This window comes from Saccharothrix sp. CCNWYY140 (genome assembly GCF_037401995.1).
GTDB lineage: Bacteria > Actinomycetota > Actinomycetes > Mycobacteriales > Pseudonocardiaceae > Actinosynnema.
Map to the genome: position 1 here is coordinate 1 of NZ_JBBEGC010000012.1, position 57,671 is coordinate 57,671.

Sequence of the window (57,671 nt, forward strand, 5' to 3'; positions counted from 1 at the left end):
GGCTTCGCCCAGGCCGGACGGGGAAAGAAACCGAGGCCCTTCCCGTGGTCGCTGCCGCTTGGCGGAACGCAAGAGCGCGCCGCCTTCGGCGGAAAAACGCGCCTTCGGTGGGAAGGCGTGCCTTCGGCGAAAGCGGCGCGCTCCGCGCGGGAAAGCACGCGGTGGTCGAGTGGTGGGTCGGGCGAGGCTGCGGGCGGGCGGTGCGGAAGCGCGCGTCCGCCCGTGGTCAGCCGGCGAAGGTGCGTTCGCGCTCGCGTTCCTCGTCGGTGGTCTCGATGTGCTTGACCGCGTAGCGGAGCATCGGCGGCGCCATCAGGGACGTCACGACCGCCACCAGCACGACGATCGTGTACCCGGCGGTGGTCAGCACGCCCACCCGCAACCCCACCATCGCCACGATCACCTCGATCACGCCTCGCGCGTTGAGCCCCGCGCCGAGCGCCAGCCCCTCCCAGTGCGTCAGCCGGGACAGCCGCGCCCCCAGGTACGCGCCCGCGAACTTGCCGCCGATCGCGATCGCCAGCACCACCAGCGCCGACAGCAGCACGGGCCACTGCCCCAGCAGGGTCAGGTCCATGCGCAGGCCTGCCGTGGCGAAGAAGATCGGCGCGAGCACGGCCAGGGTCATGGTGCGCAGCGGCGCGAGTTTGCGGCGGTCCAGTAGGCCCGAGGTGCTCAGCAGGATGCCGCACAGGAACGTGCCCAGGATCGGCTCCAGGCCCAGGGCGTGCGTCCCGGCGGCGGACGCGATCAGCAGCACCACGACGGTGGCGACGGTCGGGCCGGCGTCGGTGGACCGGTTGGCCAGCGTCAACGCCCTCTTGACCACCGGGCGGCCGACGAGCAGGGCGACGGCGAACGCCGCGACCAGGCTGCCCGCGGTCAGGGCCACGTGGCCGGCGCGCAGCCCGGTGGTGGCCATCGCGGACACCACCGACAGCAGCGACCAGCCGACGATGTCGTCCACGGCGGCGGCGCTGATGGTCAGCTGGCCGATGTCGCGGTGCAGCAGGTTCAGCTCCACCAGGGTCTTCGCGATCACCGGGATGGCCGACACGCACATCGCCACCCCCAGGAACAGCGCGAACACCAGCGTCTCGGACCCGCCGGACAGCAGCGACACGGGCAGCAGGAACCCGACCCCGACACCCACCGCCAACGGGATCAGCAGGCCGCCCGACGACACCCACAGCGCGGTGGTGCCGCGTCGCCGGACCATCGGCAGGTCGATGTGCATGCCGGTGAACCCGACCAGCATCAGCACCCCGAACTGGCCGACCGCGTCGAGCAGGTGGATCTGGGTGCCGGCGGTCGGGAACAGCCACCCGGACAGACCGGGCCACACGTGCGCCAGCAGTGACGGGCCGAGCACCACGCCGGCGGTCAGCTCACCGACCACCTCGGGCCACGCGAACCGGGCCGCGAGCTTGCCCAGCGCCATCGCCGCGCCCAGCAGGACGGCGAGCTGGAGCAGGAACACGAGCATCTGGTGCGCGCCGATCGGCGTGGGCGGCGCGGCGGCGAGAGGTGTGGCGGCGAGAACGGTCATGGCGGCCCCCAGGGTGGATGCGGTGCCTTTCGACCTCTACGCGGGTTCGGTCGGGCAAGCACTCCGTGGTGCCGTACCCGCGGTCCGGTGGCGCGGAACAGGGGCGTTACGGTGCCCGGCATGGTCTCGGTGCTGCTCGTCGAGGACGACCCGGTGGTGCGGTCGGCGGTGTCGCGCGCGTTGACCGGGCTCGGGCACGCGGTGCTGCCGGTGGGCACGGCGCTGGAGGCGCTGCGCGAGATCGCGGGCGCGTCGTTCGACCTGGTCGTGCTGGACCTGGGGTTGCCGGACATGGACGGCGCGGACGCGTTGCGGATGATGCGCGGCGTGTGCGACGTGCCGGTGATCGTGGCCACCGCCCGCGACGACGAGGCCGAGATCGTGCGGCTGCTCAACGCGGGCGCGGACGACTACCTGGTCAAGCCGTTCTCCAGCGAGCACCTCGCCGCGCGGCTGTCGGCGGTGCTGCGCCGAGCGCGCAAGGACGACAAGCCCGAGCCGATCCGGATCGGGCAGCTGACCATCGACCTGGACCGCCGCGAGGCGCGGCTGGGCGCGCGGGAGCTGAACCTGACCCGCAAGGAGTTCGACCTGCTGGCCTACCTGGCGGCGCGCGAGGGCAAGGTGGTGCCGCGCGGGGAGCTGCTGGCCAACCTGTGGAACCTGCCCGGCCGACACGACGACCAGACGCTGGACGTGCACCTGTCGTGGCTGCGCCGCAAGCTCGGGGAACGGGCCGCCCAGCCGCGCTACCTGCACACCGTGCGCGGGGTCGGGTTCAAGCTCACGGCGGCGGAGTGACGTGCGCAAGTCCCTCGCGCTGGTCTCGCTCGCGGTCACGTCGATGGTGGCGCTGGCGTTCCTGATCCCGCTGGCCCTGGTGGTGCGGCAGCTGGCCGAGGACCGGGCGGTGGCCGACGCCGAACGGCAGGCGGGCGCGCTGACGCCGGTGCTGGTGATCACCGTGGACCCGGCGGCGGTGCAGCAGGCGCTGGCGTCGATCTCCGGGCGTGTGGCCGTGCACCTGCCCGGTGGCCAAGTGGTCGGCGCGGTGAAGGCGACCGACGAGCAGTTGCGGTCGGCGCGCGAGGAGGGGTTGTCCTCCAGCGGACCCGTGCCCGACGGGTGGGTGCACCTCCAGCCGGTCGTGCTCGGCGAGGACCGGGTCGCGGTGGTGGAGGCGTTCGTGCCCTCCGCGGAGCTGTCCCGGGGTGTCACGTCGGCGTGGCTCGCGCTGTCCGGGGTGGCGGTGTCGCTGGTGTTGGCGTCGGTGCTGGTCGCGGACCGGTTGGGGGCGCGGGTGGTGCGGGCGTCGCGGGCGTTGGCCGACGGCGCGCGGCGGATGGAGCAGGGCGACCTGGCCGCGCGCGTGACGCCGACCGGTCCGCCGGAGCTGGTGGACGCGGGCGGCGCGTTCAACCGGATGGCCGACCGGATCGGGCAGCTGATGGCCAACGAGCGGGAGATCCTGGCCGACCTGTCGCACCGGCTGCGCACGCCGTTGACCGCGTTGCGGCTGGACTCCGAGACGCTGGGCGCCGACCCCGGCGCCAACCGGGTGCGGCAGGCCGTGCACGCGCTGGAACGCGAGGTCAACGAGCTGATCCGGGCCGCCCGCAAGGAGTTGGACGACCCGGCGGGCGGGCGGTGCGACGCGGCGCAGGTCGTGCACGACCGGCTGGTGTTCTGGTCGGCGCTGGCCGACGACCAGCAGCGGCTGTGGAACCTGCGCGGCACCGAGCGGCGCGCGTACGTGCCGCTGACCCGCAGCGACCTCGCGGCGGCGATGGACGTGGTGCTGGGCAACATCTTCCGGCACACGCCGGAGGGCACCGGGTTCGTGGTGGCGCTGTTCCACCGGCCCGAGCAGGTGGTGATCGTCATCGAGGACGCGGGGCCGGGCATCGAGGACCTGGAGACGGCGCTGCGCCGTGGAAGCAGCAGCGCCGGCTCCACCGGTCTCGGACTCGACATCGCCCGCCGCGCGGCCGAGTCCACCGGAGGCTCGCTGGTCGTGGACCGCGGGCCGCTCGGGGGCACCCGGGTCCAGTTGCGGCTGACCCGGCTGCCGGAGCGCCAAGGCTAGCCGGCGCTTTCTTTGCGGCACCTGATGGCACCTTTAAATGTTCCTTAAATAATTCGTGTGTTGACATTTCCGAAAATGGCTGACAAGGTCATTTTCGGAATCGAGGTCGACCGCAGCGCTCTCCCTCTTGCCCGGTTGCCCCATTCCGCGTCCGGTGCGGCGACCGCAGCGCCTTACCCTGCACAAAGGCGCTCGGCGGTCGCCGCACCCGAAAGCCGTCGAATGCAGATGAGGTTTTCCGCGTGTTCCGCACGAAGCGTGCACTGCCCGTCGTCGTCGCACTGGCCGGCCTGGCGCTGGCGGGGTGCGACGACCCCGAGGAGATCGGCCTGGTGACCGCCACGGCCACGACGACGGTCCGCACGACGTCCCAGACCGGCACCCCGGTGACGTCCCCCTCGCCGTCCACCACGTCCGCCACCACCACGACCACCACCGAGACCACCACCACCCCACCCGCGCCGCCCACCACGACGACCGTCGAGCCGACCCTGGAACCCACGCCGCCCGCGCCGCCCATCGCGCCCGCCAAGACCGAGGTGGAACTGGCCGAGGCGAAGGTGTTCAACCTGACCAACGCCGAGCGCGCGGCCCACGGCTGCCCGGCCCTGGGCATCGACGAACGCCTCGACAAGGCCGCCCGCGGCCACAGCGCGGACATGGCGGCCAACAACTACTTCAGCCACACCTCCCAGGACGGCCGCACCTTCGCCGACCGCATCAAGGCCGCCGGCTACCCGTCGCCCGGGGCGGAGAACATCGCGGCCGGGCAACGCACGCCGGAGGCCGTGGTGAAGGGGTGGATGGAATCGCCGGGCCACCGGGCGAACATCCTCAACTGCAAGCTGAAGACACTGGGCGTCGGCATGGCCCGCGGCGGTTCCTACGGCATCTATTGGACGCAGAACTTCGGCTGGTGAGCCGAGGCTTGTTCGGCTCGTTCAGACGGCCAGGGTGACGTCGGCTCGCAGGCGTGGAGCCGTTGGTAGAACCGCGCCAGTTCAAAGGCGCAACCGCCCGCGAGGTGGTTCGATCACGCCATGACCCACTCCGGCGAAGCCCACCACGACGACCTGGCCGAACGCCTGAACTGGTTGCGCGCAGGGGTGTTGGGCGCGAACGACGGCATCGTGTCCACGGCGGGCCTAGTGGTAGGCGTCGCCGGCGCCACTGCGGACCGCACAACGGTCTTGGCCGCCGGCGTGGCCGGGTTGGTAGCCGGCGCGCTGTCGATGGCCGGCGGCGAGTACGTCTCGGTCAGCACCCAACGCGACACCGAGCGAGCGGCCCTGCGCTTGGAGGCGCGGGAGTTGCGCGAGATGCCGGAGGAGGAGGAACGCGAACTCGCCGACATCTACGAGGACAAGGGCCTGTCCCCGGACTTGGCCGCCCAGGTCGCCCGGGAGCTGACCGAACAGGATGCGCTACGGGCACACGCCGAGGCCGAACTCCAGATCGACCCGGACAACCTGACCAGCCCGTGGCAGGCCGCGTGGGCGTCCCTGGTGTCGTTCGCGGTGGGTGCTCTGATCCCGCTGGTGGCGATCGTCCTGCCGCCGCTGTCGTGGCGGGTGTGGACGTGCGCGGTGGCGGTGCTGGCGGGGTTGGTGCTGACCGGGGTGATCAGCGCGCGGCTGGGCGCAAGCCCGGTGTGGCGGGCGGTGCGGCGGAACGTCGTGGTGGGCTCGCTGACCATGCTGGTCACGTACTACGTGGGCCTGCTGTTCGGCGTCACCGTGGGCTGACCCCGGAGCCGCCGAACCGCGGTGCGGTCCTCCCGTCCCGCACCTAGCGTCGCAGGGGTCGAACCAGCGCGGGGAGGAGCCACCGATGCCCGACCAGCCGACCAGACGCCGAATGCTCCGCGACGCAGGCCGTGGCGCGGCGGTCCTGCTGGTCTCGGCGGCCGGACTGGCCGCGGCGGCGACCGGCGCGGCGGCGGCGTCGAGTGCGTTCCGGTGGTGCTCCCGCTGCCAGGGGATGTGGTTCATCGAGGGCGACAACCAGGGCCACTGTCCCGTCTTCCACTTGTGGGACCACAACCACTACTCGAGCGGGAGCGGCGTCTACACCATCCGCCGTGCGACGGAACCCGGAGCCGGGCAGCCGGGTTGGCACTGGTGCCGGTTCTGCAAGGCCGTCTGGTACCTCGGGCGCGGCGAACGCGGCCAAGGCGTGTGCCCGCTCTTCCCGGGGTGGCACAGTCCGGGACAACCCGTGCCGGACCTCCTGTTGGACTCGTTCCGGTTGGAGGACGTCACCAACAACAACGGGCCGGGCGGCCAGGACCGCTGGCACTTCTGCCACCGGTGCAACTGCCTGTTCTTCGCGGGCAACGGCCTCGCCGCCACGCGCTGCCCAGCCGACGGCAACCACGACGGCAGCCGGAGCGGCAACTACCTGCTCCGGGTTTCGTAGCCGCGACCGGCACCCGGCGGGTTCCGTCAGCCGGGCCGCGACGGTTTGTGACGGCGGTCACGCAGTGCGCACACCCGTAGTGGGTCGTGAAAAAAGTTGTCCCTCGAAGGTGTGAAGACCGCAGGAAGCGGGTAACCGCCGCTGGCTTGGCGCCGTTGGGTGCGTCAAGACCAAGAGCGGAGGTGCCACCAGTGACCCATCCCCCGACAGCTCTCCTCGTCCCGCGCAGCGCGCGTGCCGAACGGCGGCTCTGGATGATGCTCGCCCTGCTCTTCATCCTGGTGGCGGGCGTGAACGGGATCGTCGCGCTGAGTGAGGCGCAGGTGTGGCAGGGCGGTTTGGCCGGCTTGTCCGTCTTGGCCGCCGCCGGGTGCGGGAGAGTGGCCCAGCGCATCCCCGAGCAGTTTTAGTCGGCGCTGAAGAGGCTGAAGAGGTCGAGAAGCTAGTCCGACTGGGCGTAACCTGTTGGTAGGAATGATGTCAACTGGGCGTGGGATTCACCACGACGCCCTGTCGGACTAGAGCCATAACCGCAAATTCACACTATCGTCACAAGACCCCGGCAACCCCGGTGCACCGCCCCGCGTGACAAGCGGCCCGATCCGGCCGCGCGGCACGCGCACAAGGAAGTGCAGTTTCCCGCACAACGGAGTGCGGCCCCACGCCCCCATCTCCCCCGGCGTGGACCCCAAGCCAGCAGTCCTGCGAGGCCGAGCCGCCGCGCGTCGACGAAGCGCGCGAAGAGCAGCCCGGCCATGTCTGTTTGCCCGAAAACAGCCAAGACAGGCGATGCCACGGGAGGGCCCGTTGTGACCCACCACCACCAGCCACAGCTCGGTCTTTACGACCCGCAGTTCGAGCACGACGCCTGCGGTGTCGCGTTCGTCGCCGACCTCGCAGGTCGGAGAAACCACGCGATCGTCGCCCAGGCGCTGGTCGCGTTGCGCAACCTGGAGCACCGGGGCGCGCGGGGCGCGGAGCCGGAGACCGGCGACGGCGCGGGCATCCTGATCCAGGTGCCCGACGCGTTCTTCCGCGAGGTCGTCGACTTCGACCTGCCCGAACCAGGCGCCTACGCGGTCGGCACCGCCTTCCTGCCGCACGACGACGATGACGTGCGGGCGGAGATCGAGCGCATCGCCGACGAAGAGGGCGCGACCGTCCTGGGCTGGCGCGACCTGCCCGTGGACACCGACCACGTCGGTCCCACGGCCAGGACCACCATGCCCCGGTTCCGCCAGCTGTTCCTGGGCGGTGAGGACGGCATGGAGCTGGAGCGCCTGGCGTTCGTCGTGCGCAAGCGCGCCGAGCACGCCACCGGCGTCTACTTCCCGAGCCTGTCGGGCCGCACCATCGTCTACAAGGGCATGCTCACCGAGCCGCAGGTCGAGAAGTTCTTCCCCGACCTGATCGACGAGCGGGTCACCAGCTCGATCGGCCTGGTGCACTCCCGGTTCTCCACCAACACGTTCCCGTCGTGGCCGCTGGCCCACCCGTACCGGTACGTGGCCCACAACGGCGAGATCAACACGCTGCGCGGCAACCGCAACTGGATGGACGCGCGCGAGTCGATGCTCGCCACCGACCTCATCCCGGGCGACCTGGAGCGGATCTTCCCGGTCATCACCCGCGACGCCAGCGACTCGGCGACCTTCGACGAGGTCCTCGAACTGCTGCACCTGGGCGGCCGGTCCCTCCCCCACGCCGTGCTGATGATGATCCCCGAGGCGTGGGAGAACCACACCGAGATGGACCCGCAGCGGCGCGCGTTCTACGAGTTCCACTCCACCCTCATGGAGCCCTGGGACGGCCCGGCGCTGGTCGCGTTCACCGACGGCACCCTGATCGGCGCGGTGCTGGACCGCAACGGCCTGCGCCCCGCCCGCTACTGGGTCACCGAGGACGGCCTGGTCGTGCTGGGCTCCGAGGCCGGCGTGCTGGACCTCGACCCGACCACGATCGTCCGCAAGGGCCGCCTCGAACCCGGCCGCATGTTCCTCGTCGACACCGCGCAGGGCCGGATCATCGACGACGAGGAGATCAAGGGCGAGCTGGCCGCCGAGCACCCGTACCAGGAGTGGGTCTCCGACGGGATCCTGCACCTGACCGAACTGCCCGCGCGCGAGCGCGAAGTGCCGACGCACGCGTCCCTCGTGCGCCGTCAGCAGGTCTTCGGCTACACCGACGAGGAACTCACGCTGCTGCTGCGGCCGATGGCCAAGTCCGGCGCGGAGCCGATCGGCTCGATGGGCAACGACGCCCCGTTCGCGCCGCTGTCCAACCGCCCCCGGCAGCTGTTCGACTACTTCACCCAGCTGTTCGCGCAGGTCACGAACCCGCCGCTGGACGCGATCCGCGAGGAGCTGGTCACCTCGCTGCACGCGACCCTGGGCGCGGAACCCAACCTGCTCCAGGCCGACGCGAGCAGCTGTCGCCGCATCTCGCTGCCCTTCCCGGTGCTGGACAACGACGAGCTGGCCAAGCTGGTGCACGTCGACGACGACGGCACCCTGCCGGAGTTCCGCACCCACACCGTGCACGGCACCTACGACGTCAAGGGCGGCGGCGACGCGCTCGTCGGCCGGCTGGCGGAGATCAAGGTCGAGGTGTCGGCGGCGATCCGTGACGGCGCCCGGCTGGTCGTGCTGTCCGACCGCGGGGTCGACGAGGACCACGCGCCGATCCCGTCGCTGCTGCTGACCGGCGCGGTGCACCACCACCTGGTGCGGGAGAAGACCCGGACCCAGGTGGACCTCATCGTGGAGTCCGGCGACGCCCGCGAGGTGCACCACATCGCGCTGCTCATCGGCTACGGCGCCAAGGCGGTCAACCCGTACCTGGCGATGGCGTCGGTCGAGGAGATGCGCGACCTCGACCCGAAGACCGCCACCCGCAACCTGATCAAGGCGCTGGGCAAGGGCGTCCGCAAGACGATGTCCAAGATGGGCGTCTCGACCGTCGCCTCCTACACCGGCGCGCAGATCTTCGAGGCCATCGGCCTGGGCGCGGAGGTCGTGGACTCCTGCTTCACCGGCACCACGTCCCGCCTGGGCGGCATCGGGTTCGACGTGATCGCCGAGGAGGTCGCCCGGCGGCACCGGCTCGCGTTCCCGCCCGACGGCGTCCGCGCCCACCACCGGGAGCTGGAGGTCGGCGGCGAGTACCAGTGGCGCCGCGAGGGCGAGGCGCACCTGTTCAACCCGCAGACGGTGTTCAAGCTCCAGCACTCCACGAAGACCGGTCGCTACGACATCTTCAAGGAGTACACGAAGGCCGTGGACGACCAGTCCAAGCGGCTGATGACCCTGCGCGGCCTGTTCGAGTTCAAGGACGTCCGGCCCCCGGTGCCGATCGACGAGGTCGAGCCGGTCTCCTCCATCGTCAAGAGGTTCGCCACCGGCGCCATCTCCTACGGCTCGATCTCGCAGGAGATGCACGAGACCCTGGCCATCGCGATGAACCGGTTGGGCGCGAAGTCCAACACCGGCGAGGGCGGCGAGGACCCGGAGCGGCTCTACGACCCGATCCGCCGTTCGGCGATCAAGCAGGTCGCTTCCGGCCGGTTCGGCGTCACCAGCGAGTACCTGGTCAACGCCGAGGACATCCAGATCAAGATGGCGCAGGGCGCGAAGCCCGGCGAGGGCGGTCAGCTGCCCGGCGCGAAGGTGTACCCGTGGATCGCCCGCACCCGGCACTCCACGCCCGGCGTCGGCCTGATCTCGCCGCCGCCGCACCACGACATCTACTCGATCGAGGACCTCGCCCAGCTCATCCACGACCTGAAGAACGCCAACCCGGCGGCCCGCATCCACGTGAAGCTGGTGTCCGAGGTCGGTGTCGGCACGGTCGCGGCGGGCGTGTCCAAGGCGCACGCGGACGTCGTGCTCATCTCCGGCCACGACGGCGGCACGGGCGCGTCCCCGCTGTCGTCGATCAAGCACGCCGGTGGTCCGTGGGAGCTGGGCCTGGCCGAGACGCAGCAGACGCTGCTGGCCAACCGGTTGCGCGACCGGATCGTGGTGCAGACCGACGGCCAGCTCAAGACCGGCCGGGACGTCGTCATCGCGGCCCTGCTGGGCGCGGAGGAATTCGGTTTCGCCACCGCTCCCCTGGTCGTGTCGGGCTGCATCATGATGCGGGTCTGCCACCTCGACACCTGCCCGGTGGGCGTGGCCACGCAGAACCCGGCGCTGCGCGCGAAGTTCGCGGGCAAAGCCGAGCACGTGGTCAACTTCTTCGAGTTCGTGGCCCAGGAAGTGCGGGAACTGCTGGCGCAGCTGGGTTTCCGGTCGCTGGAGGAGGCCGTGGGCCACGCCGAGCTGCTGGACACCCGCAAGGCCGTGGACCACTGGAAGGCCGCCGGGCTGGACCTGTCGCCGATCTTCCACGTGCCCGAGCTGCCCGCCCGCGCCTCGCGCCACCAGGTCGTGGCGCAGGACCACGGGCTGGAGAAGGCGTTGGACAACACGCTGATCCAGCTCGCCGAGGGCGCGCTCTCCTCCGGTGACCGGGTGCGGCTGGAACTGCCGGTTCGCAACGTCAACCGCACGGTCGGCACCATGCTGGGCTCCGAGGTCACCAAGCGGTGGGGCGGCGAAGGCCTGCCCGACGACACCATCGACATCACCTTCACCGGCACCGCCGGGCAGTCGTTCGGCGCGTTCCTGCCGCGCGGCATCACGTTGCGGCTCATCGGCGACGCCAACGACTACGTCGCCAAGGGCCTGTCCGGCGGGCGGATCACCGTGCGGCCGGTGGCGGACGCGCAGTTCTCCGCCGAGCAGCACATCATCGCGGGCAACGTCATCGGCTACGGCGCCACCAGCGGCGAGATCTTCCTGCGCGGCAAGGTCGGCGAACGGTTCTGCGTGCGCAACTCCGGCGCGCTGGCCGTGGTCGAGGGCGTGGGCGACCACGGCTGCGAGTACATGACCGGCGGCCGGGTGGTCGTGCTCGGGACGACCGGGCGCAACTTCGCGGCGGGCATGTCCGGCGGCGTGGCCTACGTGCTGGACGCGAAGGAGCAGCGGGTCAACCAGGAGATGGTGGACCTGGACCCGCTGGACGACACCGACCGCGAGTTCCTGCGGACGGTGGTGGAGAAGCACTACGCGGAGACCGACTCCGCGGTGGCGCACGGCCTGCTGGCGGACTGGGACCTCGCCGTCGACCGGTTCACCAAGGTCATGCCCAAGGACTACAAGCGGGTGCTGGCCGCGCGGGCGCGCGCGGAGCAGGAGGGCCGCGACGTGAACGAGGCGATCATGGAGGCCGCACATGGCTGACCCGCGCGGTTTTCTGACCACCGAACGCGAGACCCCGCGCAGCCGGCCGGTGTTCCTGCGGCTGCGCGACTGGCGCGAGGTCTACGAGGAGTTCGAGCGGCCCAAGCTGGAGAAGCAGGCCGGCCGCTGCATGGACTGCGGCATCGCGTTCTGCCACCAGGGCTGCCCGCTGGGCAACCTGATCCCGGAGTGGAACAGCCTGGTGTGGCAGCAGGACTGGCGTGACGCCATCGAGCGGCTGCACGCCACCAACAACTTCCCGGAGTTCACCGGGACGTTGTGCCCCGCCCCCTGCGAGGCCGCGTGCGTGGTCGGGATCAACGGCGATCCCGTCACGATCAAGCGGGTCGAGATCTCGATCGTCGACCGCGCCTTCGACGAGGGGTGGGTCACGCCCCAGGAGCCCCGGACCCGCACCGGCTTCAAGGTCGCCGTGGTGGGTTCGGGGCCCGCGGGCCTGGCCGCCGCGCAGCAGCTGACCCGCGTGGGCCACGACGTGGTGGTCCTGGAGCGGGCGGACGCCATCGGCGGGCTGCTGCGCTACGGCATCCCCGAGTTCAAGATGGAGAAGTGGCGGCTGGACCGCCGGTTGGACCAGATGCGGGCCGAGGGCACCGAGTTCCGGACCAACGTCAACGTCGGCGTGGACGTGACGGTGGAGGAGCTGCGGCGCTCGTACGACGCGGTGGTGCTGGCCGGTGGCGCGACGGCGTGGCGGGACCTGCCGGTGCCCGGCCGCGAGCTGTCCGGGGTGTACCAGGCGATGGAGTACCTGCCGTGGGCCAACCGGGTCGCGCGCGGCGAGCTGCCGGACTCGCCGATCTCGGCGGCCGGCAAGCACGTCGTGGTCATCGGCGGCGGTGACACCGGCGCGGACTGCGTCGGCACCGCCCACCGGCAGGGCGCGGCGTCGGTGACGCAGCTGGAGATCATGCCCCGGCCCGCCGAGACGCGGTCCGAGGCGCACCCGTGGCCGACCTACCCGATGCTCTACCGGGTGACCTCCGCGCACGAGGAGGGCGGCGAGCGGGTGTACTCGGTGTCCACGGTCGAGTTCCTGGGCGACGCCGACGGCGCGGTGCGGGCGTTGAAGCTGGTCGAGGTGGACTCGAAGTTCCAGCCGGTGCCGGGCACCGAGCGGGAGATCCCGGCCCAGCTGGTGACCCTGGCGATGGGTTTCCTCGGGCCGGAGAAGGCCGGGCTGCTGGAGCAGTTGGGCGTCGAGTTGGACGCGCGCGGCAACGTGGTGCGCGATGACGCCTTCAAGACGTCCGTGGACGGCGTGTTCGTCGCCGGCGACATGGGCCGCGGCCAGTCGCTGATCGTGTGGGCCATCGCGGAGGGCCGTTCGGCCGCCGCGGGGGTGGACGCGTTCCTCACCGGGCGGCAGGTGCTGCCCCGACCGATCGAGCCGACCGACCGGCCGATCGCGTGAGCCGGTCCCGCGGTGGGTGGACAACGGCGTCCGCCCACCGCGGGACCACCACCCCCGATTCAGATGGTCTTCGCCAGCGCCACCATGTCCTCCAGCGGCACCCGGCCGGTGAGCGCGAACGCCTCGCCGCCCTTGACCCACATCAGGCGCGGCGCCGAGCAGTCCCACCGGCCGTGCAGGGTCTCGCCCCGGCGGAACTCCACCGCGTACCCGGTCAGCGACGGGGCTTGGACCAGCAGCGCGGTCACGCCGTCGAGCGGCACCTCCGTCGTCTGCCCGCGCTCGGGTGGCGGGAAGGTCGTGCCGAGCGGGTAGCGCTCCAGGGTGAGCGGGCGGCCGTCGACCCGGTAGGTCACCAGGGTGATCCCGTGCTCGTCGCCCGGTTCGGTGATCCGCAGTTCCAGGGGGTTGCCCCAGGGCGTGCCCAAGCCCGGCGGGCGCCAGCCGGTGATCTCGAAGATCGCGTCCGAGGTGGCCAGGAGGGGCTCCGTGCCCAGTTCCCCGCAGTAGGTCGACCGCCACCGGTTCCCGGTCACCGCGGTCGTCGGGGCGGTCGGGGCTGTTGTGGCGACCGGTACCGCGTCGCGGGCGGCCACCCACGGCACCACGACACCCGCCACGGACACCGCCGTCAGCAGGGCTGCCGCCGCGGCCAGCACGCTGATGTCGCCGATCCCGCGCCTTTTGGTGGCCGCTTGGGTGATGGCCGCGACGGTGGCGTCGTCGGGTTCCCGTTCCCACTCGCGCCCGAGGGCGCGCAGCTCGTCCTCCAGCCGCTCAGCCACGGTCCACCTCGTCTTCCAGCTGTGCCCGCAACCGCTTGAGCGCCCGTGCGGCCCGCGACTTCACGGTGCCCTTGGGCCACGCCAGCACGTGGGCCGTCTCCTCCTCCGACAGGTCCAGCACGTACCGGCAGCCCAACACCTGCCGGTACGTGTCGGGTAACAGCCACAGCGCCGACCACAGCGCGCGTTGGCGCTCGTCGGCCAGCACCAGCGCTTCGGGCTGTTCGGGCTCGTCGGCGGGCGGGCCGTGGGCGACGAACCGGGCCAGCACGTCCCGCCGCCGGCCGCGCGAGCGGTGCAGGTTGCGGACCAGGTTCGCGACGATCCGCAGCAGCCAGGGCCGGAACGCCGCGTCCGCCTTGAAGCCGGACAGGCCGGCGTGCGCGCGGACGAAGGCGTCCTGCACGACGTCGTCGGCCTCCGCGCCCGCGCCCAGCAGCACGGCGACGCGGTGCGCGGCCGAGTGGTGCGCCCGCACCAGGTCGGCGAACGCGGTCTGGTCGCCGTCCCGGGCGCGGGCCACCAGCCCTGCCTCGTCCGTGGCGGTTGCCGTCATGCCCCCTCTACACCGCACAGGGGCCGAAGGTTCCACATCAGCCCGCGGGCGCGAGTTCGACGTCCCCGATGCGCAGCGGGCGTCCCACGAACTCGCGGTTGGACCACTTCGGGTCCGAGCCGCTCCAGGAGACGGAGCCGCAGGTCATGGCGATCTTGGTCCGGCCGGGTTCGGGTGTGCCGGGGAAGGAGAAGGTCTGGGTGACGGGCGTGCCGCCGCCGGGGACGTCGAGGAAGAAGGGCTCGCGCAGGACGTCGAAGAGGCCGTCGAGGCGGAACTCGGCGCCCTCGGCGCCCAGGCGGCAGGAGTCGACGACGCTGACCTTGGCGGACAGGGTGCTGCGGTTGACGGCGGTGAAGGTGACCTTGGTGAAGTTGTCGGTCACCTCGACCTTGTGAACCTTGATCGCCAGCGGCCCGAGCGTCCCCTCGACGGGCGCGGCCAGCCGCTGGGCGCGCACGGTCTCGCCGCCGGTGATCCGGTCGATCGTCCAGGACAACGCGTAGGCCGTGCCCCCGCCGACCACCAGCAACACGAACGCCGCCGCCGCGAACGGCCCCATCGTGGACCCCTTGGCCCGCCGCTCGGGCAGCTCCCGCAACAGGTCGACGATCAGCGGCACGGCGCCGAGCCCGATCGCCAGCCCGGCGCTGAGCAGCGGTGTCATCGAGGGCACCAGCAGCTTCACCACACCGCCGACCAACAGGGCGATCGCCCCGAACAACACCGCACGCCCCACCGTGAGGAACCGGGGCCGCCGCCGAGGCGGAGGCCCGGTCCGCCGCACCGCCGCCCGCCGCTGGTCCCGCCGCTCCTGCGAAGTACCCACCCGCACCCCCACCCCGATGTCGACCGTCCACAGCAGACACCAGCGTGCGCTTCGATCTTGCGATCGGCCCCCCGACGTGCCGCGAAACCACTCGACCGGGGGTCCCGCCGCGACCCGACGCAGGCCCGACCACCCCGCCCGCCACGCACCTCGATCCCATCCGGTGCGCCTGTCCCCTGCCGCCCGCCGCCACAACCAGCCGGCCGCACCCAACCCATCCGTCGCGCCGCCGCCAGCCTCCGGCCCCCGATGCGATCGTCTCACGGGGTACCGACAAAGCCGGGCGTGCGGCCGGCGCAGCGATGTGCCGCCCTCAGGGTTCCAGGTCGGTCACGCCCCGGCCGGTCGCGATGTCCAGGGGGACTGAGACCTGGTCGTGTGCGATGAGCCAGGTGCCCTCGACCTCGCGGAAGCACAAGGTGCCGCGGACCCACATGCCGGTGGTCGTCGCGCCGCTTGCCAGGGTTCCGCTGAGTCGTCCGAAGAAGTGCGCGTAGGCCACCTCGCCGCCCACCACCACGGTCAGGTCGCGCACCTCGTAGGTGGGCTCCGCGAAGAACGTGAAGACCCTCGCCCAGTTCTCCAGCTTCGCCTCGACCCCGACGTGCTGCAACGGCGGGTCGATGTCGAACGACACCACATCCGGCGCGTAGAGCCGTGCCAAGCCCTCCAGGTCCTTGTCCCGGATGCCCTGCGCGATCGCGCCGATCCGCTCCCTGATCCCGGCCTCGCCCGAGTTCGCCACGACCGATCCCCTTCCGGTTGGTTCCACCGTTAAGACAACGCAGCGCCCCGAAATGTGACGGACCAGTCCCACTCGCTGATCGTCGTGCGCATCAGGCGGGCGGCGGTGGACAGGTGGGTGTCCGTGCCCCAGTACAGGGTCACGGTGCGCCGGCAGTCGGGGCTGTCGACGGCGATCCACATGCCCGGCGGGCGGGCCAGGCTGTGGCGGGCGAAGCCCGGGACGAGGCCGACGCCCAGGCCCGCGCTGATCAACTCTGCGATGGCGGCGGGTTCGTCGGTCTCGCACACGACCTTGGGTGTGAGGCCTCGGGCGGCGAAGAGGCGGTCCAGCAGGCGGCGGATCCAGTGGCCCTCGCGAGCCGTGACGAAAGGCTGGTCGGCTAGGTCCTCGACGGTCACGGACGTGCGGCTCGCCAGCGGGTGGTCCAGCGCCACCCCCACCCCCACCGGCTCCTCGAACAGGGTCGCGGACTCGACGCCCTCGGCGTGGACCGGCTGGGAGGCGACGCACAGGTCCACCTCCTGGGCGCGCAGCCGGCGGGCCATGTCGTCGGACGGAGCCCAGTGCAGCGCCACCTCGACGGACGGGTGCGCGCGCTTGAAGGCCGCGAGCGGACCGGTGAGGGTCAGGAACGTCTCCGACGCCAGCCGCACGCTGCCCACGCCCCCATCGGCGGCCTCCGCGACGGCCCGTCGTCCGGCGTCCAGTTCGCCCAGAGCGCGTTCGACGTGGTCGCGGAAGAGCTTCCCCGTGTCGTTGAGCCGCAGCCGGCCGCTCCGGTCGAACAGCGGCGCTCCCAGGTCGGTCTCCAACCGGGCGATGGTGCGGCTCAGCGACGGCTGGGCGACGCGCAGCTCGTCGGCGGCGCGGCTGAGGTGCTCCAGCCGGGCCACGACCAGGAACTGCCGCAGCGAGTTCAGCTCCACCATGCCTCCACGGTCATAACACCATAGCGATATTGATCTTAGACGAGATAACGCTCCGGGTCATAGCGTGGCCGCGGAACAAGGAGGTGCTTCATGGCCACGAGACCGGCCGAGTGGGTCTTCCGGGGCGTCGTCAGCGCGCACGTCGTGGCGATCGCGGGCCAACCGGTGTTCGCCGGCGTCTACCTGACCGGGGAGTTCGACGGGCTGCGCCTGCACGCGCTCGGCGCCGACGTCGTGACCTCGCTGGGCTACCTGCAACTCGTCGTGGCGACCGTGGTGTGGGTGCGGCTGCGGCGGGCCTGGCCGTTCCTGGCGACGCTGGCGGTCGTCGTGGCCGAGACGGTGCAGTACTTCGCGGGCCTGGGCGGAGCGCTGTGGCTGCACGTGCCGCTCGGCGTGGCCACCATCGCCGCGCTGGTGGTGCAATTCATCGCGACCTGGCGGGTGACGCGCGATGCGTGAGCACCTGACCCGGCGGCAGGTGCTGGGCATCGGCGGCGCGCTCGGGCTGGTCGCGGTCACCGGCCTGTCCACCGCCGCCGCCCTGTCCCGCCGACCGCCGACCACCGGCGACGAGTTGCGCAGCGCCGTGCCCCTGCCGCCGCCCTACCAGGCGCCGCTGCCGATCCCGCCCGTGCTGCGGCCGGTGCGCGGCGACCACTACGAGATCACCCAGCGGGAAGTCGTCGCCGAGGTGCTGCCTGGCATCAAGACTCCACTGTGGACGTACGAGGGCACCTTCCCCGGCCCGACGATCGAGTCCCGCCGGGGCCGCCCGATCACCGTGACCCACCGCAACGCGCTGCCCGTGCCGACTGTGGTCCACCTGCACGGCGGGCGCACCCCGGCGGAGTCCGACGGCTACCCGACCGACCTGGTGCTGCCGAAGGATTGGCACGAGGGCGGCCACACCATGCCCGACCCGCGCGCCGTGGTCACGGAGCTGACCCGCGACTACACGTTCCCGCTCGACCAGCGCCCGACGCTGCTCTGGTACCACGACCACCGCATGGACTTCACCGCCCCGGCGATCTGGCGCGGCCTGGCCGGGCTGCACGTGGTGCGCGACGACGCCGAGGAGGCCCTGGGCCTGCCCGCCGGCCCGCGCGAGCTGCCGCTGATGATCGCGGACCGGGCGTTCGCGGAGGACGGCAGCCTGGCCTACCCGTCCCTGGACCCCGGCCTGCGGGTGCTGCCGGGCGTGCAGGACCCGTACTTCGCCGGTGTGCTGGGAGACGTCATCCTGGTCAACGGCGCCCCCTGGCCGGTGCACGAGGTCGACGCCGCCCGCTACCGCCTCCGCGTTCTCAACGCCTCCAACGCCCGGCACTACGACCTGGAAGCCGTCGCCGACGACGGCCGCGTACTCGATCTGGTCCAGATCGGCGCCGACCAGGGCCTCCTCACCACTCCGGTGACCCACCAGTCCCTCCCCATCGCCCCCGCCGAGCGCTACGACCTGGTCGTCGACTTCGCCTCGGTCCCGATCGGCACCCGCGTCCGCCTGCTCAACCGCCTGGGCTCCGGCCGCACCCGCGACGTCATGGCCTTCCGGGTCGCCCGCCGAGCCACCGACGACAGCCACATCCCCACCACCCTGTCCACCGACCTGCCCGTCTGGCGGCGTGAGGACGCGACCCGGGTGCGCGAGTTCTCCTTCCGCGCCGGCCGCACCCACGGCCGCCACGGCTGGCTGATCGGCGGCCTCCCCTTCGACCCGGCCCGCACCGACGTCACCACCCACCTGGGCGACACCGAGGTGTGGCGCCTGGCAGCCGACGTCCACCACCCCGTCCACCTGCACCTGGTCGGCTTCCGGATCCTCTCCCGCGGCGGCCGACCACCCCTCCCCCACGACGCGGGCTTGAAGGACACGATCTCCCTGCGCCCCGGCGAAGCGGCCGAGATCATCACCCGCTTCGACGCCTACCGGGGCCGCTACCTCTTCCACTGCCACAACGCCGAACACGAGGACATGGGCATGATGGCCAACATCGAGGTCGTCTAACAGCGCTTTCCCCGGTGCCACCTGGAAAGATGATCCGCATGGCACCGAGACGGCTGCGGGTGTTCCTCGGCTACACGGAGGAACTCGCCGAGTTCCCCGCCGAGCGCCCGTTCGCCCGCGCGGCGGCCGAGGCGGTCCGGGCGGCCGGCGCGATCCCCGTCGAACCCGGCACCGGCCCGGACCGGTGGCGGCACCTCGACGACACGGACCTGGTGCTCCTGGTCGTCGGCTTCCGCCCGGGCGTCGACAGCGGCTCGCGACCCCTGGGCGACCTCGACCTCGACCGGGCCACCCGCGCCGGCCTGCCGCACGTCGAGGTCCTGCTGGGCGAGGACGTCGTCGGCCCCGCCCGGGTGTTCCTCGACCGCAGCGGCACCCAACTGCCCTTCCGCGCCCGCCTCGCCGACCGCCCCACGGTCTCGACCCCGGACGACCTGTACGACGCGGTGCTCGACATCGTGACCCACCACCGCCGGTTGCGCGGCGACACCGCCCACCGGGTCCTGCGCCGACTGCCGCCCGAGCCGGCGCACCCGGTGCTGGGCCGGGAAGACCTCCTCGATCGCCTCTGGCGGGAACGCTCGCCGAGCCCGCGCCTGCTGACCGGCCCGCCGGGCATCGGCAAGACCACCGTCGCGGCGGCCTACGTCCACCGGCACTCGGACGCCTACGACGTCGTGTGGTGGATCCCGTGCTCCCTCCCCGAGGCGATCCCCCTGGCCCTGGCCGAACTCGCCCGCGCGCTGGGCTCGCCGCACGACGACGTCCCGGCGGCGGTCGAGGACCTGCGCTCCCTGCTGCGCCGCCCGACCGGCCGCTACCTCCTGGTGCTCGACGACCTCGACGACCCCGACCTGGCCCGGCACGTCCTCGACAGCCCCGTCGAAGTGCTGATCACCACCTCGAACCTCGACCTCGACCTCGGCCTCCCCGCCCATCCCGTCACCCGCCTGACCAAGGCCGACTCCACCCGCCTGCTCCGGGACACCGACAAGCTCACCTCCGCCCAAACGCGCCGACTGTCCAAGGGCCTCCAGGGACTGCCGCTCGCACTGTCGGCGACTGCCACCACCCTTCGCTTCTCCGCGAACACAGACCCGTTCGACACGCTGTCCACAGAGCGCAATGTCGGGCAGGCCGCCGCAGGTCTGCTGGTGAACACGCTGTGGCGACGGGCCGAGAGCGTGGCCCACACCTTGACGCTGGCCGCGTGGCTGGGTGGTGAGCGCGTGCCGATCTCGCTGCTCAACTGGGAACTCGAAGTCATGCCCAGGCGCGTGACCCCGCTGCGCGGCGCGAGCGTGACCCCCGGCTGGTTCCAGTTCTACTTCTCCGGCCTGGGCACCCTGAGCGTCATCGGGCGCTCCGACGACGCGACCGTCACCCTCCACCCGGTCCTGGTCGAGGAATTGCGTGCGGCGAGCGTGAACTTCGGCGGTGCCGACGCGTGGGTCTCGGCGGCGGCGGAGGTGCTGCTGAGCGAGATCCAGGGCGACACGGGGGAAAACGCGCTCGGCTGGGACCAACTGATCAGGTCGGCGCTGGTCATCCACGACCGGGTGAAGCGGCTGCGGTCGGTCCACCGGCCGGTCGTGACGCTCTTGCGTGCCGCCTCCTCCTACCTCGACGAGGTGGGCATGGACGACCTGTCGGACCGCATCCTCCGGGACGTCCGCATGGTCGAGCGATCCGGGCACAGCGTCGAGCAAGCTGTCGCTCTGGACGTCCTGGCGCGTCCTGCCGTGATCCGCGGGGACGACCGCGGTGTCCCGGCGGAGATCGCGCTGGCCGTGTCGCTCCGCGAAGCGGGCAACCACTACGAGGCCGTCACCCGGTTGGAACGCCTCGCCGAAACCACAACGGGCCAGTCGGGCGACGACGACCCCATTGCGCTCGCCGTGCTCGCCGAACTCGCGACCACCCTCCACGGCGTCGGACAGCACAAGCGCGCCACGGCGCTGAGGCGGCGGGTGGTGGAGTCCTCCGAACGGATCTACGGCCGTTCCCACCCCCGCACCCTGACCGCGAAGACCGACCTCGCGGCGGACTACCTGGACCAAGGCGACCACAATTCGGCCTTTGTCCTCGCCGAGGAGACATTCGACCGCATCCAGGTCGTGCTGGGCGCCGACCACCCGGACACGTTGCACGCCGCGAGCACGTTGGCCGCAGCGCTAGCCGCGTCCGGTGACGTGGCCGCCGCGCGCGACCTCGACGAGTACACCTTCCAGCGCTACCGCTTCACGCTGGGCAAGGACGACCCCGCCACCCTGCTGGCCGCCAACAACCTCGCCGGCGACCTGCGCCTGCTCGGCGACCTCGACCGAGCCCGCGACCTGGACCGGGACACCGTCGAACGGCTGCGCCGGGTGCTCGGCCCGGACCACCCCGACACGGTCCGCGTCGCCGAGAACCTCGCCCTGGACGAGAGGTTGCTCGCCGAGGCCCGCTCCCGCCGCGCCGCCCCGCGCCGGACCAAGGACGCGCGATGACCGACCCCGCGAAGCAGGGCTGGCGCAGCCGCCTGCGCCCGCGCTACCCGGGCGGCCTGGTCGCCGACCCGTTCGACCTGATCGCCGAAGCCGACGTGGTGGCGTCCCGCGTCCGCGAGGTGTTCACGCCGCACCAGCCGATCCAGCCCGGGTACATGCTCGCCGGGCGCGGGGCGGAGATCGGCCGGGTCGTGCAGGTCCTGAACACCCCCGGACAGCACGTCCTGCTCTACGGCGACCGCGGTGTGGGCAAGAGTTCCCTGGCCAACGTGGCCGCCTTCGCCGCCCACCAGGCCACGATGCTGCGCTACTACGTCAAGCGGTGCGACCACACCGACACGTTCGAGTCGATCTTCCGCGAACCGCTCGCCGTGGCCGGGGTGGACGTGCAGCGCGTCGAGTACACCGCGCAGGAAACCACGACCACGAAACAGGACGCCACGCTCTTCGACCTGGTCGGCCTGGAACGCGAACGGCAACGCGGCAGCACCACCACCTACCGCCCCGACGGCGTGATCGGCGCGGCCGAGGCGGCACGACACCTGGCCGGCCTCGGCGGTTTCATGCTGATCGACGAGCTGGACGTGGTGGAGGACCCGGCGACCCGGCGCAAGATCGCCGAGCTGATCAAGCACCTCAGCGACGCCTCGGCCCCGTTCACGCTCTTCCTGGTGGGCATCGCCGACACCGCCGCCGAACTCACCGACGGGCACAAGTCGGTGCAACGGTCGTTACGCGAGACCAGGCTCCACCGCATGTCCACCGACGAGCTGAGCGCCATCGTCCGCGCCGGCGCCGACGCCCTGCGGTTGCGGTTCGAGGAGGACGTCATCGCCGAGATCGCCCGCGTGAGCGCCGGCTTCCCGCACTTCACCCACCTGCTGGCCCTCAAGTGCGCCGAACGCGCCATCCGCGAGCGCACCACCGTGATCACCCTCGACGCCCTCCCCGCGGCCCTGGCCACCGCGGTCGACGACGCGGAAAGCACGCTGCAAAGCCAGTACGCCCGCAGCATCCGCTCCTCCAGCGCCACCTTCCGCGACGTCCTGATCGCCGCCGCCTCCCTGGACGACGACGAGTTCACCGTCGCCCAACTCCGCACCCGCCTGCCCCACGGCCCCAACCCGACCAGAGCCATGGCCAAACTCTCCTCCCCCACCGGCCCCACCATCCTGCGCCACCTGACCCGGGGCGTGTACCGCTTCACCGACCCGAGGATGCGCAGCTACATCCGCATCATCGAACCCACCTGACCGCCGGTCGTCCCCGGCTCGGATCCGCCGCTAGGCTCGATCATCGTGATGCCGCAGTCGCAAGTGCCCGGGTACACGGTGGTCGATGTGGTCGGGCGCGGCGGCTTCGCCGTCGTGTACCGGGCCGTGCAGGTCAGCGTGGACCGCGAGGTCGCCATCAAGATCGACAGCCGGATCGTGCTCGACGAGAACGACCGCCGCCGGTTCCTGCGCGAGGCGCGGGCCGCCGGGCGGTTGTCCGGCCACCCGAACGTGGTGGACCTCTACGACGCCGGTGTCCTGCCCGACGGCCGCCCCTACCTGGTGATGGAGCTGTGCACCGGCGGCTCGCTGCTCGACCGCCTGCGGGAGGCGGGCGCACTGCCGGTGGCCGAGGCGTGCGCGCTCGCGGTGAAGATCGCCGACGCGCTGGCCGCCGCCCACACCGCCGGCGTGCTGCACCGGGACATCAAGCCGGCCAACATCCTGGTCAACCGCTACGGCGTGCACGGCTTGGCCGACTTCGGGCTGGCCGCCCTGGCCGAACCGGGGCGGGAGTCCTCGGCGAGCCTGACCGCGTTGACACCGGCCTACGCGGCCCCGGAGGCGTTCCGGCAGGAAGTGCCCACCGAGCAGGCCGACATCTACGCGCTGGGCGCCACCCTGTACGCCTTACTCTCCGGGAGGCCGCCCCGATTCCCGCGGCAAGGCGAACCGAACCTGACCGAGATCATCCGGATGCACGACCAGCCGCTACCCGGCATCGTCGGCGTCCCCGACGGCGTGATGGCCGTGCTGCGCACAGCGCTGTCCGCCGACCCTTCCCGCCGCCACGCTTCGGCGGCCGAGTTCCGCGACGCACTGGCCGCAGCGGACACCACTCCCGCCGAGCCGGCGACCACTGAAGCGGACACCGAAGCACCGCCGACCGCCGCAGCCTCCGAACCCACCTCCGACTCCGAACCCGCGACCGACCCGGCCACCGACTCCGACACCGAAGTGGCACCGGACCGGGCCGACACCGAGGTGGTGCCGCCCGAACAGCCCGCCGGTCCGACGAAGTCGTTCGGGTTCGGCCCCAAGCGCGACGAAGAACCCACCCTGGGCCGCGTGGAGCCCTCCGACCCCGCCGAAGCACTCACCACCCACGTCCACCCCGAGCCCGACGAGCCGTCCGATCGCCGTGCCCGACGACTCTTCGGCATCGCCCGCCGCAGCGTGGTCGCCTTGGCGGCGGCCGTGGTGCTGGTGGCCGCCGGGATCACCTGGGTGGTCCTGGGCAACGTCGACGACGGCCTGCGGACCGGACCGGTGCTGGGCGTGCCGGGCAGCCCCGACGCGGCCGACGGGGCCACCGACATCCTGCTGGTGGGCACCGACAGCCGCACGGACACCGAAGGCCGCAGCCTGCCCGACGACGTGCTCAAGCAACTGCGCACCGAGCAGAAGTCCGGCACCGCCACCGACACGGTCGTGCTGGTCCGGGTGCCCGACAAGGGCGGGAAGGCAGCGGCGGTCTCCATCCCGCGCGACCTCCGCGTGCCGATCCCCGACGCGGGCGACGGACCGATCAACAGCGCCTACGGGGTCGCCAAGCAACGCGCCGAGGCGGACCTGCGCGCGCGGGGCATCACCGACGAACGCCGGTTGGCGCGCGAGTCCGACGACGCGGGCCGCAAGGCGCTGGTCCAGGTCGTGCAGCAGCTCACGGGGGTCAGGGTCGACCGGTACGCCGAACTCAACCTCTACGGGTTCTTCCTGATCAGCGAGGCGGTCGGCGGCGTGGAGGTGTGCCTGAAGGCGGACACCACCGACACGGACTCCGGCGCGGCCTTCAAGGCGGGCCGGCAGTCGGTCTCTGGAGGCGACGCGCTCTCGTTCGTGCGTCAGCGGCAGGGCCTGCCGCGCGGCGAGCTCGACCGCATCGTGCGACAGCAGGTGTTCATGGCGGGGTTGGTCGACAAGGTGCTGTCCTCCGGGACGCTGACCGACCCGGCGTCCGTCTCCCGGCTCACCGACACCGTGCGGCGGACGGTCGCCATCGACTCCGACTGGGACGTGCTCGACTTCGCCCGCCGGATGCAGGAACTGGCGGCCGGCAACGTCGACTTCCTCACCGCACCGACACGCACCGCCCCGGACGGGACCACCACCGCCGACCCGGCCGGGGTTCAGTCCTTCATCGCCAACCTCGCCGGCCGCACCCCGACGTCCTCGGCGACGGCCGCAGCGGCGAAACCGTCCTCACCCCGGGTGACCCCAGTGCGCCACCTCCGCTACGAGCCGCCCTGCGTCGACTGACACCGCCCCGGTCACCAGTTCTGGCAGAGTTCACCCCACAGGCCGTCGTAGATCCCGCACAACTCGCCGGCCAGCGCGCGGGCGTCCAGCGCCACCGACACCTCGGCCACGTCACCCTCCGTCGACGTCGAGGTGAGCAGGCGCAGCCGTCCGTCGAACACGATGGCGCCCCAGGTCGAGTTCGGCACCGGGACAGCGGCGATCAGCACCCCTTGCCGCCACAGCTGGTACTCGGCGTTGGTGCGCAACACGAGCAAGTCGCCGTGGAACCCCACGGGGTCGGAGTAGTCCACGTCGAGGTAACGGACCTGCGCACCACTGTCCACATCGGACACGACGACACCGCCGTGCTGCAAGCTCATGGCCACGGTGGAACCGCTCGGGTCGACGAGGACCGCGTCGGGCGGCAGCGGCCGGACGCCGGGTGGCCAGTCGTTCGGCGGCCACTGGTCCGGCGAAGTCGCAAGGTCCACCGCCCGCCACCCGGCGTACGTCGTCAGGATCAGGCGGCCGGGCGGTCCCGGGCGCGGGTCCAGGGTGACGAAGTCGGGCTCCGCGGCCAAGTCGGGGACGGCGCCGGTCGGCTGCCCGAGGTCCACCCGCCACGACCGGAGGTGCCCGTCGGCGAACAGCGCGACCTCGGCCCCGCCGATCGCGACGACGTCCCACGTGCCGCCCTTGCCGAAGCGGGTCGGCAGGTCGACGGTCCGGTGCACCGCCAGGTCGTCCGCCCGGTGGACCACCAGCCGGCCCTCTCCCCGCAGCACCAGCCACCGGCCGTCCCGGGTGAAGGTCAGGCCCCTCGGCGGGTCGACTGGGGGGAGGTCCCGGCGCGCCCGCACGTGCCCGTCCTCGGCGTCGACCAGCAGCAGTTCACCGCGGTTCACGACCGCCCACGTGCGGTGGTCCGGGGCGAACACGCGCTCGCGGAGGTCGGAGTCCCCCATCCGCAGGTCGGGTCGGGCGTGCAGGTCTCCGGCGAAGTCCGACGCCGCGAGCACCGCCTCCAGGGCTCCGGACGCCGTGCGCACCGCGGCCTGGATCGCGAACGGCGATCGCAGGGTGTAGAGCTCGCCGCTGCGCCAGTGCAGGTACCGCAGGGTTCGCAAGGTCGTGCCGGCCAGGTCGGGGGGCACCGCGACGGTCACGAATTCGCCGGTGATGTCGGGGTCGAACCGGCCCTCTTCGCACGGCACGTCCCGCCCGGCGCCGATCTCCCGGGCACCGAGGGACTCGATCCGGATGACGCCGTCCACGCAGCGCGCGACGGCATCACCGTTGCCCAGCAACTTGGAACCGCGCTCGAACTCACGGACCACCTCGCCGGTCACGGGGTTCCGTTCGGTCAAGGTGTCGTCGTACGACAGCACGAGCAAGCGTGTGGTCGACACGGCGACGGCCCGCAGGAAGTACTCCGGCTCGCCCTGCCAGTGCCGATCACCCTTCCGCGTGTCCCACACCACGGGCACGGACCCGGCCCCGATGCGCGTCGACTGGGCGGTGGCGGTCAGCACGGCGCCGGTCGGGCCGAAGCGCAGCTGCCACACCTCGGTGAGGTCGGTGCCGGTCAACCTGGTCGGACCGGAACGCCCTCGGACGTCCCACAGGGACACCTCGCCCCCGGACGCGGTCGCGAGGGTCCGGCCGTCGGGGCTGAGGGCCAGCGCCCCACCGGAGCCGGCGGCGACCCGCCACTCGCCGTCCGGGCCGCGGACGACGACGTCGCCGCTGTCGTGCTCCCGGGAGGCGACCACAGACCCGTCCAGGCTGCTCACCAGGGAGCCGGACCGCGAACCCACCCGCCGGACCGACGCGAGGGCGACCCGCGCGTTGAGCAGGGCGCTGTGGGCCTGCGGGCTCGCGGGGTCGGTGCGCCACGCACGCACGGCGGTCCGGGCGGCGGCGTTCGGGTCCAGCGGCAGCAGCCGCCGGGACTCGTCGGCGAGGCTCCCGGCCTCCGTGGCCCGGCGCTGGTCCTGCCAGTTGACCGCCAGCACGGCCACCGAGGCCACCAGCGCGAGCACCGCCACGAGCGCCAGCGCGCGTTGCCGTGAGGAGCGCCGCCGCCGGCCGCGTCCGCTCGCGATGAACTCGACGTCCACCGCGGGCAGCTCGGCGGGCCGGCGTTCCTGCCACTCCAGCGCACGCGTCAACGCCACTCCGCCGAGCACGCTCCCGGGGTCCCGTCCGGACGCCTCCCACTGGGTCCGCCGCTGGGCCAGTTCCTCCCGCCACGCCAGGAACTCGCGGTCCGCGTGCAGCCAGCCCCGCAAGCGGTCCCACCGGTCGATCAACGCCTGGTGGGCCAGTTCCACCGCACCGTCGTCGACCACGACCAGCCGGGTGCGCACCAGCGCCGCCAGCAGGGCGCGGTCCTCGACCTCGGCGAGCGGGACCCGCCGCCGGGTCAGGTCCCGCACGCGCACGAGCCGGGTCAGCAGCCGGCGGGCGCCGTCCTTGTCCTCGACGTGCCGCCACAGCACGCGGTCGGCGTAGTCGGTCAACGCCCCGGACACCGCGCCGATCTCGTCGTAGGCGCGGTGCGTGAGCAGACCGCCGGACCGCCGCCGCCACAGCTCGGTGAGCGCGAACTCCACCAGCGGCAACCGCCCGGGTTCGCCCCCGGCGTCGGCGAGCACCCGGTCCACGAGCCCTTCCTCGAACGCGACCCCGCCCACCGCCCGCGCCGGCTCGACCACAGCCGCCCGCAACCCGTCGGCGTCGGGTGGCGCGACCAGCAGGTACCCGCGTTCCAGCGCCGCTGCCGTCTCCGGGGTGACCAGGTCGTCCAAGGAGTCGGAACGCACGGTCAGCACCACGCCGATGTCGGCCGCGCGCACGGCGAGCAGCAGCCCGAGCAGTTCCCGCGCGAGCCCGGGGTCCTGGCTCACGACCTCCTCGAACTGGTCGACGACCAGCAGCGCCCGGCCGTGCTCACGCCGCACGTCCGCCGCGAGCAACGCGATGTCCTCGGCGTCACGCAACGACTCCCGCACCGCCCGCCGATCACCGCCGAGCCCGGCGACGAGATCGGCGAACAAGGCCCGCGCCCCCACACCCGGCGTGTGCCGCACGACCGACACCGCGACACCGTCCCGCCGCAACACGGGCACCAACCCGGCCCGCACCAACGAGGACTTGCCGCTGCCCGACGGCCCGGCTACCAGCACGAGCCCCCGGTGCCGCACGTGGTCGACCAGCCTCTCGACGTCCGCGTCCCGCCCGTGGAACAGCGCTTCGTCAGCCTCCTCGAACGGCGCCAACCCCCGGTAGGGCTCAGGCGGTGCCGCCGTCCACTCCGGTCCAAGGTTGCTGCCCGGTATGAGAAACGCGGTCCCGTCAGGCGCCCCAGCGACAAGCATCCCGACCACGCCACCAGCATCGTCGTCCCACACCGGCGCACCACTGAACCCCCGCCGCACCACCCCGTCGACCTCGGCCTGAAGCCACCCGGTGCCCTGCCGCCCGAGCAGGGTCCCGGTGAGCCACCGCCCGTCGTCATACCCCTCGGGAAACCCGAGCACCCGCAACCGATGCCCCCACACATCACCATCAGCCGCCACCGGCACAGCCGCCGCACCCCCCGGCGCAACGACCCGCACAACGGCGACGTCCCCACCCCCGTCCTCCGCGACCCCCACCCACCGCACGACCTCCCCGACCACCTCCGGCCGGCCGGGCAGGAGGGGGAAGTCCAGCGTCACGGGCAGGTCCGGGTCCGGGATCACGTGCGCACAGGTCACCACAAGGTCGGCAGCCACCAAAAACCCAGCCCCAACCACCCCACCACCGTGGCGAACCCGCACCAAGCCCAACGCGATCCGCTCACCGGTACCCACGCCTTCGTGATCGCCCCACCCAGCCCGGCGTTACCCGAGCACCACCGCACGGCGCCCCCGCCACCGGAATCTGTCCAACTTCGCGCACTCCTGCCACACCCGCGCGGGACTGCTCTGGGCGGCGACCTCGATCAGCGCCGCGGCCATGCGCAGTGTGGCCCGAAAAAGCGAAAACGGTCGCCGGCGTGGAGGCGACCGCTTTCGCTTTCTCGGTACTAATCCATGAACTCCGCGATCAAAATGTCGTGAAGCGCACGGTCCAGTTGTTCGACCATCGGTAGGTACTGCGGTGCCGCTAGCCAATCGAGCACGTACGAACCGAGTGCGTGGCGCATGTACCCGCCCGGCTCGTCCTCCGTGTAGCCCTCGCGGACCACCGAGAGGTACCTCGCCAACTGCTCGGCGCTCTCGGGATACCGGGCGAACGCGGGCTCCAGCAGCCCGTACCTGACCACGTCACTCGCGATCGTGAACGGGTCCAGCGGGCGGAGCGGGCGGTGTTCCTCGATCGCGCGGTCCAGTTCCTCGTGGACCAGTTCGGCGAGGCGCGGGCGTGCTTCCTCCAGTCGCAGCCACAAGTGGTCGCCCAGGGAGCCGAGGCTCCACGGCATCCGTTGCGGGCTGCTCTTCGGGGCGGCCTCGCCGAAAACCGCGTCGATCGGGCTGCCCTTGCGCACGGGGACCGAGGGGCCGCCGGGAATTCGGACCTCTTTCCACTCGCCGCCCGGATCAGCGGGCACCGGTGCCGTCCTCATGCTTCACCACACATCGGATCGTACTGGATGCAGGCCTGCTGTTCGAGGTACTGGCCGCCCACTCCGGTGACGTCGACCGATTCGATGAACGCCTGTTCCCATCCCCTGTTGTAAGCGGCGACACCGAAGCCCACGACGCCGAGCGCGTTCCCGAAACCGGCGGCGAACTGCGGGTACTTGGTGAGGTACGGCTGACCGGTGTACGGCCTGGCGCCGAAGTGGGCGCCGGTGATGTCCGCGACGGCGGCCTTCGAGATGCCCTTTTCCAGGTTGTTGCGGAAGTGCTTGTCCTTCCGCTCGTCCTCCTTGATCTCGTCGACCACCATGCCGGTCTGGTCCGGTGTGGTGAGCGCGTCCCAGAGGTCCGCGGCTTCGGCGCGGGCCACCGAGACGTCCGCCTCGCTCGCCGTGATCTTCCCGGCCCGCACGTCGTCGAGCCACTGGGCGAGCGAGCCGAACTGGGTCGCCGCTTCCAGGACGTGGCTGCGTTCCTTGCGGGCTCCGACTTTCAGGCCCCAGTCCAACTCGTACCGCAGCGCGTCCGCCGTCGTGCCGCGCCCGTGGACCTCCTGCGCGGTGGGCTTGGCGTAGATCGTGTCGACGATCCGCTTCAGCTTGTCGTTCTCCACGCTGGGGGCGGGTGTCGGCGCGCTGGGGGTGTAGGGCACTCCGGCGCGCGGCAACGGCAGCGGAGGCGCATTGGGGTCCGCCGCCGGCTGCGTGGTGTCGATGACGTTCATGTAGTCGTCGAACCAGTCGTGCCCGTCGATCTCGATGCGGCTGATGGGGTTGCCGCCGGTGAAGGCGTAGCGGCCCTGCGCTCGGTCTGGACGGCGAGCGCCGTCGAGGTGGTAGTCGTACAGGACCTTGTTGCCGTTGGGCTTGGTCTCCTGCCGCACCTGGCCGCGGTCGGTGTAGCTGTAGCGGGTGACCTTGGCCTGGCCGCCGGTTTCGGTGTTGGTGACCGATTCGACGAGATCGCGAGCGGTGTAGGCGAAGACGGAGCTCTGCCGGTCGTGCTCACGGGTGACCGGCGCGCCGATCTCGTTGTAGGTGTACCTCGTCGTGGCCTTGACGACCGACGCGAGCTTCTCCTCGCTGCGGTAGTCGTACCCCTGGGCACCGCCCGAGGTGGTGGCCCAGTTGCCGGCCAACTCGACGTTGCCGGTGTCGGAGTTGTCGACCAGGGCGACTTCGGCGCCGACCGGAACACCGTGGTCCGAGCGGGACTTCAGCTTGCCGTCCGGGTAGTAGTCCCACGTCATGGTCCGCTGCGACGAACCACCCGCGCTGGCGAACGCCGGCGAGCACAGGCGGTGTGGGTGAAGCGCTTGAACTCCACCGACAGCAAGGGCTCAGCGACCGGGCGGCACGAGTGCAACAGAAATTGGATGACCTCGGATGAGGACCCGTTCGCATGCGGTCCAGCCCGACGACCTCGGCCCCGAGGTCTGCTCGACAACATCGTTCTCGGGCTGGTCCGGGCAGCTCGCACGGCCCGGCGAGGGTGGGCCGTGCGAGCGCCTTCCGGGTGAGCTGCGGGTGCCCACTTCGCCATCGGATTCGATAGCGGTCAGAAAGTGACCTGAATTCGCTCTACGGTGGTGTCACCAGGGCAAAGACAGGGAGCAGACGCTATGACGATCTTGGTGACCGGTGCGACGGGTCTGGTCGGCAGGCATGTCGTCGACCAGCTGGTGCACGCGGGCGAGTCGGTGCGGGCGCTGACCCGCGACCCGGCGAAGGCCGCGTTGCCCGACGGCGTCGAGGTCTTCCAGGGCGACCTGCTCGAGCCGGCGTCGGTCGCCGCCGCGTTCGAAGGTGTGGAGAAGCTCTTCCTGTTCCCGCAGCCGGAGACCGCCGCCGAGATCGTCGACCTCGCGAAGCAGGCGGGCGTGCGGCGCGTCGTAGTCCTGTCCGGCGCGGCCGTCACGCTCGGCTTCGACACCGACCACCACGCCCGCGTCGAGCGCGCCGTCGAGGAATCCGGGCTCGAGTGGACCCACGTGCGCCCCGGCGAGTTCATGACGAACATCCTGCCGATCTGGGGTCCGATGATCAGAAGGTCGCGGACGGTGCGCTACCCGTTCGGCGACGACCTCGGTACCGCTCCGATCCACGAGGCGGACATCGCGACGGTCGCCGTGGCGGCGTTGCTGGAGGACAAGCACGTCGGCAAGGCCTACACCCTCACCGGCCCGGCGCAGCTCACCGTGCGTGGCCAGGTGCAGGCCATCGCCGACGCACTCGGCGAGCAGGTGCGCTACGAGGAGGTCACGCGCGAGGAAGCCCGCGACATCCTCAAGGCGATGGGCGGTGCCGCCGCCGAGAGCGCCGACCTGCTGCTCGGGTTCGTCGACTACGACGGCGGCGAGGGCACCAGCGACGACGGCTACTCCGACCAGGACTACTCGGACCTCATGAAGCCACTACCCGACTTCACCCTGGCGACAGGAAAAACCGGCCGCACCTTCGCCCAGTGGACGCGTGATCACGTGGAAGACTTCCGCTGACCCCCGACCCGCCCCCGAGAACGTCAGGCGACCTATGTCGGTCGAGTCCACCACCGTGAAGCCGGCGCCCCGGTAGCGGCCTGCGTGATGCCGACGGCGAAGCCCTGTGTGTAGCGAAGCCGGCGGAATGTGGCCACAACATGACCACACCGCCGGCATTTCGTACGCTATTCGAACACAATTCTTCGCAATACTGTCACGACACCGAGCGCACCGATTCGGCCCACGCCCGGACGTGGGCCAGCGCCGGATCCAGGACCAAGCGGAGCACCGCGCGCAGCCGGTCGGCGTGCTCGAAGGCGAACCACCCGCTCCGCAACCGGCTGCGCACGCGCGGGTTGTCCTCGTACAAGGCGCCCAACGCCTTCTTGCCCAACACCTTGTCCAGCGTCGACGGCGTGATCTGCACGCGGGCCTCCATCGGGATGTTCCCGTCGGAGGCCGCCGCCGTCGTGTCCTCGGCGGTGAAGAGCAGGCCCCAACCGAGGTCGGGGTCCCACCCGTTGCGGTCGAGTTGGACCTTCAGGCGGACGCCGCCGGGCAGCTTGTAATTGCCCTTGCCGCCGGAGAAACCGTGCTCCCGGAAAACGTCCTCGAATTCCCGGAGCACCACGTCGACGTCCGCCTTCTTCACGTCCCTACCTCCGGTACACGTGCGTCTTCAGGCCGTGCTTCTTGTAGATGTAGGCGTCCTTGAGCTGCTGCATCTTAGTGTACCGGGACTTGCCCTTCTTCACCTCGACGAGGAACGACCCGCGCGGTCCCTTCACCTGGAAATCGGCGTACCGCTTCCCCAGCACGGGCACCTTGAAATACACCTGCTTCTGGACGTTGGCCCGCCCGTACTTCTTCACCAGGATGCGTTCCACGCGGCCTTCCAGCACCTTCCCGGCCTTGCGGTTGGCCGCGATGCACGCCGCCGAGGCGTTGTGCACCAGCACGGCCACCGCGCCGGCCACGACGCTGAAGGTGTGCGCGCCGGAGACGTTGAGGTTGTAGACCGCCTCGCGCGTCACGCCCAGGTCGCGGACGTGCCGGATGGACGCCGTGCCGCCGCCGGGCAGCAGCACCCGGTCGCCGATGCCGATGTCGGCCGCCGCGGTCCAGCCCCGGCCGTCCACCCACACCGGGTGGTTGGCCGTGGCGGTGATCGGGCCGCCGCCCTCGGCGGCGAACTCCACCAGGTGCTTGTCGCCGTAGCCGACGATGACGTCCACGACCGGCTCGGCCCGGACGACCCCGGTGGCCGGGTCGGCCGCGACCACCAGGTCGCCGACCCCGACGTCGGCGATGGCCCGCGTGCTGCCGTCGCCCATCAGCACCTGGGTCTCGGGCACGAACGAGTTGCACCGGCCCCGCGACACCAGCGACCGCGCGGACTTGGCCACCGACGACGCCGCCTTGGGCACGGTCCGGGCCGCGGCCTTCACGGCCGCCACCCCCGCCTTGACCGCCGCGCCCGCGCCGACCAGGTTGGCCGCCGCGGTGATCGCCATCTCGGCGGCCTTGGCGTAGTTGCCGGTCACCGCGTAGGCCACCGACGACACCGCGCCCGCGACCGCGCCGATCGGGCCCGGGATGTAGGACACCACCTCGGCGACCTTGGCCACCACGTTGGCGACCTTCTTCAGCCAGCCCCACCGGCCGTCCAGGTCGGTGCAGTTGACCGGGTCGGCGGCGCAGTAGTCGTACGGGGTGGCGTTGCCGCCCTCCTCCGGGTCCGGCTGCCAGAACCGACCGGTGCCCGGGTGGTAGAGCCGCACGCCCATCAGCACCACGCCGCCCAACGCCTCGGCGGAGCGCTGCTTGCCGCCCAGCCAGCCGTAGCGGGCGGTCGCGGCGGCCGGGGTGTCGGCCGACGGCACGCCGTACTCGTCGGCGTCGAGCACGGTCACCGCGCCCAACTGGCCCGAGACCACGGGCACGGTCGCCATGACGTCGCCGTGCAGGTTGGTCATTTGCAGGACGACGTCACCGTTGAGGCCCGTGGTGAAGGCCAGGTCGCCTTCGGGCGAGGAGATGTTGCGGGTGACGTTGTTGGCCTGCGTGACGTCCTCGGCGACCCAGCGCGGCTCGTCGGAGTCGTCGGCGTAGTGGTTGAGCTTGGTGACCGCGTTGGCCCACGCCCCGTTCACCAGCGACTCGGCGGTGAACGCCCGCTGCCGCAGCGCCGGGTCCAGCGTCCACGTCATGCGCCGGTCGGCGGTCTGCTGCGACCGCACGAGGTCGTTGACGTAGAAGCTGTTCTGCACGCCGTCGGGGGTGGCGGTGATGCGGCCGAACGCGTCGTACACCCAGCCCGGGTCGGTCAGCCGGTCGGCCGAGTCGTAGGTGTGCGACTGGGTTTGCGCCGGTTCGGAGTCACCCGGGCACACCCCGCCGCTCGACCCGGTCCGGGTGGACTTGCCGGTGCGGTTGGTGCGCCGGTCGAACGTGTAGGTCCGCACGGTGCACAGGCCGGTGGCGGCCGAGGTGTCCTCGACGCGGGTCAGCCGGCCCAGGGTGTCGTAGCCGTAGCGCTTGTCCGAGCCGGGACCGGTGTGCCGCAGCCACTGGCCCTGCGCGTTCTCCACGACCGTGCTGGCCGCGATGACCGTGCCGTCCTTGCGGTAGGTGCGCCCGACCGGCACGCCCGCCGGGTCCAGCTCCTGGTCCATCACCACGCCGCCGGGCAGGTCCAGGCGCACGATCTGCCCGTCCGGCCCGTAGCGGGTGCCGATGGCGCCACCGACGCTGTCGGTCACCGACGTCACCAGGCCGCGCGGCTCGGCGACCCGGTCGTAGGCGAAGGTCTGGCTGGTGCCCAGCGAGTCGGTGATCTTGGCGGGCTTGCCGTGGCGGTCGAACTCCGTGGTGGTCCACGCGCCGTCCGCGTCGGCGTAGCGCACCAGCCGGCCCAGCCGGTCGAACTCGCGGGACACCTTGGTGCCGTCGGCGAACTTCGTGGTCAGCGCGTCGCCGGAGACCGGGTCGTAGTCGGTGCCGACCTGCTGCACCGCCTCGCCCAGGTCACCGGTGATCACCGTGCCGACCAGCCGGTCCGCCGCGTCGTAGGTGTTGATCGTGGTGCGGGTCTTGCCGTCGACGGTCTCGCTGATCCGGTCCGGCTCGCCGAACCGGGTGTAGGACTCCACGCGCCGCACCGGCATGACGCCGACCATGCGCGCCGCGTCGTGCCCGGTGATCGCGCCGACCGCCCGCACCACGCACGCCTGCCCGGCCCACTCCGGCCGGTTGCCGCACGCGGCGTCGTCGGGGTTCGCGCCGGCGGTGTAGAACACCGACCGCGTGGTCCCGGCGTCGGTCCCGGACGAGTCGATCTTGCGCGACTCGCGCGCCCGGCCCTGGGCGTCGTACTTGGTCGCCGCCTCCAGCGGCGCCTGCGTCTCGGCGGCGCTGATCACCTTGGTGGGCTTGCGCAGCACCCACCCCGAGGCGCCGCCGTACATCGGGCCGTACTCGTTCTTGGTGATCCGGACGTCCTGGTCGCCCTCCACGCCGACGACGCGGGCGCCGGAGCGCACGGTCGTGGGCAGGTGGTAGGCCACGCCGTCGGGCTTGCCCTCGTCGTAGGTCGTCGCCGTCACGCCGCGGGCGTTGACCAGCCGGTCGGCGTCGTTGGCCAGCGCGATGCGGTGCAGCGGGGACACCGTCTCCAGCAGGTCGATGCCGTCCGCGCCGTACACCGACCGGGTGTCCAGCCAGGTGGCCCGGGTCTTGCTGTCGTACTGGGCGAGGCCCAGCGCGGACAGGTTCGCCTCCGCGTTCGGACCCTGGCCCAACGCCAACGCCCGGTTGGACGACTCCAGGGCGCGCACGACGTTGCCGAAGCGGTCGTACTCGTTGGTGTCGATGTGCCCGCCCGGGGTGGCGGTGTTGACCTCCTTGCCCGAGGCGTTGAGGTAGTGCACGGTCGCGGCGCGGTAGCCGTCCGGGCCGGGGCTCTGCGCGGTGGCCGTGACCACCGGCGCGGGGTCCTCGGGGCCGAACACCGCGACCGCGTCGGTCGGCGCGTCGGCCTGCGCCCACGCGGCGATCGACGGCCCGTCCAGGTCGTACGGCCCACCGGACGAGCGGGTGAGCGGCACTCCGTAGACGACGGTCGTGGCGATCTCGCCGTCGACCTGGTCCTTCGTGCCCGGCCGCAGCGCCTCCCGGCGCACCTTCAGCAGGCGGCCCGTGTTCGGGTCGCCCACGCCGGCCGTGCCGAAGTCGAACCGCCACGGCAGGTCGCCGGGCTGGCCGAGCTCGGTGATGTGACCGGCGTCGTCGTAGGCGTAGCTGGTCTTGAGCGGCTGCGCCAGGCGCGGGTCCCACACCTCCCGCAGCCGGCCGCGGTCGTCGTAGGCGTACCGGGCGACGTCCACAGTGGACACCGTGCCGGTGGCCGGGTCGGTGCTCCACGCCGCGATGGCGCGGATGCGGCCGGCGAAGTCACCGAACGCCGAGGCGGTCGCGGTGGTGGAGGTCGCGTAGTGGTACTCCAGCACCTCGCAGCCCCGGGCGGGCGTGGCCGCCGTGCACTCGCCGATGCCCGGCTCCTGCGCGGCGATGACCCGCTTGATCCGCAGCTGGTCGTCGACGTTCTCGTAGGTGTAGCGGGTCGTGTTGCCCTGTGCGGGCGGGGTGGCGCTCTCCACCAGGTAGGTGTCCGTGCCCGCCGGCTTGGCGAACGTGGTCACCGTGCCGTCCAGTTCGGACAGCCGGTACAGCTCGCCCTCCTTGGCCAGCGCCAAGTCCTCCGCGCCCGGCTCCGGCCAGTAGCGGCCGTCCGGGGTGCGGGTGAACCAGATCGACGAGCCGTCGGACTGCTCGACCTGCACGGTGTCCTCGTGCGGGAACGCCAGCCGCGTGTAGTCGATCTGCGCCGAGTCGACCTCCGCGCCGGTCTCCCAGTGCGGCCCGAACGGCGCGGTGATCTCCCGCAGCGACAGGTCGTCGTAGTACACCTTCTTGCCGCTGCCGCCGGTGAACCCGTTGTAGAGCCGGACGAACGCCTCGGTGGCGTCGGCGGGCACGGTGAAGTCCAGCGTCAACTGCTGCCACGCGTCGGTCGCGTTCGCGGTGTTGCTGTGGAACTCCTGGTAGCCCGCCGGGGTCTTGGCGAACGCCACGATCCGCAGCGCGCGGTGGTGGGTGGCGTTCAGACCGGTCGCGGCCGGCACGTAGATCCAGCCGGTGACCCGGTAGGTGCGGCCGGTCTTCATGCCCAGCCGCAGCGCCCCGATGTCGTCCTCGATCGAGGCCATCGTGTCGTCGGGGTGCCAGCCCTGCGCGGCGACCGGGGTCAACTCCAGCGAGTCGGTGCTGTCGTGCCCGCGCTCGGTGTTGCGCGCCGCGCTGGTCGTGTAGAGCTTGAAGCCCGCCGTGTCGGTGGAGATCTTCTGCTGGTTGGCGGTCAGCCGCTGCCGCTGGAGCTGGAAGCCGGTCTTCGGGTCGCGCGAGGAGGACGTGCGCGACACCGACAGGCCGAACTCCTCCGCGTCGGTGGAGCGCAGCGAGTAGTCGCCGGTCAGCAGGTTCACCGAGCCCGGACCGATGTCCGAACCCGCCGCCGTGTCCGCACTGGGGTCCACGACAGCCGTGCGCCACGCCGTCGAGTACGCGCCCGACCCGGCCGCGTCGGTCGCCAGGACCGCCTTGACCTGCACGACCCCCGCTTCCACGCCGAGGGTGTCGACCGCGTTCCACACCGCGAACTCGCCCAGCGAGGACAGCGGCACGAACCCGGCACCCAGCGACGACCCGTCCGCCTTGGTCAGGTGCGCGGTGGGCACGTCGGCCTCGACCGCCGCACCCGGCCCACGCCGCCACGCGAACTTGACGTGCGTGAACACCGGCTCGCCGACGACCTGCAACTGGAGCCTGCGGGCGATCCGAGCACCCTCCGCCGGCCGCAACAACCCGGCGCGACCCACGTGGAAGGTGTAGGAGGTGATGCCCGACAACCGGCCGGACCGGTCCTTCGTCCGGACGTTGAGCGTGTGCTGACCGTCCGTGGCCGGCGTGATCGACGGCGTCGCCTTGCCGTCCGCCCCGGCGACGACCTCGGTCGCGGGCACCGCGTCCAGCGCCCACAGGTAGGAGTGCACGTCGGCGGTGCCGGCCGGCGGGGTGAAGGTGAACGCACCCGCCTGGCCCGCGCCCTTGTGCCACGTGTTGTCGTTCGGGTAGTCGGTCGAGGACACGAAAGGCGCGCCCGGGTCCACCGTGTCCACGGTGAACTGGAGCCACTGGAGGTTCACGCCCGGGTCGGGCGCGGCGTCCATCCGGAACTTCTGGCAGCCGCAGCCGTTCGAGGTCCAGGTCCAGACGATCTGGCCGTTGTCGACCTGGTTGTGCTGGACGTCGATGACCTTGCCGGAGTACTTGGACACCAGCGTGTACTCGCCGTTGCCGACCCGGTCCAGCCGCCACTTCTGGCAGTCGTTGCCGTTGCCCGGCCACTGCTTGATCCGCGTGCCGTCGCCCGTGCCGCAGTCGGACACGTCCAACACCTGGTCGGAGTGCCGCGCCCGCAGCATGTAGTAGCCGTCACCGGTGCCCACCAGCGCGAACCGCTGGCAGCCGGCACCCGAGTAGTCCCACTGCTGCGCGAACGCGCCGGCCGCCGCCGAACACCCGGTGATGTCCACGGCCTTGCCCGAGTGCACCGGCCGGATCGAGACGAACCCGTCACCCGCCCAGTCGTGGTTGTCGAACGAGGTGGCCCGGAACCGGTAGGTCTTGCCCGCCTGCAACAGCCCCTCGGTGACCTTCCAGGTCGCGATGCTGCCGGACGGGACGCCCCACACCCAGTAGTCGGTGACCAGCGTGTCGCCGTCGTAGACGTAGAACACGGCCGTGACCGTGCCGCCATCGGGGTCGCTGGGCCGGAAGGACAGCGTCGGCGTGGTCGTCCGGGTGAACGTCTGACCACCCGAGTCACCGCGGTCGGACACGTCCAACGCGGTCGCCGGATCGGGCCGCGAGTTGTAGTCCACCGACAGGTGCGGCACACCGCCCGCCTCGGCGGAGTCGAACTTCTTCCAGCCGTAGTTGTCGCTCTCGTTGGCGGCCTTGGCCATCACGCCGACCGTGCCCGCGCCGTTGTCGGCGGCCAACTGCACCAGACCGCGGATGTCACCGCTGACCCAGCCGTCGTTGCAGGACGACGAGTAGCCCTTGGTCTCGCTGGTGGTGGACCAACGGGTGTACCACGGTGGTTGCGCGCCCCAGTGGGTGTTCCAGCCGACCAGGCCGGTGTCCCAGATCTCCCAGTCCCGGGCCTGGCACGACCAGGCGTGCCACTCGTAGAGGTTCAGCCGGGCACTGTGGATGCGGCGGCCCCGGAACTGCGAGAGGTCGAAGTTGAAGTAGCTGCGCGCGATGGTGGCGCCACCGTCGAACGTGCCCAGCCGCAAATCGGTGTCACCACCGGTGTCCCGGCTAGTGCCGGTCTGGACGTACTTGTCGTACACCGGCCCGACAGTCACCGCCGGGTCCACGACCACGGGGTACTGGGTGTCCCCGGCACGCAGGAAGGACTCGTCCGCGGTCAGGTTGAGGTCGGTGACGACCTGCCCCGCGGCACGCGCCCGCCCAGGGGCCATCTCCATGCCGACCGGCACGCGCTTGAGCGGCTGCCCGGCCTTCTCGTCCCGCCGGGCGTCCCACATCTCCGGCTTGGGCACGGACCCGATCACGTTCCCGGCGGCGTCCACCAGGTCGGTGTTGCCGTCGTCCTTGCGCTGCGGGGTAGCCCCCTTGGTGCGCAACGGCAGGGACAGGGTCACCGGCCCCTTGGGCCGCTCCTTGAGGACGAGGAACTGCTCGAACCCGGTCCGAGTGGCCTCCACGACCAGGTCCGCACCGGGCCGGACGTCCGGGAAGGTGGCCTTGCGCCCATCGAGCTTCGGGGTGGGCAAGCTCCCACGCCACTGAAGGGCGACCTCAGCGTCACCGTGCTTGACGGCGGCGAGGTCACGCACGTCGTCGGCCTTGCCACCGGGACCGGCGATGACCAGGTCACGGGGGTGCGCCTTGGGCGCGATGCTGCCGTCGGGGCGCTTCTCGAGGGTGAGGTCGACGGGAATCCAGGCGTCACCGCGCTTGACGCGAACGGGACCGGCGTGGATCTCGGTGGTGAGCTTGCCATCGGCGTTGACGAAGGTAGCGGTGTTCTCGGTCCGCTCACTCAACGCTTCGACACGGATCTTGTGCAACGCGGCAGTGGCGCGCGCGGAGGGGATGTCCGGCGCTTCGTTGCGCACCGGCTGGTCCTGCTCGGTCTTCGACTTGGGCTGTGCAACAGCCGGCGTACCCACCGCGGTGACGGTGGCAGCGGCCAGAACGAACGCGGTGGCGACGGCCACCACCCGTCTGAGCGGATTTTGAGCGCGCGAAGCCCCAACACCTGCCATGTGAACCCCCCGTGAGGTACGAACCCCGATTAGTGCGGACGCAGCATCCGCGACCAGGCCCGTTCACCACAATGGGCCACCCGTGTGACGGCCCCCACCCCCACCCGCACCCTCAGTAGATCCCCCAACCGGACCCTTCAGCGCCGAAGGCGCTCGGAGTGGCTGCCAGCCACAGGAAGGGCCTCGGTTTCTTCCCCCGTACGGCCTGGGCGCAGCCCAACCACGCTTCGACCCTCTTTGCAACCACGCTTCACCGGTTGCGAAGAGGGTCGAAGCGTGGTTGCCTCCGGCAGGCCGTACGGGGGAAGAAACCGACGCCCTTCCACCCCCGGGGGCCTGCCCAGCGGCGAGCGCCGCTTTTAGCTCTTCAGGCTTTTGATCTTGAGAGCGCGAAGCGCGTCCCAGAAGAGCGAAGCGCCCCAAAAGATCAAGCAGGCCCGGCAGCCACGACCCGACGGATCAGCTCCACCAGCTGAGCCCGCTCACCAGCGTCCAGCACCTCGAACCACCGAGACTCCCGCGCGTTCTGCGTCGGAAACACCCCCGACACCGCCCGCCGCCCCTCCTCGGTCAACGCCACGAACACCACCCGCCGGTCCTGCCCGTCCCGCGACCGCTCGACCAACCCGGCCTTCTCCAGCGTGTTGATCAAGTTCGACATCGCCGACCGCGTGGTGCCCGACAGGTCCGCCAACCGCGCCGGCTGGGTGGGCCCGAGGATCCACAGCTTGAACATCAGCCGGAAGCCCGGCATCGTCCAGCCCTGCTCGCGGTGGATCAGCGCCTCGTAGTCCGTGATCAGCTTGTAGGCGAGGTGGAGCACGTTGTACGAGGTGCCGAAGGCTTCCGCGTCCCCGCCGAACTCGGCGATGCGGTGCCGTGCGAACCGCTCGTAGTCCAGCTCGGTCACCACGTCCTCGGCCGCTGGCGCGTCCTTCGCTTCCTGCTCTGCCACCCGCGCATCCTCGCAGGGCTCACCCCTCCGTGGAACGCGAATGCGGCACACTTAGCCGGTGATCGGGACACGGCGGTTCGGCATCACGGCGGCGCTGGTGCTCGCCACGGCCGCCGCCGCGTCGCTGGCCGCGAGTTTCGACGTGGTCACCGGCGACGCCGCGGTGGCGTTGGACGACCTCGCCCAGCTCGCCACGGGCCTGTTCGCGACGGGCGCGTGCTGGTGGTCGGCCGTGCGCACCTCGGGGCCGGACCGGGTGTGGCGGGTGCTGATGGGCCTGGGCATGTTCGGCTGGTCGATCGGCCAGTCGCTGTGGACCTGGTACCAGCTGGTCGAGGACCGCGCGGTGCCCTCGCCCTCCCCCGCCGACGCCGGGTACCTCAGCGTCGTGCCGTTCGCGTTCGCCGCGCTGCTGGTGATCGGCAGCCACCGCCGCTCCGGCACACCGGACGCCCTGCTGGACCACCGTTCCCGCTACGCCCGCCTGGTCCTGCTGCTGGACGGCGTGATCGTGGTCGGCTCGCTGTTCGCCCTGACCTGGACGACGTCCCTGGGCGGGCTGGTGGAGGCGGGCGGCCCGAGCACGCCCGCGTTCCTGGTCGCCATCGCCTACCCGGTGACGGACCTGGTGCTGCTCGTCATCGTGGTGATCCTCGCGGCCGACCGGAAGGTCGTCCTCAAGCCCCAACTGCACCTGCTGGGGCTGGGCCTGGTCGGGCTGGCCGCGTCGGACGCCGCGTTCGCCTACCTGGTCAGCGTCCAGGCGCCGGAGGTGCCGCCGCTGGCCAACGCGGGGTTCGTCGTGGGTCCCGCCCTGATCGCGCTGGCCGCGCTGGTCCCGCCGATGCCGCACGCCGCGCCCCAGCACATCGCCCGCGCCTGGCAGTGGGCATACCTGCTGATGCCGTACCTGCCGCTGCTGGTGTGCAGCGCGATCGTGCTGCGCCGCACGCTGATCGGCGACCTGGCCCCGGCCGACGCGGTGGAGATCGGGTGCGGCTTCACGGTGATCGTGGCGGTGATGCTGCGGCAGCTGACCACGATCGTGGAGAACACGCGGCTGGCCGCGATGCTGCGGGAGTCCGAACGCGACCTGGTGCACGAGGCCCACCACGACGCCCTCACCGGCCTGGCCAACCGCGCCCTGTTCGAGCGCCGGCTGGACGAGGCGATGGCCGCGCACCACGAGGGTGTCCCGTTCGGACTGTTGTTCGTGGACCTGGACGACTTCAAGGCCGTCAACGACGTCTCCGGCCACGCTCACGGCGACGCCGTCCTCGAACGGGTGGCGCACAAGCTGCGGCAGTGCGTGCGGGACACCGATGTCGTGGCCCGGCTGGGCGGCGACGAGTTCGGCGTCCTGGTGACCGGTGTGGAGGAGCCGGAGAAGGTCGCCTTCCGCATCCTCGACGCGGTCGGCGAGGAGATCAGCGCCAGCGTCGGCGTGGTGATCTGCGCGAACCCCGACCCCGAGGAAACCGCCCAGTCCGTGCTCCGCCGCGCCGACAAGGCCATGTACGAGGCCAAACGCGACGGCGGCCGGGGCTTGGTCATCCACCCGTGACGCCGGCGAGCGTCATCCACCCGTGATGCGCGCGGCCAACTCCCCCGCTTCCGACTCCGAGAACTGCCCGGAGATCTCCGCACCGCCCCCGGTGATCGCCTCCTGAACGGTCGGCGCGGACAACACCAGCGTGTTCACCACGATGGCGACGCGCTGCCCGACGAGCCGACCGGTGAATTCCGCCCACCGCACCCCGCCGGGGATGGTGAAGCGCACGTCGACCACGTCACCCCGGGCCTCCGCGTGCTCCACGTGCGACCGGTCCAGCTCGGCCGGCCCGAGCAGGTACACCGACCCGTCCCGCCCGCACGTCAGCAGCGGCAACGCCGGATCATCGCGTCCTGCCAACGGATCCTCTGCCGGGCAGGAGAGCTCCGCCACCCCGCCGGACGCGAGCGCCGGGTCCTGCCGCGCCCGACGGGCCTGGGCCACCGCGGCCGTGTCCGGTTCGGCCTTCCGCGGGACTCCGGTGGTCGAGGTCGGCGTGATCGGCGTGGACACCGCCAGCACCGGCCGGAAGTGCAGCACCGCCCCGGGCGGCGGCGCCGGCGACGTCGTCGGCACCCCCAACAATGACGGGCTGCACCCGGCGACCAACACCAGCCCGGAAACCGCCGCGAGAGCCCTTACCGCGCGCCCCCTCACCGCGAGCCCTCTTCCCGCGAGACCCCTCACCGCTTGGGCACGAACGCGTAGATGCTCGCCGGCGACCCGGACCCACGCCGGTTGATCGTCCCACCCACCAGCACGTGCGCCCCGGTCTCCGGCAGCTTCGCCAAGTTCGCCAACACCTCCAAGCTGATCCGGTGCTCCCGGTACAGCAGCTTGGACACCGCGTACGTCGAATCGATCGCCGCCTCGGGGCTGAACGCGTCCGTCCCCAACGCACCCCGCCGCCCCAACCGCCCGGTGTCCACCAACCACCGCACGGCGGCCAACGAGAACCCCGGCTGGTGCATCTGCCCCGCGGAGTCGTAGTTGAAGAACGCGGGCGTGCCCCACCGATCTTCCCAGCCCGTCCACAACACGACCGCCGCCTCGCGCGGGATGCGGCCGTGCTGCCTCTCCCACCGCTGGAGGTCCTCGACGGTCACCTCGTAGTCGGCGTCGCGCCGGGCCTGCTCCCGCACGTCCACCTTCACGGCGGGCAGGAACAGGTCCTCCGCGTCCAACTCGTCGGCGTAGGGCTGGTCGGCGTTGAAGTGCGCCGGCGCACCCCAGTGCGTGCCGGTGTGCTCGCCCTGCTGCGCGTACTGGAGGTAAAAGCCGTCCTCGGGCACGGTCGTGACAGTGGTCAGGGTGAACTCGGGGTCACCCGGGTACACGTTCGTCCGCTCCGGATCGTTGACGTGCGCCAGGTTCACCAGCGTGTAGTCGCCGAACCCGCGCGGCCCGGTCGAAGCCGAAGCCGACCCCGCGCCCGCCACGGCCATGCCGCCCACCGTCGAAACCACACCCGCGAGCATCGACCGCCTGCGCACCGCCGACCACTCCTCCGCCTGCTGGATCACCCGATCCGGGCAACCTTAACGGGAGCGGTGATCACAAAACGACGACCTGCCGGACGGCTTCCCCTGCCGCCAAACGGGTGAAGCCGGCGTTGACCTCGTCCAGCGCGAGCCGCCCGGACAGCAGTCCCTCCACGGGCAGCCTGCCCGCCCGGTAGAGGTCGACGAACCGCGGGATGTCCCGGCGCGGCACGCACGACCCCAGGTAGCTGCCCTTCAACGTCCGCTCCTCGGCGACCAGGCTCAGCGCCGGCAGCGTCACGGTCCGGTCCGGGTGCGGCAACCCGACCGTCACCGTGGTCCCGCCCGCCGCCGTGGCCAGGTACGCCTGCTCCAGCACGGCCGCGACACCCGTCGTGTCGATGACCTTGTCCGCGCCGCCGCCGGTCAGGTCCCGCACCGCCTCGACGACCTCAGGCCCGCCCGCCGCGTCGTGCGTCGCGCCCAACGTCCGCGCCAACACCCGCTTGTGCTCCACCACGTCCACCGCGACCACCTGGGAGGCACCGGCCGCCACCGCGCCCAGCACGGCCGCCAGCCCCACCCCGCCCAGCCCGAACACCGCGACCCGGTCCCCCGGCACGACCTGCGCGCTGTAGAACGCCGCGCCCGTGCCGGTCAGCACCGCACAGCCGAACAGCGCGGCGATGTCCAACGGCAGGTCGGGGTCCACGCGGGTCGCGGACTTCTCCGACACCACCGTGTACTCCGCGAACCCGGACACGCCCAGGTGGTGGTTCGGTCGGGTCCCGTCGGGCAGCCGCCACCGCCGCGCCCCGCTCAACAGGGTGCCCTCCCGGTTGGCCGCCGCACCCGGCTCGCACAGCGCCTGCCGCCCGGACACGCACCGCCGGCACGCGCCGCACGCGGGCACGAACGACAGCACCACGTGGTCGCCCACCGCGAACTCCGCGCCCGGCCCGGTCTCCACGACCTCGCCGGCGGCCTCGTGACCCAGCACCATCGGCAACGGCCGCACCCGCGAGCCGTCGATCACCGACAGGTCCGAGTGGCACAGCCCGGTCGCGTGCACCCGCACCAGCAGTTCGCCCGGCCCCGGCGGGTCCAACTCCAACTCCACCACGGAAAGCGGCCCACCGACCGCCGTGAGCACCGCGCCCCGGGACTTCACGTGACCACCAGCCCTTCCATCGCCGTCCGCAGGCGCGCGGGGATCTCCACCGGCTTGCGCGACTCGCGGTCCACGAACACGTGCACGAAGTGCCCCTCGGCCACCACGTCGTCGCGGTCCTCGGGGTAGAAGCCGACCTCGTAGCGCACGCTGGAGCGGCCCAGGTGCCCGACGCGCAGTCCGGCGTCCACGGCCTCCGGGAAGGAGATCGAGGACTTGTAGTTGCAGTGGGACTCCACGCACAGGCCAATCGCGGCGCCGTGGTGGATGTCCAGCCCGGCCTCCTCGATCAGCCACGTGTTGATCACGGTGTCCATGAACGCGTAGTGCACGACGTTGTTCACGTGCCCGTACACGTCGTTGTCGGCCCACCTCGTGGGGATCCGCTGCCAGTGCCGGTACTCCGCGCGCACCCGACCTCCCTTTCCCGCTCCGTCCGATCTTCCCGATCCATGCGCTAACCGATCATCCGGGTGAGCTCCACCCGCGACCGCACGCCCAGCCGGGTGAACATGTTGCGCAGGTGGTGTTCCACCGTGCGGTGGCTGAGGAACAGGCGTGCGGCGATCTCCCGGTTGGTCGCGCCCTCGGCGACCAGCCGGGCGATGCGCGCCTGCTGCGGGGTGAGGTCGGTGGGCTGCCCGACCGGCGCGGTGGTCTCGCCGGCGGCGCGCAGCTCGGCGCGGGCCCGCTCCACCCAGTGGTCGGCCTCGTAGGACTGGAAGATCTTCACCGCGTCGCGCAGGAGTTCCCGCGCCGCACGGGGTTTCCGGCCGCGGCGCAAGCGGTGCCCGTACAGCAGTTCGGTGCGGGCCAGCTCCATCGCGGTGCCGCTCTCCCGGTGCAGGCGGATGGCCTCGCGGAAGTGCTCGTCGGACGCCGGTCCCTCGGTGAGCAGGCCGTGGCAGCGGTGCGACAGCGCCATCCGGGCCGGGCACCTGGTGGCGCCGGCCCACTTCTCGAAGCGCTGCAACGCCCGGTCCCCCGTGGACGGTTGCCCGCACCCGACGGCGGCCTCCACGACCTGCGGCGCGGCCATCACTCTGATGCCCGCGTGGGCGCCGGCGGCCTTGAGCCGCAAGCGGTCCAGCGCGTCGGCCGGGCGGTCCAGGGCGAGGTCGACGCACGCGAACGCCCACGCGCCGAAGGTGCCCGAGCGGCCCAGGCCGCGGCGGACGATCTGCTCGTTGGCGCTGTCGATGTTGTGCAGGGCGGTGTCGGTGTCGCCGCGGAAAGCGGCCAGCAGGGCCAGGATCGTCAGGTGGTCCACCACGGCGTTGTGCTGGCCCAGGGCGGTTGCGGCGTGCGCGCCCTCGGTGGCGGCGGACAGCGCGACGGCGTGCTGGTCGAGCAGCAGCGCCGACAGCGCCCGGTACACCAGCGCCCACGACACCAGGGCGGTGAGACCGGACTCGCGGGCGGCGGTGACCGCGCCGGCGGCCAGGTCGTGGGCGCGGGCGGCGTCGCCGAGGACGTAGGCGGCCTGCGCGCCCCAGATGCCGGCCTGCGGGTGCGCCACCCGGTCGGCCAGTTCCACCACGGACCGCAGGTGCGGCAGGGCTTTCTCGTGCCGGCCCGCGAAGGTGGCGGACATGCCGACCAGGTGGTCCAGCGTGATGCGGGTGGCGGGCGGTTCGTCGGGTTCGCGGATGCCCTCGGCGAATTCGGCGATGGTGGCGTGCCGCTGGTGGTCGCCCGCGATGCTGGCCGCCTCGCCGGCGAACCCGAGGGCGGCGATCGCGAGCGCGCGCCGGGTGCCGACCAGCCCCTCGGCGGCGCGGACCAGCCGGCGGGCGGCGACGTCGGGCAGCCCGTCACCCAGTTCGATGCCGCCGCGCACGAGGTCGGTGAGGGCGCGCACGTCGGGGTCGTCGGTCAGCCGCTCGGCGACGCGCAGCACGGCCCGCGACCGGTGCGCCGCGCCCATCGCCCAGTGGTCGGCGGCGGCGGACACCAGCCGGTGCGCCTGGAGGTCGGGGTCGCCGGTGAGGGCCGCCGCCCGGTCGTGGTCGCGGGCGGCGCTGACGTGGTCACCGCGCAGCCGTGCCCTTTGCGCGGCCTCGAAGAGCTGTTCGGCGGCGCGGGAGGCGGCAGCGGCCGGCGCGGTGGCGGCCTGGTGCCAGGTGCGGCGCGGTCCCGGGGGCAGGGCGGCGGCGAGCGCGTCGTGCGCTTCGTGGCGCGCGGTGGGCGACAGCTCGGTGCGCAGGGTCGACCGGATCAGCCGCCTCCGGTCGAGCAGCGCGCCCGCCTCCTCCACCGCCCGCGGGTCCACGCCCAGGGTCAGCAGGGTGTCGGCGTCGACCTCGTCGTCCACTGCCGCCATCGCGACCGCCCGCACCGCCTCGGGTGACAGGGCGTCCAGCCTCGCCCGCAGGCGGGTGCGCAGCGAGCTGTCCGAGGGCAGGGTCGTCGGCGCGGGCGCGGTGCCGCCCAGCTCGGCCGAGGTCAGCGCCCGCGCCAACTCCACCAGCACGAGCGGGTTGCCGCAGGCCAGGTCCACCAGGTCCGCGGCCAGTTCGGCGGGCAGGCCCGGCCGCCGGTCGTGCAGCACGCGCAGGCTCGCGGACCGGTCCAACGGGTCCAGGGTCACGCTGGGCAACCCGTACGGCGGCCCTTCGGTGGCGATGAGCACCGCCGCCCGCGTGTCCGCGACCTCCCGGGCCAGCACCAGCAGGTCGGCGAGGTCGTCGCACTCGTGGGCGTCGTCCACGCACAGCACGCCGGGGTACCGGGCGGCGGCGTGGGCCAGCAGCGACGACTTGCCCGACCCGGGCTCGCCGCGCAGCACCAGCACGCCGCCCCGGCCGGCGCGGGCACGGTCGAGCACCGCGTCGACGGCGACGCGGTGCCGATCACGTCCGTGCAGCACGTGGGCCAGTCTCGCCGCAGGCCGGCGCCGGGCGGAAGACCTGCGGCGAAAATTATCTACCAGCGTTAGTTTTTGCGGTGCGCACACCGGTGGTTCCACCGATGCGCGCCCGGCCCCGGCCGGAGCAGGGTCGAGTCGTCCGTTTCCCTGCGCAAGCGAGGTGTACAGCGACGTGCAACTCCGCAGACTGATCCCCGCGGTCGCCCTGCTCCTGACCGCGGCGACCCCCACCGCCCTGGCCGCCGACAACCCCTACGAACGGGGTCCGGCGCCGACCACCGCCGGCATCGAGGCTTCGCGCGGCCCGTTCGCGACCGCGTCGACCTCCGTGTCGTCGCTGGCGGTGACCGGCTTCGGCGGCGGCACCATCTACTACCCGACCAGCACCGCCGAGGGCACCTTCGGCGCGGTGGCGATCTCGCCCGGGTTCACCGGGACGCAGTCGAGCATCGCCTGGCTGGGGCCGCGCATCGCGTCCCAGGGCTTCGTGGTGTTCACCATCGACACCAACTCCATCTACGACCAGCCCGACAGCCGGGCGTCCCAGCTGCTGGCGGCGCTGGACTACCTGACCCAGCGCAGCACGGTCCGGTCGCGCGTCGACGCCACCCGGCTGGGCGTCATGGGCCACTCGATGGGCGGCGGCGGCACCCTGCGCGCCGCCGAGTCCCGCCCCGCCCTCCAGGCGGCGATCCCGCTGACCGGGTGGCACACCGACAAGAGCTGGGGCAACGTCCGCGTGCCGACCCTGGTGATCGGGGCGGAGAACGACTCCATCGCCCCGGTGGCCTCGCACTCGGAGCCCTTCTACGCCAGTCTGCCCTCCACGCTGGACAAGGCGTACCTGGAGCTCAACGCGGCCGACCACTTCGCGCCGAACAGCTCGAACACCACGATCGCGAAGTACAGCATCTCCTGGCTCAAGCGCTTCATCGACAACGACACCCGCTACGAGCAGTTCCTCTGCCCGCCCCCGAGCCGCAGCCTCCTGATCGAGGAGTACCGCGACACCTGCCCGCACTCCTGACGAAACACCACCGACACCGCGGTCGTCCCAACCGGGACGGCCGCGGTGTCGTACGTGCACCACAAGACTGATTTTCAAGCCGCACCATTGCGGAATGGCGACGCCACCGATACGTCGAGCGCGCGTCAACAGCACCATCGAGTGAACATATTTAGAGCGAAAGAGTGTCACATTCCACGCCGACGCGAATCGCTCCTCCAACGCCGCGCAAAATCACCCGAAATTGCTTGCAACCGCCACTACCTGCACTCGTCGTACACGCAGAGCATCCGGATAGCACTATGGGAGGTCGCCGTATCGGCCCCTTCCGGACCCCTATTCGGCCTCACTACCGTCAATCCGGCCCAATGAACAAAAACCGATTGGCGGTGTACTGGTGACTGTGACCGATTCCGACGTGGACATCGAACAGCCACGGCTGAGCCTCGGCACAGCGGCGGCCCGGAACCTGGCGACCACGACCAAGTCCGTTCCGCAGATGCAGGGCATCACCTCCCGGTGGCTGCTCAAAGTCCTCCCCTGGGTCCAGGCCTCCGGCGGCGCCTACCGGGTCAACCGCCGGCTGAGCTACGCCGTCGGCGATGGGCGGCTCACCTTCACCAACGTCGGCGCCGACATCGACGTCGTCCCGCAGGAGCTGTGCGAGCTGCCCTACCTGCGCGGCTTCGACGACGTCCCGGCCCTGGCCGCGCTGGCCGAGCGGTTCCAGCAGCACGAGTACGAGCCCGGAGACGTCATCGTCGAACGCGGCCGGCCGTGCGACCAGGTGTGGCTGATCGCCCACGGCAAGGTCAACAAGATCGGCCAGGGCGAGTACGGCGACCAGACCGTCCTGGGCACGCTGGCCAACGGCGAGTACTTCGGCGCCGAGGTCCTGGCCGGACCGCAGGGCGAGTGGGACTTCACCGCCAAGGCCGTCACCCCGGTCATCGCGCTCTCGCTGAGCTGGGACGACTTCGAGCGCATGAACGGCGACGCGGGCGGCCTGCGCGCGCACATCCAGCGCCTGTCCGCGCCGGGCATGCGCAAGTCGAACGACCACGGCGAAGCCGAGATCGACATCGCGTCGGGCCACGAGGGCGAACCGGACCTGCCGGGCACGTACGTGGACTACGAGCTCAAGCCCCGCGAGCTGGAGCTGAGCGTCGCGCAGACCGTGCTGCGCGTGCACAGCCGCGTCGCCGACCTCTACAACCACCCGATGGACCAGGTCGAGCAGCAGTTGCGGCTGACCATCGAGGCGCTGCGCGAGCGCCAGGAGTACGAGATGGTCAACAACCGCGACTTCGGCCTGCTCAACGCCGCCGACCTGAAGAACCGCATCCCGACCCGCAACGGCCCGCCCACCCCCGACGACCTGGACGAGCTGCTCGGCGTGGTGTGGAAGGAACCGACCGCCTTCCTCGCCCACCCGCGCGTCATCGCCGCGATCGGCCGCGAGTTCAACAAGCGCGGCCTCTACCCCGACAGCGTCGACCTCAACGGCCACCAGGTGCCCGCGTGGCGCGGCGTGCCGATCCTGCCGTGCAGCAAGATCGAGATCAGCAAGCACCGCACCAGCTCGGTGATGCTGCTGCGCGCCGGCGAGAACAACCAGGGCGTCATCGGCCTGCACCAGACCGGCCTGCCCGACGAGTACCAGCCCGGCCTCAACGTCCGGTTCATGGGCATCAACGACAAGGCGATCATCTCCTACCTCGTCAGCACGTACTACTCGGCGGCGGTCCTCGTCCCGGACGCCCTCGGCGTGCTGGAGCACGTGGAAATCGGCCGCGAAGACTAGTCCCCACAACGAGATTGGGTACCTGACGTGACCGTGACAGACCCCGGCCTCAGCCCCGAAGAGGTCGAGCACCAGCGGCAGAGCCTCAGCACCCGCGCCGCGCGGAACCTGGCCAGCACGACCAAGTCCGTGCCGCAGATGCAGGGCATCTCCCCCCGGTGGCTGCTGCGCAAGCTCCCCTGGGTGCAGACCCAGGCGGGCACGTACCGGGTCAACCGGCGGCTCACCTACGCCATCGGCGACGGGCGGGTGACCTTCACCAGCACCGGCTCCGACATCCGGGTCATCCCCCAGGAGCTGCGCGAGCTGCCCGGCCTGCGCGACTTCGACGACGAGTCGGTGCTGGCCGCCCTGGCCGACCGCTTCCGGCAGCGCGAGATCCGGCAGGGCGAGGCGATCGTGGAGCTCGGCCGGCCCGCCGACGAGGTCTACCTCATCGCGCACGGCAAGGTGAACCGGATCGGGCGCGGCGAGTACGGCGACGAGACCGTGCTGGACACGCTGGCCAACGGCGAGTACTTCGGCGCCGAGGTGCTCACCGGCCAGGAGACCCAGTGGGAGTTCACCGCCAAGGCCGTCACCCCGGTGATCGTGCTGGTGCTGCCCCTGCGGGAGGTCCAGCAGCTCAACGGGCACGCCGACGCGCTGCGCACCCACCTGGAGGCGTTCGCGCGCGACCGGTCCAAGCCGCAGAACAAGCACGGCGAGGCGGCCATCGACATCGCGTCGGGCCACGAGGGCGAGCCGGACCTGCCGGCCACGTTCGTGGACTACGAGCTGCACCCGCGCGAGTACGAGCTCAGCGTCGCCCAGACCGTGCTGCGCGTGCACAGCCGCGTGTCGGACCTGTTCAACAACCCGATGAACCAGACCGAGCAGCAGTTGCGGTTGACCGTCGAGGCCCTGCGCGAGCGGCAGGAGCACGAGATGATCAACAACCGCGACTTCGGTTTGCTGCACAACGCCGACCTCAAGCAGCGCATCCACACCCGCTCCGGCCCACCGACGCCGGACGACATGGACGACCTGCTGTCCCGGCGGCGCAAGACGGCGTTCTTCCTGGCCCACCCCCGGACGATCGCCGCGATCGGACGCGAGGCCAACAAGCGGGGCCTCTACCCGGCCACCACGCTGGTGGACGGCACCCACGTCACGACCTGGCGCGGTGTGCCGATCCTGCCGTCGAACAAGATCCCGATCACCGAGCACGGCACCAGCTCGATCATCGCCATGCGCGTGGGCGAGCAGGACAACGGCGTGATCGGCCTGCACCAGACCGGGATCCCCGACGAGTACCAGCCGAGCCTGAACGTGCGGTTCATGGGCATCGACGAGAAGGGCATCATCTCCTACCTGGTCAGCGCCTACTACTCGGTCGCCGTGATGGTGCCCGACGCGCTGGGCGTGCTGGAGCACGTGGAGATCAACCGCTACTAGCGAGCCCCCGTGACGGCGGCCGGTGTGCCCAGCACCCGGCCGCCTGATCGCTTCTGCACCCGAGGCGCTCACCCGAACAGGAGTGGAGTCCATGACCGACCTGGACGTGACCCCCGCGCGCCGGTCCGCGCGGGACGTGCTGAGCTGGAGCCGCGCGGGCGTGGACCCCGCGCTGCGGATGGCGGTCGACCGGCTGCCGGACTCGATGCGCGCCATCGCGGGCTACCACTTCGGGTGGTGGGACGAGCACGGCCACCCGACCGGCGCGGACCCGGGCAAGGCCATCCGGCCCGCGTTCGCGCTGCTGGCCGCGCAGGCGGTGGGCGCTGCGGCGGCGACCGCGCTCCCGGCGGCCGTCGCGGTCGAGCTGGTGCACAACTTCTCGCTGCTGCACGACGACGTGATGGACGGCGACACCACCCGGCGGCACCGGCCCACGGCGTGGAGCGTGTACGGCGTGAACGCGGCGATCCTGGCCGGGGACGCGCTGCTGACCCTGGCGCTGGACGTGCTGGCGGGCAGCGGGCACCCGGCGGCGGCTCGCGCGATCCGGGTGCTGTCCGACGCCACCCAGCGGCTCAACGACGGGCAGGCCGCCGACCTGGCCTTCGAGGACCGCGCCGACGTGCCGGTCGCCGAGTGCGTGCGGATGGCGGAGAACAAGACCGCGGCGCTGATCGGCGCGGCCTGCGCGGTCGGCGCGCTGTTCGGCGACGGTGGCGGCGAGCAGGTCGAGCGGCTGCGGTCCTTCGGCGAGCTGGTGGGCCTGGCGTTCCAGTTCACCGACGACCTGCTGGGCATCTGGGGCGACCCGGAACTCACCGGCAAACCGGTGTACTCCGACCTGCACAACCGCAAGAAGTCCCTGCCCGTGGTGGCGGCGCTGGCGTCCCGGACGCCCGCCGCGCGCGAGCTGGACGCGCTCTACCACTCCGACGCGCCGCTGACCGCCGCCGAGCTGGAACGCGCGGCGGAGCTGATCGAGGCCACCGGCGCGCGCACGTGGAGCCTGGAGCAGGCCGACGACCTGGTGACGCGGGCGCGGGTGCACCTGCGCGCCGCCGCGGCCGACGAACGCGCCGAGGTGGAACTGGACGCCCTCGCGCGCCTGGCCACCCGCCGAGACCACTGAGGAGCACACCCGATGGTCCTGCCCGTGGTGCTGCTCGCCTCCCCCCGGTCGTTCTGCGCCGGGGTCGAGCGGGCGATCGAGATCGTGGAGCGGCTGCTGGCGCAGCGCGGCGGACCGATCCACGTCCGCAAGCAGATCGTGCACAACACCCACGTCGTGGCCGACCTGGAGGCGCGCGGCGCGGTGTTCGTCGACGAGTTGGACGCGGTGCCCGACGGGGCGACCGTGGTGTTCTCCGCGCACGGCGTGTCCCCCGCGGTGCGCGCGGAGGCGGCGCGGCGCGGCCTGGACGTGATCGACGCGACCTGCCCGCTGGTGACCAAGGTGCACGCCGAGGCCCGCCGGTTCGTCGCGCGCGGCGACACCGTGGTGCTCATCGGGCACGCCGGGCACGAGGAGGTCGAGGGGACGCTGGGCGAGGACTCGGAGCGGATCGTGCTGGTGGAGAGCGCCGCCGACGTCGAGTCGCTGGAGGTGCCCGACCCGGCCCGGGTGTCCTACCTGACCCAGACGACGCTGGCCGTGGACGAGACGACCGAGGTCGTGGCGGCGCTGCGGGCGAAGTTCCCGCTGTTGCGCGGACCGGCCTCCGACGACATCTGCTACGCCACCACCAACCGGCAGGACGCGGTGCGCGAGATCGCCGGCGAGGCGGACCTGGTGCTGGTGGTGGGGTCGGCGAACTCGTCGAACTCGGTGCGGCTGGTGGAGTTGGCCCGCCGCCACGGCGTGCCCGCCCACCTGGTGGACGACGTGTCCGAGCTGCGCGCCGAGTGGCTGGAGGGGGTGCGGGTGATCGGGGTGTCGGCCGGCGCGTCCGCGCCTCCCCGGCTGGTGGACGAGGTGGTCGAGGCGTTGGGGGCGTGGGACGTGCAGGTGCGGGAGACGACCCGGGAGACGATCACGTTCACCCTGCCCTCGGCGGTGAGGACACGATGACGTTGCTGACGGCCATCGCCGGGCCGGCTGACGTGCGGGCGCTGCCGCCGTCGGCGCTGCCGGTGCTGGCCGGGGAGATCCGGCGGTTCCTGGTCGAGCGGGTGTCGCGGACCGGTGGGCACCTGGGGCCGAACCTGGGCGCGGTGGAGCTGACCATCGCGGTGCACCGGGTGTTCGACTCGCCCGACGACGTGGTGCTGTTCGACACCGGGCACCAGTCCTACGTGCACAAGGTGCTCACCGGGCGGGCGGCGGAGTTCGAGACGCTGCGCCGGGCGGGCGGGCTGTCGGGGTACCCGTCGGCGGCCGAGTCGCCGCACGACGTCATCGAGAACTCGCACGCGTCCACCGCGCTGTCCTATGCGGACGGTGTGGCGAAAGCGTTGCGGCTCAAGGGTTCCACCCGGCGAGTCGTGGCCGTGATCGGTGACGGGGCGTTGACCGGCGGCATGGCGTGGGAGGCGTTGAACAACCTCGCCGTGCTGGAGCACCCCGTGGTCGTCGTGCTCAACGACAACGGCCGGTCCTACGCGCCGACCACCGGCGGGCTGGCCGCGCACCTGGCCCTGTTGCGCGGCGGGCGGCAGCGGACCGTGTTCGAGGCGCTGGGCCTGGCTTATCTCGGGCCGGTCGACGGGCACGACGTGGCCGCGCTGGAGAGCGCCTTCGCGCAAGCCGCCGCCCACGGGCGGCCGGTGGTGGTGCACTGCATGACCCGCAAGGGCAAGGGCCACCCGCCGGCCGAGGACGACCCGGCCGACCGCCTGCACGCCGTGTCGGCGGCCGGGTCCGGCGGCGGGCCGACGTGGACCGACGTGTTTGGGGCGGAGATCGTGTCGTTGGGCGCCCAGCACCCGGACCTGGTGTGCGTGACCGCCGCGATGCAGGGGCCGACCGGGCTGGACGCGTTCGCCGCGCGGTTCCCCTCGCGGGTGTTCGACGTGGGGATCGCCGAGCAGCACGCCGTGACGTCGGCGGCGGGGCTGGCGATGGCCGGGCTGCACCCGGTGGTCGCGGTGTACTCGACGTTCCTGTCCCGGGCGTTCGACCAGGTGCTGCTGGACGTGGCGCTGCACCGGCTGCCGGTGACGTTCGTGCTGGACCGGGCCGGGGTGACCGGCCCGGACGGGCCGAGCCACCACGGGATGTGGGACGCGTCGCTGCTGCCGGTCGTGCCCGGCCTGCGCCTGGCCGCGCCGCGGGACGCCCTCCGGTTGCGCGAGCTGCTGGGCGAGGCGGTCGCCGTGGCCGACGGGCCGACCGCGGTGCGCTACCCGAAGGCGTCGGTGGGTCCGGACATCCCGGCGCTGCGCCGCGAGGGCAAGGTCGACGTGCTGCGGTACGAGCCGGACGCGGTGGGCCTGCTGGTCGCGGTCGGCCCGATGGCGTCGGCGTGCCTGGAGGCCGCCGAGGAGCTGGCCGGCCACGGCGTGCCGGTGACCGTGGTGGACCCGCGCTGGATCGCGCCGCTGGACCCGTCGCTGGTGAAGATCGCGGGCGAACACCGGCTCGTGCTGGCCGTCGAGGACACCACGGCGATCGGCGCGCTGGGCGGACGGCTGGCGCAAGCGCTCGCGGTGGTCGGCGCGCCCACCCGAGTGGGGACCTACGCCCTGCCGTCGAGCTTCCTGCCGCACGGCAGCCGGGCGGAGATCCTGCGCGCCCACGGCCTGGACGCGGCCGGCATCACCACGACCGTCCTCAAGCGACTCAAGGAGCAGTAGTTGACGACCCTGCAACTCGCCCCTCCGGTGCGCCGCCGCCGTCCGTCCCGCAAGCTGTTCGTCGGCGCCGTGCCCGTGGGCGGCGACGCACCGGTCAGCGTCCAGTCCATGACCACCACCCCGACCTCCGACGTCGAGGCGACCCTGCGCCAGATCGCCGAGCTGACCGCCGCCGGCTGCGAGATCGTGCGGGTGGCGGTGCCGTCCCAGGACGACGCCGACGCGCTGCCCCTGGTGGCGAAGAAGTCCCCGATCCCGGTGGTCGCGGACATCCACTTCCAGCCCCGGTACGTCTTCGCGGCCATCGACGCCGGGTGCGCCGGGGTGCGCGTGAACCCGGGGAACATCCGCGCCTTCGACGACCGGGTCGGCGAGATCGCCGCGGCGGCGGGCGCGGCCCGGGTCCCCATCCGGATCGGCGTCAACGCGGGCTCTCTGGACCAGCGCCTGTACCGCAAGTACGGCGGGGCCACGCCCGAGGCCTTGGTGGAGTCGGCGCTGTGGGAGTGCTCGCTGTTCGAGGAACACGGCTTCACCGACCTGAAGCTGTCGGTCAAGCACCACGACCCGATGGTGATGGTGTCGGCGTACCGGCAACTGGCACGGGCGTGCGACTACCCGCTGCACCTGGGCGTGACCGAGGCCGGGCCGCTGGTGCAGGGAACGGTGAAGTCGTCCGTGGCGTTCGGCCTGCTGCTGGCGGAGGGCATCGGCGACACGATCCGGGTGTCCCTGTCCGCACCCCCGGTGGAGGAGGTCAAGGTCGGCGCACAGATCCTGGCGTCCCTGGGCTTGCGCCCCCGCAAGCTGGAGGTCGTGTCGTGCCCGTCGTGCGGCCGGGCCCAGGTCGACGTGTACCGCCTGGCCGAGGAGGTGACCGCAGCCTTCGAGGACTTCCCGGTGCCGCTGCGGGTGGCGGTGATGGGGTGCGTGGTGAACGGTCCGGGCGAGGCGCGTGAGGCCGACCTGGGCGTGTCGTCGGGCAACGGCAAGGGGCAGATCTTCGTGCGCGGCCAGGTGGTGCGCACGGTGCCGGAGTCCCGCATCGTCGAGGCCCTACTGGAAGAAGCCCTCAAACTCGCCCAGGCCTGAGCCCCAACGAGCCATCACCTTTTCGGCGCGCGGACCACGCTCTTCGCGCGAAGCGCGGTAGCTCTAGCTACAAGTGGAGGGCCTCGGTTCCCCCACCGTATGGCCTGCCCGAAGGGCTACCACATTTCGGGTCGGGTGCAGCCGAAAGTTTTTGCGAGGAACGAGCAAAAAGTTTTAGCGGCACCCGACCCGAAATGTGGTTGGCTCCGCCAGGCCATGCGGTGGGGGAACCGACGCCCTTCACCCCCCATCGGTGGTCTCCCTGCTAGCTTTTGATCTTGAGAGCGCGCCAGCGCGTCCGCTTGAGAGCGAAGCGTTGCTCTTAAAGATCTTGAAGAGAGTGAAAG

General features: G+C 71.8%; 39 protein-coding genes. 22 read left to right on the forward strand and 17 right to left on the reverse strand.

Annotation, left to right across the window (positions count from 1 at the left end):
* Positions 1-226 precede the first annotated feature (226 nt).
* Positions 227-1,549 carry a cation:proton antiporter gene (locus WBN91_RS09360; protein WP_337723354.1) on the reverse strand — a complete coding sequence of 441 codons (1,323 nt, stop codon included), beginning with the start codon at positions 1,547-1,549 and terminating at the stop codon, positions 227-229.
* 120 nt (positions 1,550-1,669) lie between these two features.
* On the opposite strand from WBN91_RS09360, the gene WBN91_RS09365 reads away from it, so the two are divergent.
* The 8 genes from WBN91_RS09365 (at position 1,670) to WBN91_RS09400 (ending at position 12,773) form a co-directional block, all read left to right on the forward strand.
* A complete protein-coding gene (locus tag WBN91_RS09365; RefSeq protein WP_337723355.1) occupies positions 1,670-2,350 on the forward strand; it encodes a response regulator transcription factor in 681 nt (226 codons plus the stop codon).
* A 1-nt stretch (position 2,351) separates the two neighbouring features.
* Positions 2,352-3,635, forward strand: coding sequence for a sensor histidine kinase (locus WBN91_RS09370; protein ID WP_337723356.1), 1,284 nt, complete (start codon positions 2,352-2,354; stop codon positions 3,633-3,635).
* Between the two features lie 242 nt (positions 3,636-3,877).
* Positions 3,878-4,555: a CAP domain-containing protein gene (locus tag WBN91_RS09375; RefSeq protein WP_337723357.1), complete on the forward strand. Its 678-nt coding sequence runs from the start codon at positions 3,878-3,880 to the stop codon at positions 4,553-4,555.
* A 120-nt stretch (positions 4,556-4,675) separates the two neighbouring features.
* Positions 4,676-5,380 (forward strand): VIT1/CCC1 transporter family protein, encoded by a 705-nt coding sequence (locus tag WBN91_RS09380; RefSeq protein ID WP_337723358.1) that lies wholly within the window; start codon positions 4,676-4,678, stop codon positions 5,378-5,380.
* Between the two features lie 85 nt (positions 5,381-5,465).
* A complete protein-coding gene (locus WBN91_RS09385) occupies positions 5,466-6,053 on the forward strand; it encodes a hypothetical protein (RefSeq protein ID WP_337723359.1) in 588 nt (195 codons plus the stop codon).
* A gap of 191 nt (positions 6,054-6,244) precedes the next feature.
* Positions 6,245-6,463 (forward strand): hypothetical protein, encoded by a 219-nt coding sequence (locus WBN91_RS09390; RefSeq protein WP_337723360.1) that lies wholly within the window; start codon positions 6,245-6,247, stop codon positions 6,461-6,463.
* Positions 6,464-6,862: 399 nt separating this feature from the next.
* Entirely contained in the window at positions 6,863-11,338 is a 4,476-nt protein-coding gene (gltB, locus tag WBN91_RS09395) for a glutamate synthase large subunit (RefSeq protein ID WP_337723361.1), read from the forward strand.
* Positions 11,331-12,773 (forward strand): glutamate synthase subunit beta, encoded by a 1,443-nt coding sequence (locus tag WBN91_RS09400; protein ID WP_337723362.1) that lies wholly within the window; start codon positions 11,331-11,333, stop codon positions 12,771-12,773. Before gltB ends, WBN91_RS09400 begins: the two co-directional genes overlap by 8 nt.
* 59 nt (positions 12,774-12,832) lie before the next feature.
* Here the strand turns inward: WBN91_RS09400 and WBN91_RS09405 are convergent, their stop codons facing one another.
* From WBN91_RS09405 to WBN91_RS09425, 5 genes are all read right to left on the reverse strand, one after another.
* Positions 12,833-13,558 (reverse strand): hypothetical protein, encoded by a 726-nt coding sequence (locus WBN91_RS09405; protein ID WP_337723363.1) that lies wholly within the window; start codon positions 13,556-13,558, stop codon positions 12,833-12,835.
* A complete protein-coding gene (locus tag WBN91_RS09410; RefSeq protein ID WP_337723364.1) occupies positions 13,551-14,114 on the reverse strand; it encodes an RNA polymerase sigma factor in 564 nt (187 codons plus the stop codon). The genes WBN91_RS09405 and WBN91_RS09410 overlap by 8 nt, the downstream gene beginning before the upstream one ends.
* Before the next feature lie 37 nt (positions 14,115-14,151).
* Positions 14,152-14,943 carry a hypothetical protein gene (locus tag WBN91_RS09415; RefSeq protein WP_337723365.1) on the reverse strand — a complete coding sequence of 264 codons (792 nt, stop codon included), beginning with the start codon at positions 14,941-14,943 and terminating at the stop codon, positions 14,152-14,154.
* A 313-nt stretch (positions 14,944-15,256) separates the two neighbouring features.
* Positions 15,257-15,688: a YybH family protein gene (locus WBN91_RS09420; RefSeq protein ID WP_337723366.1), complete on the reverse strand. Its 432-nt coding sequence runs from the start codon at positions 15,686-15,688 to the stop codon at positions 15,257-15,259.
* Positions 15,689-15,717: 29 nt separating this feature from the next.
* On the reverse strand, positions 15,718-16,620 hold the full coding sequence (locus tag WBN91_RS09425; protein ID WP_337723367.1) for a LysR substrate-binding domain-containing protein: 903 nt from the start codon (positions 16,618-16,620) through the stop codon (positions 15,718-15,720).
* Positions 16,621-16,710: 90 nt separating this feature from the next.
* On the opposite strand from WBN91_RS09425, the gene WBN91_RS09430 reads away from it, so the two are divergent.
* Genes WBN91_RS09430 through WBN91_RS09450 form a run of 5 tightly spaced genes read left to right on the forward strand, consistent with a single transcriptional unit; the run spans position 16,711 to position 24,653 of the window.
* Entirely contained in the window at positions 16,711-17,082 is a 372-nt protein-coding gene (locus WBN91_RS09430) for a hypothetical protein (RefSeq protein WP_337723368.1), read from the forward strand.
* Positions 17,075-18,628 carry a multicopper oxidase family protein gene (locus WBN91_RS09435; protein WP_337723369.1) on the forward strand — a complete coding sequence of 518 codons (1,554 nt, stop codon included), beginning with the start codon at positions 17,075-17,077 and terminating at the stop codon, positions 18,626-18,628. Before WBN91_RS09430 ends, WBN91_RS09435 begins: the two co-directional genes overlap by 8 nt.
* Before the next feature lie 38 nt (positions 18,629-18,666).
* Positions 18,667-21,120 carry a tetratricopeptide repeat protein gene (locus WBN91_RS09440; protein WP_337723370.1) on the forward strand — a complete coding sequence of 818 codons (2,454 nt, stop codon included), beginning with the start codon at positions 18,667-18,669 and terminating at the stop codon, positions 21,118-21,120.
* Entirely contained in the window at positions 21,117-22,373 is a 1,257-nt protein-coding gene (locus tag WBN91_RS09445; RefSeq protein WP_337723371.1) for an nSTAND1 domain-containing NTPase, read from the forward strand. Before WBN91_RS09440 ends, WBN91_RS09445 begins: the two co-directional genes overlap by 4 nt.
* 48 nt (positions 22,374-22,421) lie before the next feature.
* On the forward strand, positions 22,422-24,653 hold the full coding sequence (locus WBN91_RS09450; RefSeq protein ID WP_337723372.1) for a protein kinase domain-containing protein: 2,232 nt from the start codon (positions 22,422-22,424) through the stop codon (positions 24,651-24,653).
* An 11-nt stretch (positions 24,654-24,664) separates the two neighbouring features.
* Here WBN91_RS09450 and WBN91_RS09455 read toward each other — a convergent pair whose 3' ends face one another.
* The 3 genes from WBN91_RS09455 to WBN91_RS09465 form a co-directional block, all read right to left on the reverse strand.
* Positions 24,665-28,492, reverse strand: coding sequence for an nSTAND1 domain-containing NTPase (locus tag WBN91_RS09455; protein ID WP_337723373.1), 3,828 nt, complete (start codon positions 28,490-28,492; stop codon positions 24,665-24,667).
* 215 nt (positions 28,493-28,707) lie between these two features.
* On the reverse strand, positions 28,708-29,247 hold the full coding sequence (locus WBN91_RS09460) for a hypothetical protein (RefSeq protein WP_337723374.1): 540 nt from the start codon (positions 29,245-29,247) through the stop codon (positions 28,708-28,710).
* Positions 29,244-30,512 carry a hypothetical protein gene (locus WBN91_RS09465; protein ID WP_337723375.1) on the reverse strand — a complete coding sequence of 423 codons (1,269 nt, stop codon included), beginning with the start codon at positions 30,510-30,512 and terminating at the stop codon, positions 29,244-29,246. Before WBN91_RS09465 ends, WBN91_RS09460 begins: the two co-directional genes overlap by 4 nt.
* 372 nt (positions 30,513-30,884) lie before the next feature.
* Here WBN91_RS09465 and WBN91_RS09470 point away from each other — a divergent pair, with 372 nt between their 5' ends.
* A complete protein-coding gene (locus tag WBN91_RS09470) occupies positions 30,885-31,760 on the forward strand; it encodes an SDR family oxidoreductase (protein WP_337723376.1) in 876 nt (291 codons plus the stop codon).
* Between the two features lie 196 nt (positions 31,761-31,956).
* Here the strand turns inward: WBN91_RS09470 and WBN91_RS09475 are convergent, their stop codons facing one another.
* The 3 genes from WBN91_RS09475 to WBN91_RS09485 form a co-directional block, all read right to left on the reverse strand.
* Positions 31,957-32,394, reverse strand: coding sequence for a hypothetical protein (locus WBN91_RS09475; protein ID WP_337723377.1), 438 nt, complete (start codon positions 32,392-32,394; stop codon positions 31,957-31,959).
* 4 nt (positions 32,395-32,398) lie between these two features.
* Positions 32,399-40,066, reverse strand: a complete 7,668-nt coding sequence (locus WBN91_RS09480; protein ID WP_337723378.1) for an RICIN domain-containing protein — start codon at positions 40,064-40,066, stop codon at positions 32,399-32,401.
* A gap of 523 nt (positions 40,067-40,589) precedes the next feature.
* Positions 40,590-41,117, reverse strand: a complete 528-nt coding sequence (locus WBN91_RS09485) for a MarR family winged helix-turn-helix transcriptional regulator (RefSeq protein ID WP_337723379.1) — start codon at positions 41,115-41,117, stop codon at positions 40,590-40,592.
* A gap of 58 nt (positions 41,118-41,175) precedes the next feature.
* On the opposite strand from WBN91_RS09485, the gene WBN91_RS09490 reads away from it, so the two are divergent.
* On the forward strand, positions 41,176-42,681 hold the full coding sequence (locus WBN91_RS09490; RefSeq protein ID WP_337723380.1) for a GGDEF domain-containing protein: 1,506 nt from the start codon (positions 41,176-41,178) through the stop codon (positions 42,679-42,681).
* Between the two features lie 12 nt (positions 42,682-42,693).
* On the opposite strand, the gene WBN91_RS09495 is transcribed toward WBN91_RS09490, so the two are convergent.
* From WBN91_RS09495 to WBN91_RS09515, 5 genes are all read right to left on the reverse strand, one after another.
* On the reverse strand, positions 42,694-43,245 hold the full coding sequence (locus tag WBN91_RS09495; protein ID WP_337723381.1) for a SecDF P1 head subdomain-containing protein: 552 nt from the start codon (positions 43,243-43,245) through the stop codon (positions 42,694-42,696).
* Positions 43,246-43,352: 107 nt separating this feature from the next.
* Positions 43,353-44,192 carry a cyclase family protein gene (locus WBN91_RS09500; RefSeq protein WP_337723382.1) on the reverse strand — a complete coding sequence of 280 codons (840 nt, stop codon included), beginning with the start codon at positions 44,190-44,192 and terminating at the stop codon, positions 43,353-43,355.
* Positions 44,193-44,223: 31 nt separating this feature from the next.
* On the reverse strand, positions 44,224-45,321 hold the full coding sequence (locus WBN91_RS09505; RefSeq protein ID WP_337723383.1) for a zinc-binding dehydrogenase: 1,098 nt from the start codon (positions 45,319-45,321) through the stop codon (positions 44,224-44,226).
* Entirely contained in the window at positions 45,318-45,734 is a 417-nt protein-coding gene (locus tag WBN91_RS09510) for an acyl-CoA thioesterase (RefSeq protein ID WP_337723384.1), read from the reverse strand. The genes WBN91_RS09505 and WBN91_RS09510 overlap by 4 nt, the downstream gene beginning before the upstream one ends.
* 44 nt (positions 45,735-45,778) lie before the next feature.
* Positions 45,779-48,190, reverse strand: coding sequence for a helix-turn-helix transcriptional regulator (locus WBN91_RS09515; protein ID WP_337723385.1), 2,412 nt, complete (start codon positions 48,188-48,190; stop codon positions 45,779-45,781).
* Between the two features lie 187 nt (positions 48,191-48,377).
* On the opposite strand from WBN91_RS09515, the gene bdeA reads away from it, so the two are divergent.
* From bdeA to ispG, 7 genes are all read left to right on the forward strand, one after another.
* Entirely contained in the window at positions 48,378-49,217 is an 840-nt protein-coding gene (bdeA, locus tag WBN91_RS09520; RefSeq protein ID WP_443217684.1) for a bis(hydroxyethyl) terephthalate hydrolase, read from the forward strand.
* Positions 49,218-49,593: 376 nt separating this feature from the next.
* Positions 49,594-51,000, forward strand: a complete 1,407-nt coding sequence (locus WBN91_RS09525; RefSeq protein WP_337723387.1) for a family 2B encapsulin nanocompartment shell protein — start codon at positions 49,594-49,596, stop codon at positions 50,998-51,000.
* A 27-nt stretch (positions 51,001-51,027) separates the two neighbouring features.
* The gene (locus tag WBN91_RS09530; protein WP_337723388.1) at positions 51,028-52,437 is read left to right on the forward strand and encodes a family 2B encapsulin nanocompartment shell protein; all 1,410 of its coding nucleotides are present in this window, start codon (positions 51,028-51,030) and stop codon (positions 52,435-52,437) included.
* Positions 52,438-52,528: 91 nt separating this feature from the next.
* On the forward strand, positions 52,529-53,569 hold the full coding sequence (locus WBN91_RS09535) for a family 2 encapsulin nanocompartment cargo protein polyprenyl transferase (RefSeq protein ID WP_337723389.1): 1,041 nt from the start codon (positions 52,529-52,531) through the stop codon (positions 53,567-53,569).
* 12 nt (positions 53,570-53,581) lie between these two features.
* Positions 53,582-54,508 (forward strand): 4-hydroxy-3-methylbut-2-enyl diphosphate reductase, encoded by a 927-nt coding sequence (ispH, locus tag WBN91_RS09540; RefSeq protein ID WP_337723390.1) that lies wholly within the window; start codon positions 53,582-53,584, stop codon positions 54,506-54,508.
* Positions 54,505-56,232, forward strand: coding sequence for a 1-deoxy-D-xylulose-5-phosphate synthase (locus WBN91_RS09545; RefSeq protein WP_337723391.1), 1,728 nt, complete (start codon positions 54,505-54,507; stop codon positions 56,230-56,232). The genes ispH and WBN91_RS09545 overlap by 4 nt, the downstream gene beginning before the upstream one ends.
* Complete coding sequence (gene ispG / locus WBN91_RS09550) at positions 56,233-57,324, forward strand: flavodoxin-dependent (E)-4-hydroxy-3-methylbut-2-enyl-diphosphate synthase (protein ID WP_337723392.1); 1,092 nt, start codon at positions 56,233-56,235, stop codon at positions 57,322-57,324.
* The last annotated feature ends 347 nt before the right edge of the window (positions 57,325-57,671 follow it).

Coding starts and splice junctions, on each gene's coding strand:
- WBN91_RS09465 (WP_337723375.1), bottom strand. CDS start 30,512: ATGACGTGGGACTACTACCCGGACGGCAAGCTGAAGTCCCGCTCGGAC.
- WBN91_RS09535 (WP_337723389.1), top strand. CDS start 52,529: ATGACCGACCTGGACGTGACCCCCGCGCGCCGGTCCGCGCGGGACGTG.
- WBN91_RS09365 (WP_337723355.1), top strand. CDS start 1,670: ATGGTCTCGGTGCTGCTCGTCGAGGACGACCCGGTGGTGCGGTCGGCG.
- WBN91_RS09400 (WP_337723362.1), top strand. CDS start 11,331: ATGGCTGACCCGCGCGGTTTTCTGACCACCGAACGCGAGACCCCGCGC.
- WBN91_RS09425 (WP_337723367.1), bottom strand. CDS start 16,620: ATGGTGGAGCTGAACTCGCTGCGGCAGTTCCTGGTCGTGGCCCGGCTG.
- WBN91_RS09460 (WP_337723374.1), bottom strand. CDS start 29,247: ATGAGGACGGCACCGGTGCCCGCTGATCCGGGCGGCGAGTGGAAAGAG.
- WBN91_RS09435 (WP_337723369.1), top strand. CDS start 17,075: ATGCGTGAGCACCTGACCCGGCGGCAGGTGCTGGGCATCGGCGGCGCG.
- WBN91_RS09470 (WP_337723376.1), top strand. CDS start 30,885: ATGACGATCTTGGTGACCGGTGCGACGGGTCTGGTCGGCAGGCATGTC.
- WBN91_RS09380 (WP_337723358.1), top strand. CDS start 4,676: ATGACCCACTCCGGCGAAGCCCACCACGACGACCTGGCCGAACGCCTG.
- WBN91_RS09445 (WP_337723371.1), top strand. CDS start 21,117: ATGACCGACCCCGCGAAGCAGGGCTGGCGCAGCCGCCTGCGCCCGCGC.
- WBN91_RS09450 (WP_337723372.1), top strand. CDS start 22,422: ATGCCGCAGTCGCAAGTGCCCGGGTACACGGTGGTCGATGTGGTCGGG.
- ispH (WP_337723390.1), top strand. CDS start 53,582: ATGGTCCTGCCCGTGGTGCTGCTCGCCTCCCCCCGGTCGTTCTGCGCC.
- WBN91_RS09430 (WP_337723368.1), top strand. CDS start 16,711: ATGGCCACGAGACCGGCCGAGTGGGTCTTCCGGGGCGTCGTCAGCGCG.
- WBN91_RS09440 (WP_337723370.1), top strand. CDS start 18,667: ATGGCACCGAGACGGCTGCGGGTGTTCCTCGGCTACACGGAGGAACTC.
- WBN91_RS09360 (WP_337723354.1), bottom strand. CDS start 1,549: ATGACCGTTCTCGCCGCCACACCTCTCGCCGCCGCGCCGCCCACGCCG.
- WBN91_RS09545 (WP_337723391.1), top strand. CDS start 54,505: ATGACGTTGCTGACGGCCATCGCCGGGCCGGCTGACGTGCGGGCGCTG.
- WBN91_RS09410 (WP_337723364.1), bottom strand. CDS start 14,114: ATGACGGCAACCGCCACGGACGAGGCAGGGCTGGTGGCCCGCGCCCGG.
- WBN91_RS09385 (WP_337723359.1), top strand. CDS start 5,466: ATGCCCGACCAGCCGACCAGACGCCGAATGCTCCGCGACGCAGGCCGT.